Here is a 57671-nt window from a genome sequence, read left to right on the forward strand (position 1 = left end):
GGCAGTAAGATTGATAATACCGAGAGCTTGTGAAAGTTCCATTTAAAAAGGGTCCATGATGAGCATGAACCCTTTTTACACGAGCCACCGGATCGGTCAACTGATCCTTAAACGATCGGCATTAGCCACCCGGGCTCGTTTTGTCAGGAGATGAGCGGAATTCAGCGCGCCATCGGCAACGCCAGTGCATCCAAAATCAGATTCACGACAGTCTGCGGCTCCTGAGTTCCGTCGACCACATGATGGGCGGACTCCTGATAAAGCGCTTCGCGCTCATTCAGGACTTCTGTCATTTCTTCAGCGATCGGCTTGCCCGTCAGCGTCGGGCGCTGATCTTCCAGTGGTGCATCTTCCAGACGGTTTGCCAGGGTAGATGCAGGGGAACGCAGATAAATGACCGTACCATTTTCACCCATAAAATCGCGATTTTCCTGGGACAGCACCACGCCTCCCCCTGTGGCAACCACGGTCAGTGGCGAGGAAATGGCTTTTAGTGTCTCAGTTTCACGACGGCGGAAACCTTCCCAGCCTTCGCGCTCAACAATATCTGCCACGCTGAGACCAGAAGCGCACAGTAACGCCAGATCGGTATCGACAAATTTGTAGCCCAGTGCTTTCGCCAGAGCGCTGCCAACCGTCGTTTTACCTGCACCGCGTGCGCCGACCATGAAAATGGTTTGTGTCATTACCGCTATCCTTTATTCCCCGGGAGCCGTTAGCCCGCCTGATGAAAATCCATCATCAATATGAAGTGTGAGTGTCAGAAGTGGGTCATTGCACTGCCCTGCCGATGTACTCGCCAGATAGTACAACAAAAAAGCCTCACTGGCAGATTTTTGTCACCTGCCGGTGAAGCTTCTGTAGCGTTTTATTTACGCCGTTCAGGGCATCATACTGAAAAATCCTTGCTGCGCAATGGCCTGCAATAAGCTTTGCGAGCTCTATCCCCTAAGTGGCTGTATCAGCGAGGTTTACAGATATACACGAGTGCGGGCGGAAAATTCTTCACTACCCGGATTTTTTTCCAGGTGAAGTAACGTGATAACAATTTCTCTGACAGCTGGCTGTACTGGAATAAAACCAGCACGCCGTCTTTATCTTTCAGCTGTTGCCGTGTGGTCTGCAGAATCCTGATGCTGGTACGCAAAGGCATCGACAGCAGCGGCAGGCAGGAAAACACGGCGTCATACTGCGTGCTCATATGCTCGGCAGAATGCGCCATCACCTGCAAACGACTATCTTTCATCTGATTAAGCTTACGCACAAACGCGGGCTGTATTTCAAAAGCCTCAAGTCTGGCATCTGCCCGCATACGGCTCAGGATGCGGCGGGTCAGAACACCGTCGGCCGCGCCCAGCTCGGCGATATCCAGCGATGTTGTCCAGTCAATCTGGCTGAGCATCGCATGGCACAACCACGGTGACGAGGGCATCAGCGTCCCCATCGTGCGTGGTGAACTAATAAAATTCTGCAAATAAAAAAACTGATTCTGAATCGAAATCCCGGTGTTCTTAATCGTCATTCTTGCGGCATTTAACATTCAAACGTCCTCCTGGGGATATAGACCCTTATATCACCTTTAAATTCTTAAGAAATGATTAATAAGGGAATAAATCGCCTGAAAGGTTCATATAAAATAAATTACATGGGATGATTCTCAAAATAAATGTGATAAGAAGCGTGATACAGGGAATAGAAAAGGCCAATGTCAGGTGACATTGGCCTTCTCAACTTCATATAACGTCATTGAAACTAATAAGAATCAGACGAATTAAACGACTCGTTTAAAACACCAGATTTTTATTTATACAATTCAACGCTTGCCCGGGTCAGACTTGAATCCCCCGGTGTGTCTGCACCGATCACACGGTAGTGATTTGCACCTTTATCTGAGGCAATCTGGTTCAGCTGGTCATGCAAGCTGCCCGGAATCGTATTCGGCGCGCTCACAGACACAGTGCCCAATGACTGGTAATTACCACTTTGCGCCTGCATTTCTGTAATAGGCGTTGCAGCCAGGGCTGAGAATGAAGCAACAGTAATAGCAACAGCTGTAATTGCAGGTAACAGTTTCATATTACGCACCTTTCTTTCGTTAGTTTCGTTAATTAATGGGGCGGAAGTAATCCGTTGAATTAATTATCGGCGAATCAATGAAAGCGGACGTAATCGAATGTAAAGAAATTCAACCATTGTGGTAAAAATAAGGAGACAACGAAAGTAATCTTTTCAGTCACTCTAACTGCCGGAGAAATAGAGATATTTAATGGAGAAAGTATGGAGAGTTTTCAAAGTTATTTATAACCCGCACAACTTTTGCACAAATCGACGCCGGCATGCAATCACTGTTATGATTATTTTGTATGAATTTTCTGTTGCTGTGATCGCCTGCACTGTCAGGGCTACAGAGTTCGGTTTCCCGCGCGCGCGGAGAACCTTTGCATAATCATAATGATGAAAGGGAGTATTTATGGCGGGTGGTAGTCTTCTGGCCTTAATCGATGATATCGCATCGATTCTTGATGATGTGGCGGCAATGAGTAAAGTCGCTGCAAAAAAAACAGCCAGCGTGCTGGGTGATGATCTGGCGCTGAATGCACAACAGGTCACGGGAGTGAAAGCCGATCGCGAATTGCCGATCGTGTGGGCCGTTGCCAAAGGCTCGATGATCAACAAAGCCATTCTGGTTCCGCTGGCCTTACTGATCAGTGCGTTTATTCCCTGGGCCATCACCCCGTTGCTGATGATTGGCGGTGCCTATCTGTGCTACGAGGGTTTCGAAAAAATCGCCCATAAACTGATGCCGGGCGGGCATCATGAAGAAGAAAAACCGGCAGCCGCCGAAATAAAAAATGAAACAGAGGCTAAAACGCACGAAAAAGATAAGGTCAAAGGCGCGGTGCGCACCGACTTTATTCTTTCGGCTGAAATCATCGTAATCTCGCTGGGTATTGTTTCATCGGCGCCGTTCCTTAATCAGGTTACCGTGATGGTGCTGATTGCGGTGGCAATGACTATCGGGGTTTACGGGCTGGTCGGTGCGATAGTCAAAATTGACGACGCAGGTTTGTACCTGAGCAAGCTTGCCGGTGAAAGCAGCATCATGAAAGGTGTACGCGCCTTTGGCCGCAGCATCGTGAATCTCGCCCCCTGGCTGATGAAAATGCTTTCTGTCGTCGGCACCATCGCCATGTTCCTGGTCGGCGGCAGTATCATCAGCCACGGTCTGCCATTTATGCACAGCCTGATTGAGCCTCTGACGCACGGGCACGAAAGCTGGGTGAATACACTGATTACCGGTGCCACTGATTTAGTGGTGGGTCTGATTGTCGGTGCCGCCGTGCTGGCGCTGGTGATGACGGGACAGAAGGTGTTCGGTAAAAAATCATAATGCAGAAACATTGCGCCCTTCCTTATGCCGGAGGGCGCAATTCACCGCTATTCCCTTCAGTTCTTCGACGCCACCAGCATCATGATATCGCTGGTGAATGTGCCGTCAGGCTGGATCTCAAAATGTTTTACCACGTCGTCAGACATCTTTTTTTGCAGCTCGCGGATAGCGACGGCGAAATGTTCAGGCGTGCGCATGCGGGCGATCCAACTGGTGAACTCCAGCGGCAAACGATCTGTCGTCACTTCACGCGCAACCAGCCCGGCTTCAGCCACCATGTTCAGCCATTCGCCTGGTGAATAGTTGCAAACATGCGAGGTGTCGCGCAGCACCTCCACGGTTTGCAGATAAATATTCAGCAACGGATGCCCCGGCGACACCACATCCATCATGATAAATTTCCCGCCCGGCTTCAGCACACGCGCCACTTCACGCAGCGCCTGCCCGACATCATGCCAGTGGTGCGCGGAATAGCGGCTGATAATCACATCCGCGCTGCGGTCGTCGAACGGCAGCGATTCCGCCACGCCCTGTTGCACGGTGATATTCGTCAGTTGCTTATCCCGCGCAGCCTGCGCAACCACGTCCAGCATCTGTGATGACAAATCGTAAGCAATCACATTTTTAACCACACCTGCTGCGACAAAGCTGGCGTGCCCTGCCCCACAACCCAGATCAATGACCCGCGCCTCGTTATAGGGTGCCAGCAACCCCGCCAGACGGTGTAAATCAGCGCCCTGCGAGTGAACCGCACTGGTCAGATAATCCTGAGCCTGTGAACCAAACTGCTTATCTACGGCCTGACTGTGAGTATTTTTTGTGTTCATCATTGCTCCTGTCTGTCTTGTTTTTGTAATAAGAATGCGGGTTTCAAATGACCTCAAAATCACTATAGGCATTGTTCTATACGGGTACAATATGAGCGTTTATACTGGTATCAATTACACCCTGTTTAAGTGAATATTATGATTGATAACGCAGAGTCGCTCAGCGGACCGAAAGCGCTGGGCACGTTTTTACGGACTCACCGCGAACGCGTGACGCCTGAAATGGTCGGGCTTCCCGGTTCACCGCGCCGCAGAACCAGCGGTTTGCGCCGCGAAGAACTGGCACAAATCAGCGGGATCAGCGCAACGTGGTATACGTGGATTGAACAGGGGCGCGATGTGTCCATTTCCGCTGCGACCCTTGACAGCCTGGCCAAAGCGCTGCGCATGGAACCTGCGGCACGAGAGTATTTATTCAGTCTGGCGTCGGTGAAAGATCCGCAGGTATTACCCTCTTCCGGCGCACCGGACGCCAGCCTGAAAGACTGTGTCAGTCAGTTCGCCTGCCCCGGTTATCTGCTCGACAGTAGCTGGAATGTACTGGCGTGGAATCCGCAAGCGGAGGCGTTGTTCAGTGGCTGGCTGGGGGTTGATGAACACCCTAATTTGCTGGATTTTATGTTCCTGCATCCGCTGGCACGCCAGTTGGTCACAAACTGGCCGGAACGCGCCAAACGTGTAGTGGCGGAGTTTCGTGCCGAGACCAGCCATTACGCCCATTCTGAAACAGTCCGTCAGTCGGTAATCAGCCTGCGCGATCGCAGTCACGAGTTCAATCAGTGGTGGTCGCAGCAGGAAGTGCTGGCGCGTGAAGGCGGTGAACGCCGTTTTCATCATCCGCTTCAGGGCGAAATCTGTTACCGGCAACAGACATTTTTCCCTGCCGGATATGCAGAATGTAAGCTGGTGATTCTGGTGCCGGAAGCGTAAAAAACGAGGGTGGCCAGCTTGCTGTTTTTTCTCGTTTAACTGGCGTTTTCACCAATTGACATACAGATGCCGGATATGTGAGGCTGATTTTTTTGGTTTCCTAAATAATTGGTTTCCTCCATGACAGGATAATGCCCATGATGACTCGCCAGATCTATCAGGATGAAGAATTCGAAATTCGTGTAGCGACCGAACTTGAGGCCGTCACGCATTTAGCGGCGGTTAAAGCCTCCGTGAAGGAAATTGGCGCATGGGAATCCTGGTGTACGGATAAATATTCGCTTGAAGACAGCCGGAAATATCTGGCCGACAGCGAGCAGAAACGCCATCGCGGCGCAGAATTCAATTTCTGTGTATTTGAGCGTTCAGGCGGTAATCTGATTGGCAGTGTGGGCATCAACCGCATCACGCCGGAGTATAAATTCGCCAATCTCGGTTACTGGATCCGCACCGGTTATACCGGCCGCGGACTGGCGACGCTGGCAGCCAGAACGGCGGCGCGCTTTGCGTTTACCGAGCTGGAGCTGACCCGTCTGGAAATCGTGGTAATGGAGGGCAATGACCACAGCCGACGGGTAGCGGAAAAAACGGGCGCGATATCAGAAGGTCTGCACCGCAACCGGCTTTATTATCACGGCCAGCCGCGTGACGCCTGGATGTATTCCCTGATCCCGGGCGATCTCTGAGACTGGTTTCACAAAAAAGATAAGGCAACAGAACATGACTTTTTCTACCCATACCGTATCTACCGACTGGCTGGCGAAGAATCTGAACTCACCGGACGTGGTCATTATCGATTGTCGTAAATCCAAACCGGGCATTACACCGCCCCTAGATTTCCACGCAAAATATCTCGAAACGCACATTCCCAATGCGATTTATGTGGAAGTCGACAGCATCTCTGATTGCACGACCGGCCTGCCACACATGATGCCGACAGCGGAAGAATTCGCTGCGTCGATGAGCCGTTTAGGCGTGGCCGATACGCAAACCATCGTCCTTTATGACGAAGGCGATTTATTCTCCGCGCCACGCGTGTGGTGGATGCTGACCAGTTTCGGAGCCAAAAGCGTACGCGTGCTGGATGGCGGTCTGAACGCATGGATTGCCGAAGGTAAGCCGGCGCAAAGTGGCGAGCACACCCGCGTGCCCACGACGTTCAACGCCAGACTGGTGCGTCCGGTGGTCGTGAGCGCAGAACAGGTCAAAGACGCCATCGGTAACGTGCAGATTATCGACGCCCGTTCACTGGCGCGTTTCAAAGCCGAGGCACCGGAACCACGTCCCGGGCTGCACGGCGGTCATATTCCCGGCAGCCTGAGTGTTCCGTTTACCGAATTGACACAGGACGGACACCTGAAATCACCGCAGGATCTGAAGGCAACGTTTGAGCGTCTGGGAGTGGATCTGAATAAACCGGTGATCACCAGTTGCGGATCCGGCGTGACGGCCGCCGCACTGGCATTTGGGCTGGATTCTCTGGGTGTTAAAGACGTGCTGCTGTATGACGGTTCGTGGGCTGAATGGGGCGATATTAACGAAGATTTTCCGATCGAAACGCACTGATCCCATGATGCAGAAAAACGACAACCGGGCACCGTGCCCGGTTTTTTTATGTCGTTTTTTGCAATGCAGGCATCAGCTCACTGACGCCAAACGCCTGAGCTAATGCTTTCATCTGGCTGATGACGCGGTAAGCCTGCCGTGGCACTTCGGTAAATCCTTCAATAAGTAAGGGATGACTGATCGGTTCATCCACGATGTCATGTAACGCCTGCCGCAAAATTGCCAGATCCTCCGCAGAGGTCTCCCGAGAAGTAATCAACGGTAAACCCGGTACAGCGGCCGTTTGTCCGATCACCGCCAGCCCGCTGAGGGAGCGGGGTTCGCTACGGCGCAGGAGTTCCAGCGTCACGCAGTCAATTGCCGCGAGGTCGGCGAGATTCTGCTGAACGTAATGAAGCGATTCACGGTGGCTGCCGGTCGCCGTCGCCCGCGAGAAAAATGCTCCGTCTTGGGCCAGCGGCGCGACCAGTGCACGCAGGCTGTTATAACCTGACTGGGAGTCGGTGCTGTTAAACGCCAGCCGCCGGTGACGGAAACCGGCCAGATGCAATCCGGCATCCTCCTCACGCGCCAGCAAAAAACTACGGTAACGGAAACCATCGCAACCGGGGGCGTGATAACTGAATGTGCCTACCAGCTGAACCTGCGGCAAGCTTTCCATCAGCGGGAAACCGCAGGTCTGGCTGAGCAGTAAATCCGGCGCCTGCCAATGTGAGAATAAATCCTGCGGCCAGTTAAGCCTGTCCGGCGTGGAGGCGAGGCCAAGTTGCCTGAGTTTTTGGCGTAACACTCCGGCGAACGCTTCCACATCAGCGGGAGAAACCGCGTACATCGGCAAAGACATCAGCATCATCTGGCCACTCCGTCAGGGGGTATCCTGCTGATAATCATAGTCGCCTGGCACGGATTGCGCCGGAGATTTCCCGGCGGCAAAAGGATGAGCTTCGACGTCAACGGGTGTCTGCGTGTGGTCACGGAACCACTGGCGATAGCCGTGCACCACAAAACCCCCGCTGCGCTGAATATAGGCTTCGCGGTCAGAGACATAGATCTGGCGCAGCGCATACCATGGCACGCCGGGTAAATCGTGATGCACCAGATGATAATTCAGATTCAGAAACAGTAAACGCCACAAAAAACCGGCTTCATTCAGCGTTGATCTGGCCTGCGGCGCATGCTCTGCGCGATGCTCAAAGAAAGAACGAACTTTGGTCAGACTGAGTGCCGGATAACTTACTGCGAAAATAAAATACAGCGGCGACAGCCCGCGTTGCGCCATCCCGCTGAACACAACCACCAGCAATGCGCCATGTATCAGCCACATCCCCACTGTGCGCCACTCACCGCGCAACACGGCTATCAGCGCACCGGTCAGCGTACTGACGATATCCAGTAACGGGCCAATGAGCATTCTTCCCGGCAAGGTATTGCGCAGACGGACAACGGCCTTCATGGCGGGCGACAGACTTTCCCAACTGGCGCGGCTGAAATAATAGGCTTCAGGATCATCGCCGGGCAGCGTCAGATGTTCATTGCGGTGATGTTGCAGATGCGTGTCGCGATACAGGCCATAGGGATACCAGACCGCCAGCGGCAGCGTGCCAATCAGCTGATTCAGCCAGGGTTTGCGGGTCGGATGTCCGTGGATGAGTTCATGTTGCAGCGACATATACCAGGTCGTGAACCAGATAAGCACAGGCGTTGCGAGCCATGGCCCGAGATTATTCCAGAAATACACTGCCGCAAACCAGCCGCTGTAAACCGAGACAATCAGTAGCCAGGTGGGGATTTCCCGCCGCCACCAGAAATGGTGCGAACGGAGGGTGATTTTGGCCCGCTGACGGGCGCTGAGGTAAAACGAAGAGGACGCCATAATGTGCCAGAGTCAGGGAACCTGACACATTATCGGGTAACGAATGGATGCCGCTAACTAACTTAAATCACTATCTATTGCCAGCTAGCGGCTAACAGACTCAGCCCTTCATATCTTTTTGCAGTGCCTGAGTAAATTGTTCCATCGGGCAGAAGCCCTGTTTGTCGGCGGTACATCCTTCAATGTGCAGCGTCACACGTTCCGGCGGATTTTTCAGACTCAGCGCCACATTGTTGCGGATCTGACGGGCGGTCGGATAAACGTATTCAATTTTCATCAGATCCTTATCCGCTTTCTTGTCATGCCAGCGCTGGAAGACCACCGTGCCGCTGATAGGCGTCCGCTCGTACTGCCCCGGCAACTGATAATCCTGCGTTTTCAGTGCGGCCAGCAAGGAAGCGATATTCGAATCGTGCCCGACCAGCACCGCCAGTTTTGCCTGTTGCGCGGCTTTCTGATCGGCGGTTGACGCCAGTTTCGGGTCCAGCGCACCGGCAATAAAGGTCAGCAATGGTTTAGCCGCGTTGGCAGCAATCGCCGGCGAGCCGAAAAGTGTTTCGTGATACAGATTTTTGATGGTTTCCAGCTTCGTCCATTGGTCTGGCGTATCAATTTTACCCCAGGCAACATCTTTCATCGGGAAACCTTCGTAGTACTGCAACATGAACGCATCGGTCGCCCCGGTGGCCATACGCAGCGGCCCGGTAATGCCCGGTTCTTTGCCCTGTGTCAGCACCACGTCTGACGGCTGCGAAGCCAGATCGCACTGCTGTTTCTCTTTACAGATTTTACTGTTTTTATAATCGAGGATGCTTTCCAGCAACTGATAGTTCGGCTTGAGACGCTGATTCAATCCCGTCAGACCGCCCTCACCCGCGTGCTGATTAATGGAATTCAGGGCGCTGGTTTTGAAGGTATCGTTCACTTCTGCGGTAATAATCGGGTTAAACACCGGATCCATCTTGCCGATTTCTACGCGGTTAAGCACCGCGACATCGCAGCCGGGAAAAGCGCCGGTGGTGAAGTGTTTCGCGGTATCAATGGTGCGCGGCAAACTGTTGGCGTAGGTAAAGACCTGCGCATTTTCAGGGCACCCGGCGGCAGGCAGCAGTTTGTCTTTCGCCAGCCAGGCACGGAAATAATGCCCCATATGTTCGGAAACCTGACCGCCTTTCGGTGTCAGCAAACCGCCTTCGGTTTTCCATACCGGCCAGGTGTGTGTTGTCGATTCGGCCAGCACATCGCCATAATTGACCAACGGGGCGCGGATACCGTGCCGGCTAAGCACCAGAACCTGTTGCAGTTCTAAATTATCGGACTGGGCGGCCTGAGCGACGGGCAACGTGAGAGGTAAAACGCAGGCAAGTGCAGACAATGCAAAATAACGGGATGCTTTTTTCACGAGTGATCCTCTTGATGAAGTGTTTTGTAGATTCCCTGAAAACAAAAAACACCGCAGAAGCCAACAGATTGATTCCTGCGGTGAATTTTTAGCATAGTGGAATATTCATCAGAAGTGGGGGATCAGGTTCACAACCTGTGTCCGGGCTTTGTACAGTCACAAAAAACGCATCAGAACTGATAACGCAGCCACGCAAAGAACACATTGCCGTTATTGTAGGTTCCCGGAATATACGTCGCCTGGAAGGTCAGTTTGTTATAGCCGACAGAAGCCAGCGGTAAAACAATCGGGATAGGAATATATTCATAATCGTCACGCGCCGTCACCGCCGCGGTATACCCCAGCCCTAAGCGAAAGTTTTTATCTTCTGCTGGCGTCCATATTTTTTCCCAGCCGTAACCGCCGATGGGTTCCCATTTATTGTGGGAATCTTTAAACGCCATAAAATAAATGCCATTCCAGTTACCCTTTTCATCATATCTGGAAATACCATAGCCTCCCCCCCACGGACGTTCGTTGTATTTATCGGTTTTCTCTTTATCGTAGGTCAGACGGTTATGCCAGGTGATTACCGGCAGATACAAATCCTGTGCATCAGAATCATTCCAGGTCGTTGATACTTTATCGGTGAAGTCTGACCACACGTTCGCAGCCAGCGATTTGTACTGAATGGTATCGGGATCGCTGACGGGATTAGTACCACTATTATTAGCTGATGCTGACGCACTCACACTGATGGCGCCAAAAAAAATGATTTCCCTGATAACGTTTCTAATATTAACGATGTGCATTTATTGTTTTAACTCCATGTTGAAGCTCTATCATAACTCCATCATGAATGAAGAATATAAACACGGATAAAACAAAAATACTGTAAATCGTTAATCATCTGAATTTTAAGAAAATGGTTTTCCAATTATCAGATTTTTCCTGAAACCAATACAACATTTCTTACACTTACAAACATTACTTTAAAGACTATTCCTATTAAATTTGCAAACGCAGCCAGCCAAAAAGTACATTCCCCTTAGAATTTGTACCGGGAATATAGGTAGCCTGGAAAGTCAGTCTCGAGTACCCGACAGACACCAGCGGCAGGACTAACGGGAAGGGGACGTAATCATAATTATCCCGCGCCGAAACAGCGGTTATATACCCTGCCCCCAGACGAAATTCTTTATCATCCAGTGGCTGCCATATTTTTTCATAAGCGTAACCGGCCACAGGCTCCCATTTATTAAAGGAGTCTTTAAAGGCCATTGCATAAATCCCGTGCCAGTTTCCTTTTTCATCATAACGTGAAATACCATAACCGCCGCCCCACGGATGTTCATTATACCCATCAATTTGTTTTTGACTGTGTGTATGCCGGTTATGACGCGTTAATACAGGCAGAAAGAGATCCTGCTGCTGAGGTGCCATCCATGTTTCAGCAACATTATTTTTATAGGAATCCCATAAGCCTTTATCATTTTCTTGCGAGGAAACATTCTGCTGCTGAGAATTAATAACATTATCTTGCGCCTTAACATTAATTGAAAGCAATAATGAAAAGGTTAAAAATGCAAAAGCGAATGCTGCGCGATAATTCACGGAATATAAATTTTTCATTGGCGTTAAAGCCCTGTTGAGTTGACCGGGGCAGTATATAACGACAAACACATATAAATAGTTAATCATTAATTAAGCAATGATAAACCACATGAATATAATAAAGTTATTTCATTATAAAACAATGCATTAGAAATTTATGGTCGCGTGTAAACTGAAATTTTCTTTTACACAGAGCCGCTTTGGCTGAAGTTTACTTCTTTGCCGGATACCCGGATACAAAAAATCCGCAGGCTTTCGCACTGCGGATTTTTATTACTGAGGCTTATTAAGCATCAACCAAGCTGTTTACGCGCATTACGGAACATGCGCATCCACGGGCTGTCTTCGCCCCACTCTTCCGGATGCCAGGAGTTGCTGACCGTGCGGAAAACACGCTCCGGGTGCGGCATCATTACAGTGACGCGGCCTGACAGGTTAGTGACCGCGGTGATCCCGTTCGGGGAGCCGTTAGGGTTCGCCGGATAGTTTTCGGTCGCATGACCGTTATTATCCACAAAGCGCAGCGCCACCAGATTGCTGTGCTCGATTTGCGCCAAATGCGCGGCGTCACGGACTTCCACGTGTCCTTCGCCGTGGGAAACCGCGATTGGCATACGTGAACCGGCCATGCCCTGCATAAACATCGACGGGCTGGCCGTCACTTCCACCAGGCTGAAACGCGCTTCGAAGCGGTCAGACAGGTTACGCACGAAGCGTGGCCAATGCTCTGCGCCCGGGATCAGCTCTTTGAGGTTAGACATCATCTGACAACCGTTACACACGCCCAGTGCCAGCGTCTGCGGACGGTGGAAGAATTCTTCAAACTCTTCACGCACGCGGTCGTTGAACAGGACGGATTTCGCCCAGCCTTCACCCGCACCCAGCACGTCACCGTAAGAGAATCCACCGCACGCTACCAGCGTGTGGAAATCCTGTAAATCACGGCGACCGGCCAGCAGGTCACTCATATGCACGTCAACCGCATCGAAACCGGCACGGTGGAAAGCAGCAGCCATTTCAACGTGTGAGTTCACACCCTGCTCGCGCAGAACGGCGACTTTCGGACGCGCACCTTTGGCGATGTATGGCGCGGCTACGTCTTCATCCGGAGCGAAAGTCAGTTTGACGTTCAGACCCGGATCGAGATCGTTGGTTTTCGCCTGATGTTCCTGATCGGCACATTCAGGGTTATCGCGCAGACGCTGCATCTGCCAGGTGGTTTCTGCCCACCAGGTGCGCAGCGTGGTACGGCTTTCGCTGTACACAGGCTTACTGCCGGAAGTGATGATGAAGCGATCGCCGGTTTCCACGGTACCGAGGTAATGCGTGCAATCCGCCAGACCAAAATCAGCCAGGGTTTTTTCCACCGCTTCACGGTCTGATGCACGAACCTGGATCACGGCGCCCAGTTCTTCGTTGAACAACGCAGCCAGCACATCGTTGCCCAGCGCAGCAATATCTGCAGTCAGGCCGCAATGCCCGGCAAAGGCCATTTCAGCCAGCGTCACCAGCAAACCACCGTCGGAACGGTCATGGTAGGCCAGCAATTTCTGTTCAGATACCAGCGCCTGCATGGCGTTGAAGAAGCCACCCAGTTGCTCTGCGCTGCGAACGTCAGCAGGCGTGTTACCGAGCTGGCGGTAAACCTGTGCCAGCGCTGTCGCGCCCAGTGCGTTATGACCTGCCCCCAGATCCACCAACAGCAATGCGGTGTCACCCTGGTCGGTGCGCAGTTGCGGCGTCACGGTATGGCGGACGTCTTCGACACGGGCAAACGCGGTGATTACCAGCGACAGCGGAGACGTCATCTCGCGTTGTTCGTTACCTTCCTGCCAGCGGGTTTTCATCGACATGGAGTCTTTGCCCACCGGAATAGTAATACCCAGCGCCGGACACAGTTCTTCGCCCACCGCTTTTACAGCCGCGTATAAACCGGCATCTTCGCCCGGGTGACCGGCCGCAGACATCCAGTTAGCAGAAAGCTTAACGCGTTTCAGGCTGCCGATTTCCACCGCAGCAATATTCGTGAGCGCTTCACCAACGGCCATGCGACCAGAGGCAGCGAAGTCCAGCAAGGCAACCGGAGCGCGTTCGCCCAGTGACATCGCTTCGCCGTGGTAGCTGTCGAGGCTGGCGGTGGTGACTGCGCAGTCGGCTACCGGGATCTGCCACGGGCCGACCATCTGGTCGCGCGCGACCATGCCGGTGACGGTGCGGTCGCCGATGGTGATCAGGAAGGTTTTCTCAGCAACAGCTGGCAAATGCAGAACGCGATTTACCGCTTCCGCAATCTGGATGTTTTCCGCATTTAGATCGTCACCTTTCGCTTTCAATGTGGTGACGTCGCGGGTCATTTTTGGCGTTTTACCCAGCAGGACATCCAGCGGCATATCAATTGGCTGGTTGTCGAAATGGCTGTCTTTCAGAGAAAGATGCATTTCTTCGGTGGCTTCACCGATGACCGCGTAAGGTGCTCGTTCACGCTGGCAAATCGCATCGAACTGTTCAAGCTGCGCCGGAGACACCGCCAGCACATAACGTTCCTGTGATTCGTTACACCAGACCTCCAGCGGGCTCATGCCCGGTTCGTCGTTCAGGATGTCACGAAGCTGGAAACGCCCGCCACGGTTGCCATCGCTGACCAGTTCCGGCATGGCGTTGGATAAACCGCCGGCACCGACATCATGGATAAATAAAATCGGGTTGGCTTCGCCCAGTTGCCAGCAGCGGTCGATCACTTCCTGACAACGGCGTTCCATTTCCGGGTTGTCGCGCTGTACGGAAGCAAAATCCAGATCGGCATCAGACTGGCCGGAAGCCATAGAAGACGCCGCGCCGCCCCCCAGACCGATATTCATCGCCGGGCCGCCAAGTACAATCAGTTTCGCGCCAACCGTGATTTCACCTTTCTGCACGTGATCGGCACGGATGTTGCCGATACCGCCCGCCAGCATGATCGGTTTGTGGTAACCGCGCAGTTCAGGGCCGTTGTGACTATTGACGTTTTCTTCGTAAGTACGGAAGTAGCCCAGCAACGCCGGACGACCGAATTCGTTGTTAAATGCTGCGCCGCCCAGCGGGCCATCGGTCATGATATCCAGCGCGGTAACGATACGATCCGGCTTACCGAAATCTTCTTCCCACGGCTGTTCAAAACCAGGAATACGCAGGTTTGACACGGAGAAACCGACCAGACCGGCTTTCGGTTTCGCGCCGCGACCGGTTGCACCTTCGTCACGGATTTCACCGCCGGAACCTGTGGCCGCACCCGGCCACGGAGAGATCGCCGTCGGGTGGTTATGGGTTTCGACCTTCATCAGGATATGCGCCTGCTCCTGATGGAAATCGTACAGACCGTCTTTCGCATCGGCGTAGAAGCGACCGACCTGCGAACCTTCCATCACGGCGGCGTTATCTTTATACGCGGACAGCACGTGATCGGGAGTGTGTTCGAACGTGTTCTTGATCATCTTAAACAGGGATTTCGGCTGCGTTTCGCCGTCGATAATCCAGTCTGCGTTGAAGATTTTGTGACGGCAGTGTTCTGAGTTTGCCTGTGCGAACATATACAGTTCGATGTCCGTCGGGTTGCGCCCCAACGACGTAAAGGCATCCATCAGATAATCAATTTCGTCCTGAGCCAGCGCCAGACCTAATTTGGTGTTGGCGGCTTCCAGAGCGCCACGGCCAACGCCCAGGATATCCACATGCTGCACCGGAGCCGGCTGATGCTGCGCAAACAGCGCGCTGGCGTCTTCCAGATGACCAAAGACAGTTTCCATCATGCGGTCATGCAGTAATGCGCCCAGTTCATTCCACTGTGGTTCGGTCAGTTGCGGCGCCTGCACATAAAATGCCAGACCGCGTTCCAGACGCACAACCTGCGACAAGCCGCAATTGTGTGCAATATCGGTAGCTTTGGAAGACCACGGAGAAATGGTGCCAGGGCGCGGGGTAACCAGCAGTAAACGACCAGAAGGAGCGTGTTCAGCGAGAGAAGGACCGTATTTCAGGAGGCGTTGTAACTTGGTTTGTTCGTCCGAACTCAGCGGCGCGCTGACGTCGGCAAAATGTACATATTCGGCATAGATATCGCTGACCGGAAGGCGGGCTTCCTGACAACGGGACAACAATTTGTTAATGCGAAAAGCCGACAAAGCGGGCGAACCACGCAGTATTTCCATAATCACAGATCTCTCGTCTTCGAAGACACTGACCACAGTGCTTCTTTGGGCGCAACAGGGGGAAAACGCGGGCTATTATAAAGAAAGCTGACGCCCGACGAAACCGTTTGCGCAGGGAAACTTGATATTCATTTATAGCCCCACATATTTTACGGATATCATGAATAAAGTTGCAGACTGCCGTTTTGTTGAGCAAAATGCGTCAGCACTGGGGATATAGCCATACTAACTGCACAGCATAGCGTAAAAAAACAAGAGCGCCGCAGCGAGATAACTATTTGACGCGACTAAAAATTAATTATGTTCTGATGGGGATCGCCGCCCTGTTACTGGCGCTGGCTTTATGGCCGGCAGTCCCGTGGCACAGAGGTGAAGGCGACCAACTGGATCAAATAAAATCCCGTGGAGAATTGCGCGTAAGCACGCTCAATTCTCCACTGACTTTTATGAACTCCCCGGAAGGCAATCTCGGTTTCGATTACGAACTGGCTAAACGCTTTGCAGATTATCTGGGCGTGCAGCTGGTCGTGACACAGCACACCACCATTGAGAGCATGTTCGACGATCTGGATCATGATAATACTGACATGCTGGCTTCCGGTCTGGTGTACAACAATGAGCGGCTGAAAAACTACCGTGCTGGCCCGGAATACTATTCCGTTTCCCAGCAACTGGTTTACCGGCAGGGATCAGTGCGCCCGAAAAGCTTCGCAGACATCAAAGGCTCGCTGGTGGTGTCTGCTGGCAGCGCGCATATCGCCACACTGGAAGCCGCCAGCAAAAAGTATCCCGACCTCGCATGGACCACGACCGATAAGATGTCACCACGCGATCTGTTGCAGCAAGTCGAGAACGGTAAACTTGATTATACGCTGGGCGATTCGGTGACCATCGCCCTGATGCAGCGTGTTTATCCGCGTCTTGCGGTGGCTTTTGATGCGACTGACGACGAACCTGTGACCTGGTACTACCGCAAACAACCTGATGACGATAGCCTTTCTGCCGCCATGCTGGACTTTTTCAGCCAGATTTCAGAAGACGGCACCCTGGAAAAGCTGGAAGAGAAATATCTCGGGCACGTGGGCGATTTTGATTACGTTGATACCCGGACTTTCCTCAATGCCATCGACAGTACGCTGCCGGATTTACAGCCGCTGTTCGAAAAGTATGCCGGGAATATTGACTGGCGTTTACTGGCGGCTATCGCCTATCAGGAGTCCCACTGGGATCCGCAGGCAAAATCCCCGACCGGTGTACGGGGTGTGATGATGCTGACCCGCGCTACCGCTGGCGGATTGAATGTCGACGACCGCACGGATGCCGAACAAAGCATCCGTGGCGGTGCCCAGTATCTGTCGCATCTGATGGATAAAATGCCGGAATCTGTTCCGCAGGATGAACGGATCTGGTTTGCGCTGGCAGCCTATAACATGGGTTACGGCCATATGCTGGATGCCCGCAAACTGACGGCGCAACAGAAAGCCAATCCGGACAGCTGGGCAGATGTGAAACAGCGTCTGCCGATGCTGAATCAGAAACGCTTCTTTAGCCGGACGACTTACGGTTATGCACGCGGTACACAGGCATATAACTATGTGGAGAATATCCGTCGTTATCAGCTGAGTCTGGTGGGATATCTGATGGAAAAGGAAAAACAGCAGGCACAGAAAGCGGCCTTGCAGGCTCAGTTAGGTCAGGGATATCCGGTGGTGAATGCGCAGGAAGCGCTGGCACCGTAAGACTGGCAGGCCTGTTTCTCAGGCCTGATCATCTGCCGCATCACCGGCCTGCGCGGCACGCTCTGCCAGTCGCAGCGCTTTTTTCTGGCTGCGGCGAAAACGAAAAAATGCACTCAGTTGTTCCGAACACGCTTCTGCCAGCACACCCGCCGTAATCTCCACCTGATGATTCATGCCCGGATGGCGCAATACATCGAGCAAAGAGCCCGCTGCGCCGGTTTTGGCATCAGCGGCACCATACACCACGCGACGGATCCGGCTGTGGATCATCGCCCCCGCGCACATAACACAAGGTTCCAGGGTAACGTACAATGTGGCATTGAGCAGACGATAATTTTGCACGGCGTTGCCGCCCTGACGTAATGCCATGATTTCGGCATGCGCTGTCGGATCATGATGGCCGATAGACCGGTTCCAGCCTTCACCAATCACCTGATTGTCTAAAACCAGTACCGCCCCCACAGGCACTTCACCCTCATCCTGCGCTTTCAGCGCCAGATTCATAGCATGTCGCATCCAGTGTTCATCATCATTTATTACTGCCAACTCTGCGTCTGCCACTTCAACCTCAATCATTTTTTACCGGCAGACATTTTATCTGAATTTTGCGCTGGCGGTTATTCCAGTTGCTGTAACTCGCCCTGTTTACTGACGCGAAAACGATGCTCACAAAAGAACAACAACGGATTGTCCTGTTTGCTGTCGCTGTATCCGCTGTAAAGTTTAAGCGGTGAGCCAATGCGGCTTTCGAGTTGCACGACTTTCTCTTCACCCAGACAACGCAAGGGCAGCACCCATCCGCCTTTGCCACGGGCGATCCGGCTGCCGACCAGACGAACCTGCGGCAAAAACAGGGACGTATTATAGACCTGCTGCACCAGATTTTCCGGCGACCCGGTGATCAGCCAGACTTCGGTATCCTCGCTGTCGAGATATTCACGCAGCCTGCGCTGCACCACCGGAAACTCCACCACTTTCTCGCGAAACGCAGCGACAAATTGCAGCTCCAGTGCTTTCAGACGCGCTTCACCGTGGCCGAAAGTAATCGACCACAGCAACAGGCTCATGGGCCAGCGCGCGGCGCGCCCGTGAATAAACAGTCCGATTCCCACCAGCGGCAGAACCGGCACGACTAAAATCAGATTCTGCGGCATCCGCCTGAGCAAAAACCGCAGAAAGCTACCGAACATATCCTGCTGGTGCAGGGTGCCATCAAGATCAAAAAAGACCACCCGCCGATCAGGCTTCGTACTCAATCCGCTACTCCTCGGGATCGTTGAACCCCATCAACCAGGTAAAAATAAAACCAGCCAATACCGTAATGACTAAACCCGTCAGATACAACATCACTTTGCCGGAAATAATGGTCAGCGCCAGTGGCAGCCCGGAAATACCAAACGTGATAACTGTCGCGACTTTCCAGTAACAGATTAGCGCACCACCGACGGCTCCGCCCAGACACGCACCAATAAAAGGGCGGCCGAGCGGCAGCGTAACACCGAATATCAGCGGTTCACCGATGCCGAGAATGCCCACCGGTAGCGCCCCTTTAATCACTTTTTTCAGCCGCGGGTTTCGGGTTTTAATATAAACTGCGATTGCCGCTCCCACCTGCCCCACACCGGCCATGGCTAAAATCGGCAGCAGCGGATTAGAACCATGTGCCTGGATCAGCTCAACGTGGATCGGCACCAGCCCCTGATGCAGACCGGATAACACCAGCGGCAGAAATGTCCCTGCCAGCACCGCGCCCACCAGTAATCCGCCTTTATCAATAGCGATATTAACGCCATGTGCGATGCCGTCAGAGATATAGCCACCGATCGGCTGAAGGATGACAATCGCCAGTGTCGCAGTGATAAGTGTAGTAATCAGTGGATTGAGGATCAGTTCGACCGACTCCGGCAGCCACTGACGCAACCTTTTCTCCAGCCAGCACATCAGCGCAACGACCAGCAATACTGCGATCACACCGCCGCGACCGGGCTGTAAAGCTTCACCAAACAGGGTAATTTGCGCCAGTGCAGGGCTGGAGAGAATCCCCGCCATTACGCCGCCCATGGCCTGAGAACCGCCGAAAACGCGCGCCGCATTCACGCCAACTAAAATATTCATGATGGCAAACACAGCGCCACCAAAAATCGCCAGCAAGCCAAGCACATTAGGATAATCAAGGGCAATGGAACCGGCGATATCCGGCCGCTTGAGCAGATTGATAATGCCCATAATCAACCCCGAGGCGATAAATGCCGGGATCAGCGGGATAAATACATCAGCCAGTTTGCGCAGCGCCCCACTCATCGGCGCAGAGTATTTTGTTTTGGCGCTGGCTTTATTGCGGGCAATCTCGCTTTCATCACCTGGCGAACTCACCGTCCCGGCAGGATTAAGCAACAGACGCATCGCATCCACCACTTTTGCCGCCGCGCCAGGGCCGACAATGAACTGATGCTGGTCACCCTGCTTCAGGTAACCTTTGATACCTTCAAGCGTTTTCAGGCTGGTCAGATCCAGCCGATTATCGTCGTGCACTTCCACACGCACGCGGGTCATGCAGTTTTCCAGTTTGCTGATATTCCGTTCGCCGCCGACACCCTGCAGAATCTGGGAAGCCAGCCGCTGCGTTTTATCCATTGCCATCGCCATGCTCAACTCCTTGAGGTTAATCAGCCAGTGCGGCGCGCAGGAATCCGTTATGTTGCACCAGTCGTGCTTTCGCCTGTGATGCATCAATACCAGCCAGTAGCATGAGAATAGCCGGTTTAACGTCAAAATCAGTCTGAGACAGCGCCAGCTCAGCATCATGGCGTGCCGCGCCCGTGGCCTCGACAACGATCCGGCAGGCACGATCGACCAGTTTGACGTTGGTCGCTTTCACGTCGACCATCAGGTTCTGATAAACCTTGCCACTTTTGACCATCGCCCCGGTTGAAATCATATTCAGCACCAGCTTCTGCGCCGTGCCGGATTTCAAACGCGTTGAACCGGTCAGCGCTTCCGGCCCTACAACCGGAGAAATCGCGATGCTGGCTTCGCGCGCAATCGGAGAATCCGGGTTACAGGAAATCGCTACTGTGGCGCAGCCCATTTCTGTGGCATAGCGCAAAGCACCAATGACATAAGGCGTACGTCCGCTCGCAGCTAATCCGACAACGGTGTCCTGAGCCTTCAGATTCAGATTCTTTAAATCTTCAACACCCAGCGCTTCGCTGTCTTCCGCCCCTTCCACCGCTTTAAGCAGCGCGCCCGGCCCACCGGCAATTAACCCGACAACCATACCGTGCGGAACGCCAAACGTCGGCGGGCATTCAGACGCATCAAGAACGCCGAGGCGGCCACTGGTACCGGCACCGAGATAAATCAGACGCCCGCCAGCCTGAAATGACGCAGCGGCTTTATCGATAGCCAAGGCAATCTGCGGCAGAACCTTGTTGATGGCTTCCGGCACTTTGCGGTCTTCCTGATTAAAACAGGCCACCAGTTCCAGCGTAGACATCTCATCTAAATTCATCGTATCCGGATTTCGGCTTTCTGAAACCAGTGCCCCTAAATTAAGATCTGTGTTCATGCTTCTCTCCTGAATTTTTAATTCAAATTTATTACTCAATATTTGAATATATTATTCATCAATGCGAGGAATATTTGCTATTTTAGATAACATAATCCGTAAAATGTGATGCAAGTATTCAGACACACCGGGATAAATCCTCCATGAGTTGTATGATCCGTATCCGCCAGCTTTATCCGACGCTGGCGCAAAATGACCGAAAACTGGCTGATTTTCTACTGGCTCAGCCGGAGAAAGCGCGTCATATGAGTTCGCAGAAACTGGCTGAAATAGCGGGTGTCAGCCAGTCTGGCGTGGTGAAATTTGCCCAAAAACTTGGCTATAAAGGCTTCCCCGCGCTGAAACTCGCAATGAGTGAATCCCTGGCATCACCGGAAAACAGTGAGCCGGTGACGGTGCATAATCAGATTTTAAGCACCGACAGCCTGCATGTTGTGGGGGAGAAATTACTGGCAGAGAAACAGTCGGCGCTTCGCGCAACACTGGATATTAACAGCGAACCGCGTCTGCAAATTGCGTTGTCGATGCTCACCGGTGCCCGAAAAATTGTGCTGAGCGGTATTGGCGCATCCGGATTAGTGGCGAAGGATCTGGCGTATAAGTTGCTGAAAATCGGGGTCACGGCCATTGCCGAATCCGATACTCATGTCCTGGTTGCTACCGTGCAGGCGCTGTCGAAAGAAGATTTATTGCTGGCGATTTCCTTCAGCGGTGAACGGAACGAAATCAATCTCGCGGCAAAAGTCGCCCGCGAGAGTGGTGCAAAGGTCCTGGCCATTACCGGGTTTTCACCTAATACCCTGCAACAACAGGCAGACCATTGTTTGTATACAGTGGCAGAATTACCCGCGACCCGCGGCGCAGCGCTCTCGGCCACCACGGCGCAATATTCCCTGACTGATTTGCTGTTTGTCGCGCTGGTTCAACAGGATACAGCGCACGCGCCGGAGAGGATCCGCCACAGCGAAGAACTGGTGAAAAAGCTGATTTGATCAGGATCATTGGGGGCGTGGAAAGGCATGAATGCAGAACCTACACCAGCGCAATTCTGCTATACTGCGCGCCCTGATTATTGACCTGTTTATTGAACATAAGAGAAAACGTCATGGCCCTGCTGATCACACACAAATGCATTAATTGCGATATGTGCGAACCGGAGTGCCCGAATCAGGCGATCTCGATGGGCAATGAGATTTACGAAATTGACAGCGATCGGTGTACGGAATGCGTCGGACATTATGATAAACCAACCTGTCAGAGCGTCTGCCCGATCGACAATACCATCATCATCAATCCGCAACACACCGAAACCAACGAACAGCTTTGGGATAAATTTGTGGCATTGCATCACACGCTGTAATCATGCCGTGATGCAATGCCAAAAATAAGTAGTATTAGTTTTCTATGATTACAGTGGCACAGGCATAACGCCTTTCATCCGCCAGGGTAACATGAACCGATTTCACACCCATCTCGGCCGCCATTTCCGCCGCGCGGGCATGGAAAACCAGACCTGGTTTCCCCAGCACATCATTGACGACTTCAAATTGCTCAAACGCCAGACCGTTGCGGATACCGGTTCCCAGCGCTTTAGCCGCGGCTTCCTTGACAGCAAACCGCTTCGCCAGAAATCGGACCGGTTGCTGATGTTGCTCATAAACCGCCCATTCATTCGCGCACAAAATACGCTTCGCCAGACGGTCGCCACTGCGTTCAATCACCGCTTCGATACGGGAAATTTCAACGATATCCGTACCTAAACCTAAAATACTCATTACCGGCGCGCTTCCCGCATCAGGTTTTTCATTTCACGTACTGCACAAGATAATCCGTCGATAACAGCCTGACCGATAATCGCATGGCCGATATTCAGCTCATGCATTTCAGGCAATGCGGCGATCGGCTGCACGTTGTGGTATGTCAGACCGTGGCCGGCATTCACTTTCAGACCTTTACCGGCTGCATATGCCGCGCCCTGTTTAATGCGCTCCAGCTCGGCCTGACGTTCAAGGTCAGTTTTCGCTTCAGCATAAGCACCGGTATGAATTTCGATATAAGGCGCCCCCACAGCAACAGCAGCATCAATCTGGCGCATATCCGGGTCGATAAACAGGGAAACCAGTATGCCCGCTTCGCTGAGACGGCTGACTGCAACGGTCATTTTATCCAACTGACCAGCCACATCCAGCCCCCCTTCGGTCGTCACTTCTTCGCGTTTTTCCGGCACCAGACAGCAGAAATGCGGTAAAACTTCACAGGCAATACCGACCATTTCATCGGTGACAGCCATTTCGAGGTTCATGCGGGTTTGGATAGTCTGACGCAGGAGGCGTACGTCGCGATCGGTGATATGACGGCGATCTTCACGCAGGTGGACGGTGATCCCATCAGCACCAGCCTGCTCAGCGATAAATGCCGCCTGAACCGGATCAGGGTAAGCCGTACCGCGTGCATTACGCAGTGTCGCAATGTGATCAATATTAACGCCCAACAGCAACTCAGCCATAACAGCTCCAGATTTAAGAATGAATTGATTTATGAATGGAACAAAAAGCTAATTTCTGCAGTTTACACCCTTGAGAGTGGCGGCGTGTAGCCCGGAGTCCGAATTAGCTGGAAGAATTGTCAGAAGGTGAGACAGGTTTTTTGACCTGAAACTGGCGGAAGAGCTCGCGGCTTTTCAGGGGTTTGCCGCCAAGATAGGGTTTCAGCGCCATACGGGTAAAACGCTTGGCAGCCCGCAGCGTTGAGACATCCGGGAATTCACGGCTGGCCAGTGCTTTCAAATCTCTGCCGGTGAAACTGGAATTATCAATCACCAGACTGGCGATAAAACCTTTTTCTTCACGGTAACGGTACGTCATGGTGTCACTGACTTCTTCACCGCTGCCTGCGCAATGCAGGAAATCCACGCCGTAACCCAGATGATGTAAAAGAGAGAGTTCGAACTGACGCAACGCATACTCAGGAGAACCGCTGGCACTGGCGAGATTTTGCAGACAATTGAGATAATCGAAGAACAACGAAGAGTAATTAGCTTCCTGCTCAAGCACCCGAGAAACGAGTTCATTGACGTACAGACCGCTGTAAAGCATCAGACCAGAAAGGGGAAGTGCCAGGGAGACCGGTTCAGCATTACGCAAGGTTTTCACCTCGCCCCGCCCGCTCCAGCGAACCAGTAAAGGCGTAAAAGGCTGCAGGCAGCCTTTTAAATTGGACCGGCGACCACGCGCACCTTTAGCCAGTATGCGAACCCGCCCTTGTCCCTCAGTGAACAGATCCAGCATTAAGCTGGTTTCACTGTAAGGTCGCCCATGCAAAACAAATGCGCGTTGCCAGCCTTCCATAGGCGCGGACCTTATAAGTCGTCTACATAACCCAGACTGCGCAACGCACGTTCGTCGTCTGCCCAGCCGGATTTGACCTTAACCCACAACTCAAGATGGACTTTCGCTTCAAACATGTTTTCCATGTCATGGCGGGCTTCAATGCCAATCGTCTTGATTTTAGAGCCTTTATTGCCGATAACCATTTTTTTCTGGCCTTCACGTTCTACCAGAATCAGGCCATTGATGTCGTACCCACCCCGTTCATTGCTGACAAAGCGTTCGATTTCAACGGTCACAGAATACGGCAGCTCTTCGCCCAGGAAACGCATCAGTTTTTCACGGATGATTTCAGAAGCCATAAAGCGCTGTGAACGGTCAGTAATGTAATCTTCCGGGAAGTGATGAACCGCTTCCGGCAGACGTTTACGCACCAGAGCCGCGATAGTATCAACATTCGTTCCTTTCTCTGCAGAGATAGGCACGATATCGACGAAGTTCATCTGCTCACTAAGGAATTGCAAATGTGGCAACAGCTTAGATTTGTCGGTGACGTTATCAATCTTGTTGATCGCCAGCAGAACCGGTGATTTCAAATCACGTAGTTTGTTAACCACCATTTCGTCATCCGGAGTCCAGTGAGTGCCTTCAACAACGAAGATCACCAGTTCAACATCACCGATTGAGCTGCTTGCAGCACGGTTCATCAGACGGTTGATGGCCCGTTTTTCTTCAATATGCAGCCCCGGGGTATCCACGTAAATGGCCTGATAAGGCCCTTCGGTATGGATACCCATGATACGGTGACGCGTGGTTTGCGGTTTGCGGGAAGTAATGGAGATTTTTTGCCCCAATAATTCATTCAGCAAGGTAGATTTGCCGACGTTAGGACGGCCTACGATTGCAACAAAACCACAGTAATTCTTTTCTTCGCTCATTCAAGCTCCAGCTGTATCAGCGCTTGTTCCGCTGCCGCCTGCTCGGCTTTACGGCGACTTGAACCGGTTCCTACAACCGGCTGGCTCAAGCCACTGACCTGGCAGTGGATGGTAAACTCCTGATCGTGCGCTTCACCGCGAACCTGCACAACCAGATAAGAAGGCAACGGCAGATGGCGACCTTGCAAAAACTCCTGTAAACGGGTTTTTGGGTCTTTCTGCTTATCACCGGGACTGATTTCGTCTAAACGACTACGGTACCAATCGAGAATCAGCTTTTCGACGGTCTGGATATCACTGTCCAGAAACACGCCGCCAATGAGTGCCTCCACCGTATCCGCAAGAATCGACTCGCGGCGGAAACCACCACTTTTCAATTCGCCCGGCCCTAAGCGTAAGCATTCGCCGAGATCGAATTCACGCGCCATTTCCGCCAGCGTATTTCCACGTACTAACGTGGCACGCATGCGACTCATATCGCCCTCGTCTACGCGAGGAAAACGATGATACAGCGCGTTAGCAATGACATAACTAAGAATTGAGTCACCCAGGAACTCTAAACGCTCATTGTGTTTACTGCTTGCGCTGCGGTGAGTCAGTGCCTGCAATAAAAGCTCCTGCTGTTGAAAAGTGTAGCCCAGCTTCCGCTGAAGCCTGTTTATTACGATGGGATTCATGAGTTACCAATAGACTAAGAATGCGTCAAAAACTTCAGCATACGGAACAGGCCTGCTTCGCCCTAAGCCAATCCAAAGCTGTTTCGTTTGCAGTGGCTCCCTCTGTTCGTCTTAAATTAAAATTTAAAATCAGGGGAGCCAACTTTTATCGCCCGAAAGGATATTCTACAACGAGTGGAAATATAATGCTGCGCTAATAGGCATCATTAAATTAATGAATTCCACCAATACGGCTTAAACGAACACCGGTAGGCCATTCGCCTTCCTGTTTTTTAAAGCTCATCCAAATTGCAGAAGCTCTACCCACTAAATTCTGTTCCGGCACAAAACCCCAATAACGGCTGTCAGCGCTATTATCACGGTTATCACCCATCATGAAATAATGGCCAGCCGGCACCACCCATGTCCCCAGTGGCTGACCCGGTTGCTGATAATAAGCCCCCAGTTGGTCACGTGCACCTGGCACGGTCAGAATACGATGCGTCACATTGCCCAGCGTTTCATTGCGCTGTACAAGACGGATACCGTCTTGCGGCACGTTAGCGGACGGCGGCGTTTCAAAGAAACCACTGCTCGCTTCGCCGCCCGAAGACTGACCAAAAGTCTGCACGAAATCACTGGCAACACCGGAATCATATGTCACAGCCAGCGCGGTGCTGCAATTTTTGCCCGTTTCGCAAGCAGGCTGCACGGTCACCTGCTTGCTGAACGGATCGTAAGTCACCCGGTCACCGGGCAAGCCTACCAGGCGTTTAATATAGTCCACGCTCGGGTTTTGCGGATATTTAAATACCACCACATCACCACGTTTCGGTTCACCGGTTGAGATCAGCTTGGTTTGAGTAATGGGATCTTTCAGGCCGTAGGCATATTTCTCAACCACGATGAAATCACCAATAAGCAGCGTCGGCATCATCGAGCCAGACGGGATCTGGAAAGGTTCATAAATAAATGAACGCACCACAAACACAACTAACAAGACAGGGAATACCGAAGCACAGGTTTCCACCCAGCCCGGTTGCTTCGCCACTTTGTTCAGCGTTGAATCGTCAACAGCACCACCCGTTTCAGCCTTAATTTTAGCAACTTTAGCCCGGCGTGCGGGTGCCAGCTTGAAACGATCAAGGCACCAGATAATCCCTGACACCAGCGTTGCAACCGCCAGAATCAGGGCAAACATGTTAGCCATGCATACTCCCTACGACTCAATAAAGGATTTACTTGCTGTCTTTGCCCACGTGAAGAATGGCCAGGAACGCTTCTTGTGGTAACTCAACATTACCCACTTGTTTCATGCGTTTCTTACCATCTTTCTGTTTCTGCAAGAGTTTCTTCTTACGGCTGACGTCGCCGCCATAACATTTGGCGAGAACGTTTTTACGTAATTGCTTCACGGTTGAACGGGCAATGATGTGAGCACCAATCGCCGCCTGGATAGCAATATCGAACTGCTGACGCGGGATCAGTTCCTGCATCTTCTCAACCAGCTGGCGTCCACGGAACTGGGAATTACCACGGTGAGTGATCAGCGCCAGTGCATCCACACGGTCGCCGTTGATTAGAACATCAACACGTACCATGTCAGAAGTCTGAAAACGTTTGAAATTGTAATCAAGCGACGCATAACCGCGTGACGTTGACTTCAGACGGTCGAAGAAATCGAGTACCACTTCCGCCATCGGGATTTCATAAGTCAGTGCGACCTGATTACCGTGGTAAACCATGTTGGTCTGGACACCACGTTTCTCAATACACAAAGTAATCACGCTACCCAGATATTCCTGTGGCATCAGCATGTGACACTCAGCGATAGGCTCACGCAGTTCCAGAATGTTATTCAGGGCAGGCAGTTTAGACGGACTGTCTACATAGACAGTTTCATTGCCGGTCGTCAGAACTTCATAAACTACTGTCGGCGCTGTGGTGATCAGATCCAGATCGTATTCACGTTCCAGACGTTCCTGAATGATTTCCATGTGCAGCAGCCCCAGGAAGCCACAACGGAAACCGAAGCCCAGCGCGGTAGAACTTTCTGGTTCGTAGAACAGGGATGCATCGTTAAGGCTAAGCTTGCCTAACGCATCACGGAAGTTTTCATAATCATCGGAGCTGACCGGGAACAGGCCAGCGTAAACCTGAGGTTTCACTTTCTTGAAACCCGGCAGCGCTTTGTCAGCAGGCTGACGAGCCAGAGTCAGGGTGTCCCCCACTGGTGCGCCGAGGATATCTTTAATCGCGCATACCAGCCAGCCGACCTCACCGCAGTTCAGAATGTCTTTATCGACACGCTTAGGCGTGAAAATACCCAGGCGATCGGCGTTATAAACCTGCCCGGTACTCATCACTTTAATTTTGTCGCCCTTTCTCATGGTGCCATTTTTGATACGCACCAGAGAAACAACGCCGAGATAGTTATCGAACCATGAATCGATGATCAACGCCTGAAGTGGCGCCTCAGGATCACCTTCCGGCGGTGGTACATCACGCACCAGACGCTCCAGCACTTCTGGCACACCGACACCGGTTTTCGCGGAACAACGAACAGCATCCGTGGCATCGATACCCACGATGTCTTCGATTTCCTGCGCTGCACGATCAGGATCGGCGGCCGGTAAGTCGATTTTGTTCAGAACCGGCACGACCTCCAGATCCATTTCCATCGCGGTATAGCAGTTTGCCAGCGTCTGGGCTTCAACACCCTGACCAGCATCCACCACTAATAATGCGCCTTCGCAGGCAGCGAGAGAGCGGGATACTTCATAGGAAAAGTCAACGTGCCCCGGCGTGTCGATAAAGTTCAGGTGATAAACCTGACCATCTTTTGCTTTGTAGTCGAGCGTCACGCTTTGCGCTTTGATGGTGATGCCGCGTTCACGCTCAAGATCCATTGAGTCGAGGACCTGCGCTTCCATTTCACGGTCGGCTAAGCCACCGCAAATTTGAATAATACGGTCTGACAGCGTCGACTTACCGTGGTCAATGTGGGCAATAATGGAGAAATTTCGTATATGCTTCATTATAAAAGTTTTTCTACCTTGGTATTTCTGAATCATTCGCCATGAACATACAGCGACGGTTTGTAGGTTGGCTGTCTTTCGCCTAAGTCGCAGCATTCTACATGCCAGCACCATGAAAACCTAGTCTCCGCACACCCTAACTCCAGATTATGCGAGCTTTCTCAGGATGAAATCCCCACATTTTCATTTGTTTTCATTACCGGAGCGTCTGTGTGCTTCCTAGGTTTGTCTCAGTCCGGTATTCCATGTATGGGCTTCCTGCCTTTTGGTTTTAGGAAAATCCCCATATACAGAAACGCGTATTGAAACTTAATATATTGTTATAAAAGAAATTACATAATTTCTAACTCATAAAGTTCTCATTCAACTTCTTCCACAAATATCTTTTTTATTTTTAATTCAATCCGGTCACAAGGTTATCAATATGATCAATGAAGGGCGGCTGCTCAGTCAGCATGGCTTTGCCAAAGCCAACTCTTGGATCACTCTGGTCCTGTCTGTGTTGTTGTTGATCGGCGGCGCAGTGCAAATTGCATTTTTGCTGGCCTTTGGCCACACCGCTGAGGGGCTGCATACCGTAATTTTGTCCGCTCTGCTCAGTATTGCCCTGGGGGTGGTGCTCATTCTGCTGCGACGTCTGATACGACCCAATCAATTCTATCAGCTTCATGAAAATGGAATTTTAGTTATAAGCCAAACGGATAAAAAAAATCGTTTTATTCCTTTTGACCGCATCATGGATATATATCGATTCAGAACCGGAAAATACACCCGTCGTATTTTAAATACGATGATCTTCCGTGAGGGAAATAGCAAAACCTGGCATCGTATTACGCCAAACATTGCCAATTCTGAAAGATTAATTGAAGTCATTAAAAACGAACACCTGATGTATCGCGGCCCATGGGCCCTAAACAGGCTGGCTCAGGGGGGAGATATTCTTTTTACATATCTGGTGAATCCACATTGCGGGTGGAAAAGATTTATCGGCGCTAACCTTCTGGCGCTGAACGAAAAAAAGATACATCTGAGCGCGTTGATGTTAACCACCGACGAAGGGAAAATAGTGCCTGTTGAGGATATTCAGTTTATCAGTGGCGGCAGCAACAGCCCGTTAATACGTCTGCTCGATAAACACGGCCGCATCCTTTTCTCTGTAGAGTATACATCGCTTTCTAGCGCAGATCTTTTCATCGCATTGATCGAGCATATGATCCAAAACCGTATACCGGTCAGAAACTAAAAAAATGCCACAGGGTTAGCGAACACTGTGGCATTTTTAAGCACTGTAGGATGCAGAAAGTTAAGAAGGGAGTTTGCTGTCAACCGAATAACGGAAAGCATCAGGAGGCAAACCCACCTGCAAGATGACTGGCTGGTAACCTGCTTTTCCATCGACTTTCGCAGCCAGTGCTTTAGCAATCAGGAAACCTAATCCACCACCCAACACCGCACCAATAACCGCGTATACATCTGCTTTCAGCAAGGCCTGCAACGCACCACCACCCGCAATCACACCAAAGAGCGGCGTCATATAAACCAGCAACGCCGAGCGCAACAGGCTTCCTTCCGGTATCCCCAGTTCAACTTTCTGACCAGGTGCAAGAGGCTCGTTAACGCTGACCTGAAGATTATGTTCAGTCTGCGGCCCTAACTCATTCAATACGCGAGCGCCACACCCTGAACGTGAATGGCAACTACTGCAACCCGCCTGTGTTTCACAACGCAACGTCGCAATACCGTCTTTCCACGACACCACCGTGGCCCATTCTTTCATCATGTAATCACCCTGTATTTCTATTGCGAAGGCAGTTTTTCTGATTAAAAGCTACTTTTCTGAGAAAACGATGCTATCGGCAACACGTTTGGCAGTCGAAGGAGGAAGCTCACCGACGACCGTAATTTCATTGCCATTGCGTATTTCAGTCTGCACAGTTCTGCGCCCTTGCCTGATCAACTGCTCAGAAGGGCCATTAGTTGTTGCACTGACATTGACAGAGAAACTGAACAATCCGTCAGTGTACAGCCGCGATTCTATCGATACGGGCATATTGGGCAAGTTTCGGCGGCTACTTGCCACCTCTGTCACGCCAGCCGGCAGCCATTTTATTTGCCAGTCAAACTTCACCTGCTCAGACGCAGGTAAAGACAGCACAGGCGGTAAACTGGCTTTTTCGAGATCAGAAAGCGTTCCAACAACTTGTTCTCCCTCATCAAAACTGATCACACGGAACTGCTCAAGCGTTTCACCGTCACGATCCAGTAAATCGACACGCATCGGCAATTTCGTCTGCTCATCGATCCATATGACATAACTGAATCGGGTACCATCGCGGGATACAACTCTGATCACCTGACTCAGGCGATCCGCTGTGCGTGCGCGGCCTACGGCGATAAAATCGTAGTATTTGGTCAGAAGAGAAAAATCGCTGAACACGATGGAAGGCAGGGAATCAACGATATGATCGCCATCCAACGTAAAGGGCTGTAAACCGGTCTCAAAGTAGCTGACGTCTTTTCCACGCTGGACAATTTCACGGCGCGGACCATCCATCAGAACCAGTTGAGCGAGGGAAGTTTGATGAGAGACAGCATGACGATAGCGAAAGGAATCAATCCCTTGCTTCGTAATGTTGATAAAACCCATTTCATAATTCAGCGTCTGGGAAGCTTTGCCCATCTCTTGCAGTAACGCCTCGGAAGAAGAATCTGCCGAGGCGATACTTGGAGTAAGCAGGCTGCCCGCAGCTAAACAAACGGCAAACCAAATTTGCTTCATTACTGCGTTTGCGTTCCTAAAGACTGAGTTCCTGGGACCTGAACAGCGGCTTGCTGAGGAGTAACTGGTTCGAGTTGAAGCTGCTCTGAATGCAAGCGACGCTGCAATTCGTAATCCTGCAACATCGCATTAATGCGCTTACGTTGCTCCTGAACATTCTGTTGCCCGCTGGTGGTATTGCCTTCATTTGGCACGCCGAAGCTCACCGGGGAGGCTTTACCCATCATAGGCAACGTATTGAACGCTGGGGTTTCCGGAGAAGCACCCGATGCGTCAGGCTGGTTATAATGCTGAACGCCAACAATCACAGCAAGTGATACACAAGCAGCCACGCCGACCTGAGTCAACTGACTCGCCCAAGGGCGCACCTTCTGCCAGAATGGCATTTTTTGCCAGGTATGAGGCTGAGGTTGTGATTCGGTTGCTGAACCCGGCACCAGTTTTACCGGCTCATTAGCCAGCGCTGCGGCCACACGGTCTGCGATATCCAGATGCACAACGTTCCCAATATCACCACGTAAGGTATCGCGGATCAAATGATAACTCTGCCAGTCTTGCTGAAGCCTGGTATCTGTTGATAACGAACTTAACAGTTCGGTATCAATGGCTTCACCATCCATCAGAGCGGAAAGCTTTTCTTTCTGCATGCCTAAGTATCCTTCCTGTGTCCGTCATCTCTAACGCTGGATGAGCGGTTGAACTTTGTTATCAATTGCTTCCCGGGCACGGAATATACGGGATCTCACCGTACCCACCGGACAATCCATGATGGCGGCTATTTCTTCGTAGCTCAATCCATCCAACTCCCTCAAGGTAATCGCCATACGAAGATCTTCAGGAAGTGCTTCAATAGTACGGAAAACAATCTTCCGTAACTCTTCAGACAACATCAAGTTCTCAGGGTTCGAAATTTCTTTCAGTGCACCGCCACTTTCGAAATTTTCGGCTTCATTCGCGTCGACATCACTGGATGGCGGGCGTCGCCCCTGAGCAACTAAATAGTTTTTCGCTGTGTTGACTGCAATACGATACAGCCAGGTATAAAAAGCACTGTCGCCGCGGAAAGATTCCAGCGCACGATATGCTTTGATAAAAGATTCCTGAACCACATCAGGCACATCACCTTGTGGCACATAGCGGGATACAAGGCTCGCTACCTTATGCTGGTAACGAATAACCAGTAAATTGAACGATTTTTGATCACCCTTCTGGACCCGCTCAACCAGAACCTGATCGGCTAACTGCTCGCTCATCCGAGGTAAAATCTCCCCAAAATCTTCTCCGCGCTTAAAGTCGTACTGCCAGCTTTCATCATTATATTCCTGAGCAAGTACTGCTTGGAGTTCACATGAAACATTAAGTTCCACATCGCCGTTGTTTTTTCTATTGAAGTCTCAAGCCCGTGGCTTTTGCACGGGAGTTTAGGCTAACATGAATTTCCCTCTTCTTCTGCAAACATCATACGTTATGCAACCTTCATCTGAATTTGTTAGCGATGTATTGATAATCGGAAGTGGCGCTGCAGGCCTTTCTTTGGCTTTGCGACTTGCAGACCACTGTCATGTCACTGTTCTCAGTAAAGGCCCGCTCAACGAAGGCTCAACATTTTACGCCCAGGGCGGGATTGCCGCCGTTTTCGACGAAGCAGACAGCATTGCCTCACATGTTGATGACACATTAATTGCCGGTGCGGGCTTATGCGATAAAGAAGCTGTTGAATTTATCGCGAGCAACGCACGTCATTGTGTCCAGTGGTTGATCGACCAGGGCGTACTGTTTGATACCGAAACCAACACAAGCTCAGAAGAACGTTATCATCTGACACGTGAAGGCGGCCACAGCCACCGTAGGATCCTGCATGCTGCTGATGCTACAGGTAAAGAAGTAGAGACTACGCTGGTTGGGAAAGCAAGGGCACACGCCAATATTTGCGTGAAAGAACGCTATAATGCCGTTGATTTAATTACCTCAAGCAAGCTTGGATTGCCGGGGACACAACGCGTCGTTGGCGCGTATGTCTGGAACCGCGATAAAGAGCACGTTGAAACGCTCCGTGCCAAGGCCGTTGTACTGGCCACGGGGGGCGCAGCCAAGGTCTATCAGTACACGACCAATCCGGATATCTCTTCCGGCGATGGCGTCGCCATGGCGTGGCGTGCAGGCTGCCGTGTTGCCAATCTTGAATTCAACCAGTTTCACCCGACGTGCCTCTATCACCCTCAGGCACGTAACTTTCTGCTGACGGAAGCACTGCGCGGCGAAGGTGCCTTGCTCAAACGCCCGGATGGCACCCGTTTTATGCCGGATTTCGATGAACGAGGAGAACTGGCACCGCGCGATGTGGTGGCACGGGCCATCGACCATGAAATGAAGCGTCTTGGCGCCGACTGCATGTATCTCGATATCAGCCATCGCCCGCCGGAATTCATTAAGCATCATTTCCCGATGATTGATGAAAAGCTGCAATCACTGGGTATTGATCTGACCAAAGAGGCGATCCCGATTGTTCCGGCTGCGCATTACACCTGCGGTGGCGTAATGGTTGATCAGCACGGGCGCACCGATCTCGATGGTTTGTATGCGATTGGCGAAGTCAGTTATACCGGCCTGCATGGCGCTAACCGTCTGGCCTCTAACTCACTGCTGGAATGCGTGGTTTATGGCTGGTCGGCAGCAGAAGATATAATTAAACGTCTGCCGCATGCAAAACTGGCGACAAATATTCCGCAATGGGATGAAAGCCGGGTGGATAATTCCGATGAGCAGGTGGTCATTCAGCATAACTGGCATGAATTGCGGCTGTTTATGTGGGATTACGTAGGGATTGTACGCACGACAAAACGTCTTGAGCGTGCGTTGCGCCGCATCATGACGCTGCAACAGGAAATTGACGAGTATTATGCCAACTTCCGTATTTCCAATAATTTGCTGGAATTGAGAAATCTGGTGCTGGTTGCCGAGTTGATCGTCCGCAGTGCCCTGGAACGCAAAGAGAGTCGAGGACTGCATTTCACGCTGGACTATCCTGATCTACAGGAAAATCCGCAGCCGACCATTTTGCAGCCGTAATATTTGCAGCAATGGTATCGGGAAAGTGCGAAGGAACGCACTTTTTGAAAGCCCAGCCATCCGCTAATAATTCAGATAAAAATCAGTAATCAGCGCACAGAATGCTTCGCTGTAAACGCCTTCCGATTTCCGCAGTGCCAGTTCCTCGTCAACCCTTTCAACTGATTGCCTTGATAAGGTCAGCACTAGCCGGTTAAGCGGTTTTCCCGGTCGGTCGCGTACGGCCATCCGCCGTGCACTGAACCAGCCTTTTCGATGAGCCAGAGTTTCAAACGCCAGCCCGATGTCGTACGGCAAAACAACACTAAACAATCCCTCTGGCGTAAGCAGCTTATTTGCGCATTCAAGCAATGCATCGTGCGTCAGAGTTTCGGTGTAACGGGCGGCATTTCGGGCTTCATCGCGACAGGCAACAGCCGATTCAAAGTAAGGCGGATTACTCACAATCAGATCGTATTCAGCCTGATGTTCGCCGGCATAAACATTAATGTCCTGCGCATACACCGCCAGCCTTTGCGCCCAAACTGAGTTGCGGAAATTCTCCTCAGCCTGCGCCGCTGCGGAAGGTTCGAGTTCGACGGCATCAATAACAGTTTGAGCATTACTGCGTTGCGCCAGCATCATGGCAATCAGGCCGCTGCCGCAGCCAATATCAAGAACACGTCGTGCATGGCTAACCGGCGCCGTGGCACCGAGCAGGACACCATCGGTACCGACTTTCATCGCGCATCGGTCATGTGCAACGAAAAACTGCTTAAAGGTAAATCCATTACGCCGTAAAGGGTTTGCAGAACTGACTACTTTTGTCACTAATTTCACCGTAATTACGCCAGCCAACAGGCCTGTAAACGAAAACTGTCGTAGCATAGGGCAAAGAGAAGCAGAGTAAAAGCCACGCAAACCGCTTAAATAGGTGAAGATCGCGTCTAACACGTCTATAATCGGCGCCCCAAGTAGAGGTAGACCATGACTGTAACCACTTTTTCCGAACTCGAACTCGATGAACGCCTGATTGAAGCCCTTGGCGACAAAGGCTATAGCCGTCCTACTGTCATTCAGGCAGAGGCCATTCCGCCAGCAATGGACGGACGCGATGTGTTGGGTTCGGCTCCTACCGGCACCGGCAAAACAGCGGCATTCCTGCTGCCTGCATTGCAGCATTTGCTGGATTTCCCGCGTAAGAAATCTGGTCCGCCACGAATTCTGATCCTCACGCCAACCCGTGAACTTGCTATGCAGGTTGCTGAGCAGGCGCGTGAGTTAGCCAAACATACCGAACTGGATATCGCCACCATCACCGGCGGTGTGGCTTATATGAACCACGCCGAAGTGTTCAGCGAAAACCAGGACATCGTTGTTGCGACCACCGGTCGTTTGCTGCAATACATTAAAGAAGAAAACTTTGACTGCCGCGCAATCGAAACGCTGATCCTCGACGAAGCCGACCGCATGCTGGACATGGGTTTTGCTCAGGACATCGAAACGATTTCCGCCGAAGCACGCTGGCGCAAACAGACGTTGCTGTTCTCCGCAACGCTGGAAGGGGAAGCCATCCGTGAATTCGCAGAACGCATCCTGACTGAGCCGGTGGAAATCGAAGCTGACCCGTCACGCCGCGAACGCAAAAAAATCCTGCAATGGTATTATCGTGCCGACGATCTGGCGCATAAAACCCGGATGCTCATCCATTTGCTGAAACAGGAAGATGTCACTAAATCCGTGATCTTTGTGCGTAAACGCGAGCGTGTGCATGAGCTGGTTGCGTGGTTGCGCGAAGCAGGGATTAACTCCTGTTATCTTGAAGGCGAAATGGTGCAGGTGAAACGTACCGAAGCCGTCAAACGTATGGTTGAAGACCGCGTTAACGTCCTCGTTGCGACCGACATTGCTGCCCGTGGCCTGGATATCAACGACATCAGCCATGTCTTCAACTTTGACCTGCCGCTGACCGCTGATATCTATCTGCACCGTATCGGCCGTACCGGCCGTGCTGGTCGTAAAGGGACCGCGATTTCTTTCGTGGAAGCGCATGACCATCTGCTGCTCGGTAAGATCGGCCGTTACCTTAACGAGCCGTTGAAAGCACGCGTACTGGACGAGTTCCGTCCAAAAACGAAAGCACCGAGCGAGAAAGTCACCGGTAAGCCGTCGAAGAAAGTGCTGGCGAAACGCAAAGAGAAGCAGAAAGCGGATCAGGAAAAATCGAAGGTGAAAGTTAAAGTTCGCCATCGTGACAGCAAAAACGTCGGCAAACGCCGTGTTAAACCTGACGCTGTAAAAGACGCTGCTAAATAAACATCAGCCTGATTTGGTGCAAAGAAAAACCGCCCTGAAGGCGGTTTTTTTATATCCATGAAACTGCTGGAATCTTAAAAGCTCGGAAGCGATTACAGACTTTCGGTGAAAGTACGGGTAATCACGTCACGCTGCTGCTCAGCAGTCAGTGAGTTAAAGCGCACCGCATAACCAGACACACGAATGGTCAGCTGCGGGTATTTTTCAGGATGCTTAACCGCATCTTCCAGAGTTTCACGGCGCAATACGTTAACGTTCAGGTGCTGACCCCCTTCCACACGTACAGTCGGTTGAATTTCCATTGGTACTTCACGGTATTCAAACTGGCCAAGCTCGCTGACAGCAACGATCTGGTCTTCCGCAAAACCCGCTTTTGCACATACGCAGCGCGCTTCCGCTTTTTCATCATCCAGCAGCCAGAAAGAGTTTTTCAGCGCTTCGTTGTTGCTTTTAGTAATTTGGATCCCGGTGATCATATGTTGCCTCCATTGTTGGCTACGATACTGTTAATTGATTGGTGTAAGGTGTGAACGACAACCTGTTTTCCTGTTGTCAGATATAACAGCAGAACACCCCGCATTCTTTGATAAATATCAATCTTTTCCTTGTGGGCATTTCTTACCCTCAGCATATTTATGTTTTATATCAATTTTTCCAAGGCACTGGATTAAATTATTTTTGTAAATTATCAACAATTTTTGCATAGAACGTTAAGTCGCAGATAAACATCAGCAAAAGCGCGTGCGGGTTTAACTCATCGGAATGAGCAGGTAAGCTACTGCCAGTTTAAAATTATCATCAAAAGGAGAGCGTCAATGTCCACCACTCTCACCTGGCATGACGTCATTGGTCAGGAAAAAGAACAACCTTACTTCGTTGATACACTGAAGTTTGTCGCGGCTGAACGCGCTGCGGGCAAAACGATTTATCCGCCGCAACAGGATGTGTTTAATGCATTCCGCTCTACCGAACTGGCAGACGTCAAAGTCGTGATTTTGGGGCAGGACCCTTATCATGGTCCCAATCAGGCTCATGGTTTATCGTTCTCTGTTCGCCCGGGCATTCCGGCACCACCTTCATTAGTGAATATGTATAAAGAGCTGGCCACCGATATTCCAGGCTTCGAACGACCCACTCACGGCTATTTGCAGAGCTGGGCAGATCAGGGCGTCCTGTTGCTCAATACCGTGCTGACTGTCGAAGGTGGTCAGGCGCATTCACATGCCAAACTGGGCTGGGAAACGTTCACTGATAAGGTCATCGCAGCGTTGAATGAAAATCGTGATGGGATCGTCTTTTTACTCTGGGGTTCCCATGCGCAGAAAAAAGGCAATATTATCGATCGCAATCGTCATCATGTATTGAAAGCACCGCACCCTTCTCCGCTTTCTGCCCACCGGGGTTTCCTGGGGTGTAAGCACTTCTCGCAGGCGAATGCCTTACTGGTGCAGCAATGTCTGGCACCAATTGACTGGGTGCCCAGATTGCCGGAATAACAAAAAAAGAGGCACCCGCAAAGGTGCCTCTTCCATTATGTCAGTCTGCTTAAAACAGAATCAGGCTTTGGCTTTAGAAACCGCAACCATTGCCGGGCGCAAAAGACGGCCGTTCAGCGTATAACCCTTCTGCATCACCATCATTACGTGATTAGGTTCCAGCTCGTCGGATTCCATCATAGTCATCGCCTGGTGCAGTTCAGGATTGAATGGCACGTGGATATCAGCCACCACTTCCATACCGAACTTGCGAACAGCATCCAGCAGGGATTTCAGGGTCAGCTCGACGCCTTCAATCAGACCCGCCAGTTCTGAATTCGATTTATCAGCCAGATCCAGCGCACGTTCCAGATTATCGATTACCGGCAACAATTCGCCAGAGAATTTCTCCAGAGCGAATTTATGCGCTTTCTCTATATCCTGCTCGGTACGACGGCGGATATTTTCCACTTCCGCTTTCGCACGCAGCAAGCTGTCACGCTCACGCTGCTGGAGTTCTTTCAGCTGCGCTTCCAGTTCAGCAATACGTTCATCGCGCGGGTCAACGACATCTGCCGCCTGAGTTTCCGCTTCCGTATGCAGCTCTTGTTCCTGATTCAGTTCTTCAGAGACTTGCTCGTCAGGTGTCTTATGTTCTTTACTACTCATGAATCTCTCCGCGTTTTAGCATTAATCTTGCTAGTTGGCTTATTATGGGGATCAAAACCGGGGTTTCAAGGTTTGGTTTTTAATGAAACCGGTCATAATGCAGGAGTCATCACACCCTGCTGAGGATAACCACAGCGATGAATAAAAAATTTGAGTGCATTGGGATTGTCGGACACCCTCGCCATCCTTCCGCACTTGCCACCCATGAAATGCTTTACCACTGGTTAATCTCAAAAGGTTATCAGGTGATCGTCGAACGTCAGGTGGCACAAGATTTAGCCCTGGAAGGCGCACAAACGGGCAGTCTGGCTGAGATCGGCAAGCTGGCGGATTTAGCCGTGGTCGTCGGCGGTGACGGCAATATGCTGGGTGCGGCGCGCGTTCTGGCCCGCTATGACATAAAAGTCATCGGCATCAACCGGGGTAATCTTGGCTTTCTTACCGATCTGGATCCGGATAACGCTTTGCAGCAACTCGATGACGTTCTGCAGGGTGAATACATCAGCGAGCAACGCTTCCTGCTGGAAGCCATGGTGCGCTGCAAGGACCAGCAATGTCGCGTCAGTACCGCCATCAATGAAGTCGTCCTTCATCCGGGAAAAGTCGCGCACATGATTGAATTTGAAGTCTATATTGATGACAAATTCGCTTTTTCCCAGCGCTCCGATGGTCTGATTATTTCGACACCAACCGGTTCTACCGCATATTCACTCTCAGGCGGCGGTCCGATCCTGACGCCGACGTTAGAAGCTATCGCACTGGTGCCGATGTTCCCACATACCCTTTCGGCGCGCCCGCTGGTTATCAACAGTAGCAGCACGATTTGTCTGCGGTTTTCGCATATGAGCAATGACCTTGAAATCAGCTGCGACAGCCAGATCGCTCTGCCGATTCAGCCGGGCGAAGAAGTGGTTATCCGTCGCAGTGAGTTTCATCTGAATCTGATCCATCCGAAAGACTACAGTTATTTCAATACATTAAGCACAAAACTTGGATGGTCAAAAAAACTCTTCTGATCTGATAAAAATAATTCGCCAGCCCCTTTACTGTATATAAAACCAGTTTATACTGTATGTAATTACAGGTCTGTTGTTATGTACAGGAAGGTGATCATGCTGGCGCAATTAACTATCAGTAACTTTGCCATTGTCCGTGAATTAGAAATCGATTTTCATGCAGGTATGACGGCCATCACCGGTGAAACCGGTGCCGGTAAGTCCATCGCGATTGATGCGCTTGGGCTTTGTCTGGGCAATCGTGCCGATGGCAGCATGGTGCGTCTCGGTGCCAGCCGTGCAGATATCTGCGCGCGATTCACCTTAGCGGATACCCCTTCGGCGAAACACTGGCTGGCTGAAAATCAGCTTGATGAAGGGCTGGATTGCCTGTTGCGCCGGACGATCAGCAACGATGGCCGTTCGCGTGGCTTTATCAACGGCACGCCCGTTCCCCTGTCACAGCTCCGTGAACTGGGCCAGCATTTGATCCAAATTCACGGACAACACGCCCATCAGCTTCTGCTCAAACCTGAGCATCAGAAAGCTTTACTCGATGCTTATTCGGATCAGCCCTTACTGCTGTCTGAGATGCGCAAAGCTTACCAAAACTGGCATCAGAGCTGCCGCCAGCTGGCACAATATCAACAGCAGATGAGTGAGCGAGAATCACGCCGCCAGTTGTTACAATACCAGTTGAAAGAGCTGAATGAATTTGCTCCTCAGGCAGGTGAGTACGAGCAAATTGATGAAGAATACAAACGTCTGGCTAACAGCGGGCAACTGCTTTCACTCAGCCAAAATGCGCTCTATTTGCTGGCTGATGGTGAAGAACAGAATATTATCAGTCTGCTCTATAGCGCCCGCAATCAGCTTACTGAACTCGCAGAACTCGACAGCAAAATGAATGATCTTATCGTCATGCTTGATGACGCGTCCATTCAGGTCAGCGAGGCCAGCGATGAATTACGCCATTACAGCGAACGCCTGGACATGGATCCAAACCGTCTATTCGAGCTGGAGCAGCGTTTGTCGCGCCAGATGAATCTGGCCCGTAAACATCACGTCAGCGCTGAAGATCTTCCTGAACTGCATCGTCAGTTGCTTGAGGAACAGCAGGAACTGGATGATCAGGAAACCAATCAGGCAGAGCTGAGTGAAGCGGTGCAACGCCATTACCAACAAGCCGTCGCGGTTGCTGAACAACTGCACGAAAAACGTCAGTATTTTGCTGATGAGCTAACGCATCTGATCACCCAAAGTATGCAGGCACTTTCCATGCCACACGGTAAATTTAAAATTCAGGTTCAGTTCGAACCAGAACATTTAAATATGGAAGGCGCAGACCGTCTCGAATTCCAGGTCACCACCAACCCGGGGCAGCCGCTTCAGGCTCTCGCAAAAGTAGCTTCCGGTGGCGAATTGTCGCGTATTGCGCTGGCTATCCAGGTTATCACGGCACAGAAAATGGAAACTCCGGCGCTGATCTTTGATGAAGTGGATGTCGGTATCAGTGGCCCGACGGCTGCGATCGTTGGCCGCTTGTTGCGTCAGTTAGGCGAATCAACGCAAGTTATGTGCGTCACTCATTTACCTCAGGTTGCAGGTTGTGGTCATCAGCATTATTTTGTCAGCAAAGAAACTGATGGTGAAGTGACTGAAACCCAAATGAATCGCCTTGATAAAAAGGCGCGTTTGCAGGAACTGGCACGTCTGCTGGGCGGAAGTGAAGTGACCCGAAACACGCTGGCCAACGCAAAAGAGTTACTCGCAGCGTAAAAAGCTCAACTTTTTTACAGTTCAGCGGTCATACAGGTGCCCCGCAAAGGTTTCAAACTGATGAAAGGTCTATTATCATCGGCATCTTATGCCCTAAAGGAATGTAATGACTATGCGCTGTAAAACGCTAACTGCCGCCGCTGTAGCTCTTGTAATGCTTACTGCGGGCTGTTCCACTCTGGAAAAGGTGGTTTATCGGCCTGACATCAATCAGGGGAACTACTTGTCTCCTGCTGATGTTCAAAAAATTCATACCGGTATGACTAAACAACAAGTTGCTTATGTTCTCGGCACGCCGATGCTACACGACCCGTTTGGCAGTAATGTTTGGTATTACGTGTTCCGTCAGGAACCAGGCCATGAAGGTATCACTCAGCAGACTTTAACGCTGACCTTCAACGAGTCTGATACACTGACCAACATCGACAACAAACCTAAGTTGAGCGATCAAAAGTAAATCGCCCGGTGTGATGGTCTCTGGTTACCGCCAAAAATCATCTTTCAGGGTAAAAAAATAAGGCGCCTGAGGCGCCTTATTTTTTAGAACGTTCGGCGCGTATACGCCGTAACTCTTTCGGATCTGCAATCAGGGGCCGATAAATTTCAATGCGATCACCATCACTGACTGTATCCGCAAGCTTTACCGGCCGGCTGTAGATGCCTAACTTATTCTGTTTGAGATCGATATCCTGACGCAGCTCAAGTAAACCGGAAGCCTTCACTGCCTGTTCGACACTGCTCCCCTCCGCCAGTTTTACCGTTCGCAGATACTGACGTTCCGGCAACGCGTAGACCACTTCAACGCGGATCTCAGACACTGTAGACCTCTTTCGCGCGTAGAGTGAATGCCTGAACCATACTGCCAGCCAGTTCTTTGAAGATTTTACCGAATGCTAATTCAATCAATTTATTTGTAAATTCAAAATCAAGACTGAGCTGAACTTTACAGGCATCCGGGCTAAGTTCGATGAAATCCCATCCTCCGGTCAGCTTACGGAACGGACCATCCACCAGTTGCATATCAATGCGTTTGTTGCTGATTAACGTATTTTTGGTGGTAAAAGTTTTACTGATGCCCGCTTTGGAAACATCAACCGCTGCGGTCATCGACGTATCGCTGTTTTCCAGGATACGGCTGCCGGTACAACCAGGCAGAAATTGCGGGTAGGCGTCGACATCATTCACTAAGGTGTACATCTGCTCCACGCTGAACGGCACAAGCGCAGAACGACTTATCTGTGGCATATCATTTTCCAGGTGTCATAAAACGTACAGATAATACCATTTATCCGCGCGGTAATAAAAACAACGAAGCACAGGCTGCCACAAACAGGAAAAACTCCCGACTCTCACTGCGTGGGGATTTCAATCGGCATCGCTTACAGTATAATAAGTATCACTATGACAAAGAAAAAAGCACATAAACCCGGTTCCGCGACTATCGCGATGAACAAACGCGCTCGCCACGAATATATCATCGAAGATGAATTTGAGGCGGGGCTTGCTTTGCAGGGATGGGAAGTCAAATCGATGCGCGCTGGTAAAGCAAACATCACTGACAGCTACGTCACATTCCGCGACGGTGAAGCCTTTTTGTTTGGCGCAACCATTCAACCTCTTAACGTGGCGTCCACTCATATTGTGTGTGACCCGACCCGTACAAGAAAATTACTGCTCAACAAGCGTGAGTTAGAAACGCTGTTCGGTAAAGTCAGTCGCGATGGTTACACCGTCGTCGCGCTTTCCATGTACTGGAAAAATGCCTGGTCGAAAGTGAAGATCGGTCTGGCTAAAGGTAAGAAAGAGCACGACAAGCGCGATGACATTAAAGATCGTGAATGGAAAGTAGACAAAGCACGTATCATGAAGCACGCAAATCGCTAAGCCTCTGGCTTAGCTTGGTGTTTTGCTGGTATACTACGAAATAGTACTTGGGGCTGATTCTGGATTCGACAGGATTTGCGAAGCCCAAGGAGCATGCCGAGGGGCGGTTGGCCTCGTAAAAAGCCGCAAAAAAATAGTCGCAAACGACGAAAACTACGCCCTAGCAGCTTAATACCCTGCTTAGAGCCCTCTCTCCCTAGCCTCCGCTCTTAGGACGGGGATCAAGAGAGGTCAAACCCAAAAGAGATCGCGTGGACACCTTGCCTGGGGTGAAAGCGTTAAACCCAATCAGGATAGTTTGTTAGTGGCGTGTCCATCCGCAGCTAACCGGCGAATGTAAAGATTGGACTAAGCATGTAGTGCCGACGGTGTAGTAATTCTGGACGGGGGTTCAAATCCCCCCAGCTCCACCAAATAATGATCCGGTTATTACCAGATAAGTCCGGAGAAGTCCTGAAAGCCCGCATCCCTTCTAGGTTTGCGGGCTTTTTTGTGTCTGTAGAAGTCCGAGATCGAGAACATTCCTGTTCAGGAGCTGAAAGCATGCACACTTATTCAGGTGTTAGAGCCAATCAAAGCACGTGGAGCGTTAGAAGCTGTCGGAAGGTTAGTTCAGCGCATCAATGAGATAATGATTTATGCGGTGAATGTGGGATTGATTGAGGCGAATCCAGCTTCAGGTATAGGTAATGCTTTCGAACGCCCGAAGAAGCAGCACATGCCTACAATACGCCCTGCAGAAGCCTCAGCAATAGCTTGGTCAGAGACCGATATCGAGAACAAGCAGTAGTGTATTCCAGCGGAACGTATGAAGGCAAAACGTGATCATATAGCCCCTCTCTCAGAACAAGCTTTAGAGCTGCTGGAAATCATGCCTCCAATTAGCGGGAATCGTCAGCACGTTTTCCCTAGCCGAAAGGTCGGGCTGTGCCGCAAACGTTGAAAGAGTATGAGATTGAATTCTTGAAGAAAAAGACCAATCCGGGTCTGCAAACCAATCTGATCTTAAGTGAAGACTGCGAGACAGACTGGTTGCCAATGTGCGAAATCAAGAATGCTTAAAAAGAAACCGGCTCAGGCCGGTTTTTTTCATTGAGAAGTAGTAACTGGTCACTTGAAGTGATGAGTTATGGGCAGTTCAGGGCAAACCAATCACCACATAACATAATGAAATTAAACAAAAAAACAAAAAGTGAACACTGTGAACAGTTTTTATATAAATCTTTTTTCTGATGTTCAAATTTTTGCCTTCTTAGAGGCTCTTCCAGTCAGGCAACTTGTTGGACCGCTTGCGCCAATAGTGGAATAACGCCATGAATAAACCAAACAGCAAACCGGCAAAGAGGGCGATGAATACCGCATGCAATACGCTGAAGCCTTGATTTTTCCAGATAGTGAACCACATGAAAATGCCCCATATAGGGCTGTACCAGGCGGCGAAGAACATCGTATTAAGCCAGAAAGGGGCAAACGGAGGCGGTGGCATTTTACTCCCCATTTTCCAAAACAAGCGTAAGATGGGGGGCGCATAATTGCTCCGCCACATCTTTTTATTTTCCATCAGGTCTATTGCCTTTTTCTTCTTTTCTTCAAATACCATCATCTGACTCCTTTCATTAGATACCAATAAAGACTTTCTAATAATATGCCTTATTCAACGTAAGCCATTAGAGTGAAATAAACTAAACACTCAGCCTCCTATATCAGAATCAGAGCAGCCAAAATCATCGTGAGAAGCACCTCAATAATCGGTTCAAACCGGAATTTTGCATTTTTTGGCCAACGGTTCATTGTAAGTGACCAGTCAGGGCAATCTCATCACCATTTAACCATTTGAAAAATAAAGTAAACACGTAATGGACAGTTTGAACATTTTATTCATAAATATTTTTTTGCTCTATGCCTGCATTTGATTTAGACTTTTCTTAAATTAGATAAGACTAAAATAAAATATGAAAAATACCGACCTTGAATTTTTGCAAGATAGTGCGGCTCAGGCGACCAGGCTTCTCAAGTCCATGAGTAACGTTAACCGACTATTGATTCTTTGTACTCTCATTGACTCACCGGGAACTTCAGCAGGTAATCTAAGTAAACTGACAGGATTAAGTCCTTCAGCCACATCGCAGCACCTGGCGAGAATGAAGGAAGAGGATTTGATTGAATGTTCCATAGATGAGCAACGAAGAAATTATTTCATTAAAAATGAATCGATTAGAAAAGTTATCGCAACGTTAAAGGACATTTACTGCCCTGAGGATTTAAAATGAGCACAAGAACTGTAAGTCCTGCAGAAGCACATGAACTCATGAAAAATGGCAGCACTCTGATCGACATTCGGGAGCCTGCTGAATTTCTTCGAGAGCACGTTCCTGGAGCTATCTCTTTTCCACTATCCGATATTTTGTTGGGGAAAAAAATCAAGGACCTGCCTGTAAATCATCCTGTTATTTTTCACTGTTTGGCGGGTTCACGCACAGCTCAAAATGAAGATGCGCTGGTCAGAACAGCAGACCCGGCAACAGTTTTATTGTTGTCTGGCGGCATTAATGCCTGGAAAAATGCAAATCTTCCGACGATTGAAGACAAGAAATATCCTCTTCCAATCATGAGGCAAGTTCAGATTGTAGCTGGAATACTTATCCTCGCAGGGGTATTGATGGGATACGCAATAGATGAAAGCTTCTTTCTATTATCGGGGTTCGTCGGTGCAGGCCTGCTTTTTGCTGGTGTAAGTGGTTGGTGCGGAATGGCAGTTTTGCTTTCCAAAATGCCATGGAACAAGCTTAAGCATTAAAGATTGGGTATACGTTTAGGTATACAAACAAAAATTGAATTCAATTTTTTACGGAAACCCGGCAATGGCTGGACAAACTGGAGTGAATGAAAGTTACACGCTGAAAAAAGGTCCGTCGGGGTGAATTCATCAGTGAGCTGTTCTGATAAAAGCTGAATATCAGTATTTTCATAGTCCAACATGGACCTCACTGATTCCCACGGCGTATTTTGTACCCAATCTGGTAGGGTCCCACGTACATCGTCGAAGCTTTTAATCAAAAAGTCGTAAGTTTCTTTAAAATTAATTTTCATTAAAATAAAAAATTATGTACTTTCGGCTTTTAATAAAAAAACGAGAAGGCACAAATATTTTTAAAAACAACCACATCCCTAATCTTCCTGCATCCAAACCAATATGATTCAGGAGAATAAGCCATGACATCATCTAATGTTAAGGTTCTACGCTTACCCGCTGTCGCGCTCAAAATGGGTCTTTCCAGATCCACAATTTATGACCGGATGAACCCAAAACCTCCCCGCTTTGGCCCAACGTTTCCAAAAACAAGGTCTTGAGGGAGTCAGTTGGTGGGATGGCGAGAGGCTGATCGTGAGTTCAGCCCCCCCAATAATCACATTTATTTATAATTGACAGCCAAAACATTTATTTAAATGATGCGAGCACCTTTATTATTTAAATACACATGGTTAAGGGTAAGTTTAATTTACTCATTCTTAATATATAATTAAATACTATGCAAATAATGCAAATGATATAAAGGCGCGTATTTCTTGCATCCTTGTTAATAAACGAGTTTATAGACAAATTAGGAAGTCACCTATGCGCTTAAATAAATTAACTAAAGCAATCCTGTTTTCTGCTATTGGATTCCCAATAATTTCGTCTGCCGCCACTGTGACGGCAAGCGACCAGACTAACACCTTCTCCGGCCTCGATTACTCAATGATGATCACCAAAGATGGTGGTCACACCTGGACTGCGTATACCAACGCATCGCAAAACAACTTCCCAGGTACTGTCTTAGCACAAGTCGCGCCAAAACAGGAACTGGCTATTATTTCTGAGGATTACGATCCAAACCGCACCTATAAAGGCGGCGATACCGTTCGCTTCCTGGGATACTACTGGACTGCACAATGGTGGGTTGACCAGGGTATTAGCCCGGGAACCGATCCAGTATGGGTATCCGGTGATGCTATTAACATCAAGCCTTACATCAGCTTCCAGTTCACGCCGTATACCGGCCAGGACGCTATCGATCTGCAGAACCGTGAAAAAGCCAACGTAGCTGCACAGCGTAAAGTGATTGGTTACTTCCCGGAATGGGGCGTGTATGAAGCCCATAACTTCTTTACCCCTGATAAAGTGGACTACTCTGGTCTGACCCACCTGAACTACGGTTTTGCGGTGGTGAAAAACGGTGTGGTGACCATGCATGACACCGATAAAGCCCCAGGACTGATTAAAGACCTGGATAAACGGACTGAAGCGGCCAACGTGGCGCATATGATTTCTGTCGGTGGCTGGAATAACTCCCAGGAAGGTGTCTTCGAAGCGGCAACCGCCACGGATGCAGGTATTGAGAAACTGGCCAACAGCATGGTCAGCTACATGGCACAATGGCATTTCGACGGCCTCGACATTGACTGGGAATATCCGAATACCGAAGCTGAGAAAAACCAGTTCACTAAACTAATCCAGTCGCTGCGTACCAAACTGGATGCGCAAGGTCTGAAAGATGATAAGTATTATCAACTTTCTGCGGCGGTCACCACTAATCACAACAACATTCAGTTCATCAACCCGGCGGTAACCACGCCATTGCTGGATAGCGTGAACGTGATGGCGTATGACATCCACGGTGCCTTCGATCCGCTAACCGGTCATAACGCACCGCTGTATGAAAACAGCCATGATGAAGATAAAGATCTGAACGTGGCTGACACCATGACGGCCTATGTCGAAACCTGGAATGTGCCGAAAACCAAGCTGATGATGGGAATCCCATATTATGGTCGTGGCTGGGGCCATGTGCCGGGTACAGAACTCATTCCTGGTTTGCCGGGCATGTTTAACACCGGCGCGGCAACCGTAAAAGGTGCATGGGATGATGCGGATCAGTTTACAGGTACCAACCCGTGGTATGTGCTCAAGCAAAAACTGGCCAGTGGCGAATACACGCGCTATTGGGACCCAGAGTCACACGTTCCGTATCTCTACAGCAAAACCAAGCAAGAATTCCTGACCTATGACGATCCGCAGTCCATTGATGAAAAAGTAGATTACATTCTCGATCAGGGCTTCGGTGGTGCGATCCTGTGGGATATCAGTGGCGATACTCCGGAACACGAACTGGGTAATATCGTTAAAGAAGTGAAAAACACGCCGCTTCCGGATGATTCCGATGTCCCAGTACCAGATGAAGATCCGGTTATCGATAAGACCGATCTGAAAGCTATTCTGGTCAGCGTGGATGATGGTCAAACACGTGTTTACATGAATCTCGATTCCAGCAAAATTACGAGTGGCACGGCATATACAGCCTATGTTGACGGGAAATATCTTTTCGGCACAGAAGGCACTCACTATTACTACAGCAACAAGAAAAGTTTAGGTAAAGAAGCTTCATTCCGTACAGGGGATGTTGAAAGCCGCCTGGCAGTAGGTTCTGTCATTTCGGTCAAACGTGAGTACCCGAATCAGGCTGTTCTTGGTCAGATTACGGTCACGCAGGATATGCTCGACGGTAATAACCCGGTGATCTCTGATGGCAGCGTGAAGTCGATGAGTGTGTCGAAAATCAATAACGTGCCGTATATTTTCGTTGATTTTGATAAAGAAAAACTCCACAGCGCAGATGGTTCTTCTTATGTTGCTAAAATCGTTAATGATAGCAAGAGAGGCAACTATATTTTCAACTGCGATAATGGCAAATGTGATTACAGTACCGAGACTGTAGATGGCGCTATTTCACACGTTAAGTCGGATGAAAAAGACATTTCTATCGGTGAAACCATTGTCATTCAGCGTGTGTCACCTAATCCGGCAGTTGTGGCCCAAATGGTGGTCACCAGCTTTGAGCCAGAACCGCAGCCAGAACCGCAGCCAGAGCCTGTGACCGGTCTTAAAGTCACCCTGTTCCAGAACGCTGGTTATACTGGCGATAGCCTGGAAGTCACTGGGGACATCGATTGCTTAAACGGTGTTAAGATGAAAAACGGTACTGACGCCAATGATCAAGTGTCGTCCTTTACGATACCAGAAAGTTCGTTGGGGGTGCGTTTATTCACAGAATGTCAATTCAAAGGAACTTCGAACCTATTTCCATCTTCATCTCAATATGATCTGACCAGGTATCTCAGCGAAATGAACAAAGCAGTCTCCTCTGTTCAGGTCGTTAAAGCAGAAGCTCGTGAAGCAAGCTATGATCGTGGCGGGTTCTTACAGATTTACGGGGATATTCCACGGCTCAGCGCCGAAAAAAGGGGCGATTATAGAGATACTTACGATAATGTCATCTCCCAAATAGAGGTTGCTGAGGGTTATACCGTCCGCCTGTATTCTGAGCGTGACTATCAAGGGTCTTATGTTGATGTGAAATCAGGTCAAAAGATTCCCGACCTTAGCGCAGTGTCATTTGATAACAAAGCCTCTTCATTAAAAGTCTTCATCGATAAAGCCAAGTAATCTTCCATGAACGGTCTTTGACAATGTCATCTTAAGTCAAATGCAGACCTTCAATCGCCTTTACTCCTGTGGGTAAAGGCGATTTTTTTGCCTGATATCTTCAGACATTGGAATATTTATCCTGTTGTTTTTAAGAATAAACGCAGCCCCTCTGCCGCTATAGACCCGGTAAAACCCTCACTTACTCTGCCCAAAAACCAATACCCCCTATGTCACGCTAATGACCATTTTGACGATAAGATTGGCGCTTGACCCTAGATATCGCAATCGTCATATTCAAAATATGAATAATTCCTTTACCCTCGCCGCAGCCGGGCGGGGGTTTGTTTTTATTGGGCACCACCGGAGAACAATTGTGAATAAAATCCCCTTGCTGATCATCGCGGCATTATCGGCCACCAGCGGGCTGGCACATGCGGAGACGACATTGCGTTTCGGTGTGGATCCGTCATTTCCACCTTTTGAATCAAAAGCGCCAGATGGCAAGCTGGTCGGTTTTGATATCGATTTAGGTAACGCCATTTGTCAGCAGGCAAAAGTGAAATGTGAGTGGGTCGAAACCGCCTATGACGGCATTATCCCGGCGCTGAATGCTAAAAAGTTTGATGCGGTACTTTCTGCAATGTCCATGACACCAAAACGTAAAACGCAGGTCACTTTCTCCGACATGCTTTACCACGTGCCAAGTGTGCTGATCGCGAAGAAAGGGAGCGGCCTGCAACCCACAGCCGATTCACTGAAAGGAAAAACGGTGGGTGTTGCTCAGGGCACTACGCAGGAAGCCTACGCCCAGGGCGAATGGCAGAAAAAAGGCGTGGATGTGGTTTCCTATCAGAATCAGGATTTCGTGAATCAGGATCTGGCATCAGGTCGCATAGACGTGACGCTGACCAATGCCGCCGCCGCAGAAACGGGCTTCCTGAAAACCCCTGAAGGCACAGGTTATGCCTTCGCCGGGGAGCCATTAAACGACACCCGTTATTTGGGTGAAGGCACGGCCATCGGACTGCGTAAGGATGATCAGGCACATCTGACACTGATCAATAATGCACTGGCAGAAATACACAAAAACGGCACTTATAAGACGCTGGAAAAGAAATACTTCACCTTTGAAGTTTATAACAAAAAATCCTGATTACTTTTCCGTCGCCGCAGGGATCTTGCTCTGCGGCCTTTTTTGAATACCGCTTCCACTTATCAATAGCTGTTACTGAAACAGATAAAAATTTTCTTGCGCGTCTGCGCAACCCTCTGTTCTGCCAGTATCTTTTAATCATCATCGGCCATAAAGTCAGCACAGGTTGAAGCCAGAAACCGGATAAAGATTAAACAACAATAATCTCTGTCGATGTTTGTTGGAGCGCCTGCTGCACATCATCGCTGATAGCGGAGTCAGTAATGATGGTGTCGATTTTTTCCATAGGCAGCACCAGGTTATATCCGCGTCGGCCAAATTTAGTGGAATCAGTCACCACGACAACACGCTGAGCGGCATCAGCCATAATACCGCTGATACTATAGCCTTCATTAAATGTGGTGATCCCTGTGGCCGCGTCGAGGCCATCAGCGCCGACAAACATGAGGTTAGCGACGATGCCCTGCAACGCATATTCCGTGATGTTGCCATGTAGCGAGCGCGTTTTGTGGCGTAGTGTTCCGCCGCAAACGACCAGAGTGATATCCGGGTTTTCTGATAATACAAACGCAGCCGGTAAGTTGTTAGTAATGACAGTGATATCACCCGCTTTCACTAACTCCTCAGCCAGCAGCATGGTCGTGCTGCCACTGTCGAGGATCACGGTATCCCCCGGTTTAACCAACCCCGCGGCGGTCTGAGCAATGCGTTTTTTCGGGTCGCTGGCGTGAAGATAACGCTCTTCCAGAACCATTTCATCCAGTGGTTTTTCGTGACCAGGCGTTTCCTTTGCGATCCACTTTGCCGCCCCTCCGTGAAAACGACTGAGCGCACCTTTTTGTTCCAGCAAACTCAAGTCTGACCGAATTGTCACCTCTGAAACTTCGAAAGCAGTCGAAAGGTCAGTGACCAGAACACTGCCATTTTCATTCACTAAATCAATGATTTTATTGCGACGTTCATAAGTATTCATTATGAGTAATCCGAAAGGTCATATTCCTCACAGTGTAAACAAAAGGCACCTTAATGAGGAGTAAAAATTCCCTGCGCTGTGAAGCATAGCAACTCCGCATGTGCCTTTGCTGCATTCTCAGACGTTATCTTTTCAATCCCCGAGACGCCCCTAAAACGAAAGAAAACGAATGCAATAAACTTACGAAACATTTCGATCGCCATCACATAATGCAGAAAACGCTATTGTTTGCCTTTCGGAAAGGTATGATCCTCTTCGGAAATAAACGGAGGCATAAAATGAAAGACATTATTGCTAAACACAAGACAGGCGAAAGGATCGGGATCTGCTCAGTATGCTCTGCGCACCCGCTGGTGATTGAAGCTGCATTACGGGAAGACTTACACACTGGCCGAAAAGTGCTCATCGAGGCAACCTCCAACCAGGTAAATCAGTTTGGCGGCTATACCGGCATGCTGCCAATTGATTTTCGGGATTTCGTTCTCGCCATTGCCGAGAAAATCGGATTTCCATTACAACGTCTGATCTTAGGGGGCGATCATCTGGGGCCAAACTGCTGGCAGCACGAAAACGCCGAAACAGCGATGGCAAAAGCACAAGAGCTTATCGCGCGTTATGTCGAAGCCGGATTCAGCAAAATTCATCTGGATGCATCCATGTCCTGTGCAGACGATCCTGTTCCTCTGGATCCTTTCGTCGTGGCTCAGCGCGCGGCGCGTTTATGTCAGGTCGCAGAAGAAGTGGCAACTGCACAGCAGAAAGCGTTGCTGACCTATGTCATCGGTACTGAAGTTCCGGTTCCAGGCGGTGAGTCATCGGCGATTCAGCACGTTCATGTCACTGAAGCCAAAGATGCAAAAGCGACTCTGGATATGCACCATCAGGCATTTCGTGAACTCGGGCTCAATGATGCCATAGATCGGATCGTCGCCATCGTGGTTCAGCCCGGCGTTGAATTCGATCACAGCCGCGTGATTCACTATCAGTCTGATCTTGCTCAGGATCTGTCAGCTTATATTGCGACTACACCGCTGGTTTATGAGGCACATTCCACCGATTACCAGACCCGTGATTCCTACCGCAACCTGGTGAAAGATCACTTCGCTATCCTGAAAGTGGGTCCCGCGCTGACTTTCGCTTTGCGGGAAGCCGTCTTTGCCCTGGCCAACATTGAACAGGTATTGATTGCGCCCGAATGCCGTAGCCAGATCCTCACGGTCATTGATGGCGTCATGCTGGATGAACCCGGTTACTGGAAAAAGTATTACAACCCAACATTCAGCCTTTCGCTTATCGATCTGCATTTCAGCTTATCCGATCGAATTCGCTACTACTGGCCTCATACACGCATCAACCGGGCGATGGACGTTTTAATGGCCAACCTGCGTTCAACAGATATCCCGCTTGGTCTGCTGAGCCAATATCTTCCTGCTCAGTTTGAACGGGTGATGAACGGCGAACTCGCCAGCGACCCGCATGAACTTATCATCGATAAAATTCAGGACGTTTTACGCGCATATCACTTCGGCTGCACGCCGTTGCAAACGACATGCGAAGGAGCCTGCCATGCATAATTGCGAAATCTTCGTCAAAACAGGTATCAGCTTTGCGGATTATCACGAAGCACTCATGCATATCGGTGAGCGCATGGTGCAGGAGGGCGTGGTGGAATCGACGTATCCGCAGGCGCTGGTCAATCGCGAGGCTGAATATCCCACCGGCATTCAGCTTGAACACCACGCCGTCGCCATTCCTCATTGCGAAGCCACCCATGCCCGCAGCCCGGCCATTTATCTGATCAGGCCAGATACAGCGGTGGAATTCTTTCAGGCTGATGATGAGGGAACGATTCCCGCGACACTCATTATTGCCCTGATTGTCACTCATCCTTCTGAACAGCTGATGTTGTTACGTCAGTTATTCAGCCAGCTACAGGATCCTGTTTTTTTCGAAAGCTTACTGACAGCGCCTGAAGAACAGTTATCCGCGCTTTTTGAACGGCACATTTTTATCCCGGCACCTGAGAAACGATCCGCCGTTTGTACCTGAAAATGTTCTCAGCAATAAACCCGACGTCTTACCTAAAAAAATAATATTTAAAACAATCTGTTAAGGAGCCTTACCGTGAAGCGAAAAATTATAGTCGCCTGTGGCGGAGCCGTTGCTACCTCTACGCTGGCAGCGGAGGAAATCAAAGAATTGTGTGAGGCGCATGGCATACATGTGGATCTCGTTCAGTGCCGGGTAACGGAAATCGAAACCTATATGGACGGTGCCCATCTGATTTGTACCACCGCCAAAGTTGACCGGACATTTGGCAACATTCCGGTGGTGCACGGCATGCCGTTTATCTCCGGCGTGGGTATGGATACGTTACGTCAGCAAATACTGACCCTGTTACAGGAGTAAGTCATGTTTACCGACATCATGCGCTACATCCTCGATCTCGGCCCGACAGTCATGCTGCCTGGGGTGATCATCGTTTTCTCTCTGATATTAGGGATGAAACTGGGGGATTCATTTAAATCTGCGATTCATATTGGTATTGGCTTTGTCGGGATCGGTCTGGTCATTGGCCTGATGCTCGACTCCATCGGCCCTGCGGCAAAAGCCATGGCAGAGCATTTCGAAATTAACCTGCAGGTCGTCGATATTGGCTGGCCGGGTTCGTCGCCAATGACCTGGGCATCACAAATCGCGCTGGTCGCTATTCCGATTGCGATCGGAGTGAACATCGTCATGTTGCTGACGCGTATGACACGTGTCGTCAATGTGGATATCTGGAATATCTGGCACATGACTTTCACCGGTGCCATGTTGCACCTCGCCACCGGTTCTTACTGGCTGGGGATCATGGGGGTCGTTTTGCATGCGGCATTCATCTACAAGCTGGGCGACTGGTTTGCAAAGGATACGCGTGACTTCTTTAATCTGGACGGTATTGCCATCCCCCATGGTTCCTCGGCGTATCTCGGCCCGATTGCGGTACTGGTTGATACCCTCATTGAGAAGATCCCAGGGCTGAACAAAATTCACTTCAGCGCTGATGATGTGCAAAAGCGTTTCGGTCCGTTCGGTGAACCCGTCACCGTCGGTTTCGTGATGGGGCTGATTATTGGTTACCTCGCGGGATACGACGTCAAAGGCGTATTGCAGCTGGCCGTTAAAACCGCTGCGGTTATGCTTCTGATGCCACGAGTCATCAAACCGATAATGGACGGTTTAACGCCCATTGCCCGCCATGCCCGTACACGTCTGCAAGCCCGCTTTGGTGGACAGGAGTTCCTGATTGGTCTGGATCCGGCTTTATTACTCGGTCATACCGCCGTTGTTTCAGCCAGCCTGATTTTTATTCCTCTGACAATCCTTATCGCCGTGCTTGTCCCGGGAAATCAAGTCTTGCCATTTGGTGACCTCGCCACTATCGGCTTCTTCGTTGCCATTGCGGTGGCCGTGCATCAGGGCAACCTGTTCCGCACGCTGATTTCGGGTTGCATCATCATGAGCATCACACTGTGGATAGCGACGCAGACCATTGATTTACATACCCAACTGGCTGCAAATGCGGGTGCACTCACGGCTGGAGGAAGAGTAGCTTCAATGGATCAGGGCGGCTCGCCGATCACGTATTTACTCATCCAACTTTGCACGCTCAAAAACATCACCGGACTCACCATCATCGGCGTTATTTACGCCATCGGTGTATTCCTGACATGGCGTCGCGCCCGTCAATTCACACAAACAGAAAAGCGGGCAGCCGCTTCACTGGCTAACTCTTAACTTTTCATCCCGGCGGGGGGAAATCCCCCGCTTAAGGAATCTGACTATGAAATCAGTTGTTGTACATGCTGACAGCAGGATAACTATTGAAGAGCAACCGGCTCCCACGCTGAGTGCACCCGATGAGGTTCTGGTTCGCATTGCCTACTCCGGGCTTTGCGGATCCGATATCCCGCGTATTTTCGCCAGCAGTTCACATTTTTATCCCATCACATTAGGCCACGAATTCAGTGGTCACGTCGTTAGCACCGGAGAAGAAGTCAGCGATTTATATGAGGGGGATGCCGTGGCCTGCGTACCTTTATTGCCATGCTTTCAGTGCGAAGAGTGCCGCAAAACAGCGTATTCCCAATGTAAGCATTATCAATTTATTGGCTCCCGACGGAGTGGCGGCCATGCTGAATTTATCGTGGTTTCGCGTAAAAACTTATTTAAATTGCCGGAGAATTTTTCACTTCTGCAAGGCGCTTTTTTGGAACCGCTCACCGTTGGCTTGCATGCCCTGAAGCTGGCAGGAGGCTGTGAGGGTAAAGAAGTGATAGTCATTGGAGCCGGCACCATCGGGCAGTTGCTTATTCAGGCAGCCAGCGCCCTGGGGGCTAAATCGGTGACAGCGATCGATATCAATCCGCAGCGCCTTTCCCTGGCGCAGGAAACAGGTGCCAGCCACGTTTATAACAGCGCAATATGCAACGCCGATGAAATCCGCCAGCAAACTCATGAACGGCGCTTTAATCAGTTGATTATTGAAACAGCAGGCACAGCGCAAACCGTGGCCTTGTCTCTCAATATCGCAGGCCCCAAAGCGCAAATCGCGCTGGTCGGCACCTTACACAAAGACCTGACTTTAGACGTCACTACTTTCGGCCATATCCTGCGCAAAGAGCTGACCTTGCTCGGCAGTTGGATGAACTATTCCTCTCCGTGGCCGGGCAGTGAGTGGCGACTTGCCATACAGCTTTTTGCTGAGAATAAACTAAACCTGGCCCCCCTGATCGCCAGTGTTGCCCGTCCCGCAGAGTTTGTCAGGGACGTCACGGCACTGGCTGGCAAGCCGATGACGGGAAAGATTTTGCTGGATATGACGGGAGGCTAAGAAAATGTATCTGATTTCAAACAGGGAAATGCTGCTCGCAGCTCAGCGCGGAGGTTACGCCGTCCCGGCTTTCAACGTTCACAACCTCGAGACGGTACAAGTCGTGGCAGAAACAGCGGCAGCCATGAGTTCTCCGGTGATCCTTGCCGGAACGCCGGGGACATTCAGTTATGCAGGTACAGACTACCTGATCTCGATATGCCATGAGGCTGCGCGGAAGTATCGCA

The 57671-nt window shown here is 50.4% G+C and carries 58 protein-coding genes, 1 other RNA gene and 1 pseudogene (1 of these 60 running past the window's edge); 28 read left to right on the top strand and 32 right to left on the bottom strand.

Annotation, left to right across the window (positions count from 1 at the left end; all coding sequences use genetic code 11):
- Window positions 1-161: 161 nt before the first annotated feature.
- The 3 genes from aroL to LC431_RS20725 all read right to left on the bottom strand — a co-directional run bounded on the left by aroL (window position 162) and on the right by LC431_RS20725 (window position 2076).
- Entirely contained in the window at window positions 162-686 is a 525-nt protein-coding gene (aroL, locus tag LC431_RS20715) for a shikimate kinase AroL (protein WP_013576694.1), read from the bottom strand.
- 275 nt (window positions 687-961) lie between these two features.
- Entirely contained in the window at window positions 962-1540 is a 579-nt protein-coding gene (locus tag LC431_RS20720; RefSeq protein ID WP_037036778.1) for a class I SAM-dependent methyltransferase, read from the bottom strand.
- Window positions 1541-1800: 260 nt separating this feature from the next.
- Window positions 1801-2076 carry a DUF1471 domain-containing protein gene (locus LC431_RS20725; RefSeq protein ID WP_200222727.1) on the bottom strand — a complete coding sequence of 92 codons (276 nt, stop codon included), beginning with the start codon at window positions 2074-2076 and terminating at the stop codon, window positions 1801-1803.
- A 394-nt stretch (window positions 2077-2470) separates the two neighbouring features.
- Here LC431_RS20725 and LC431_RS20730 point away from each other — a divergent pair, with 394 nt between their 5' ends.
- Window positions 2471-3391: a DUF808 domain-containing protein gene (locus LC431_RS20730; protein WP_223510299.1), complete on the top strand. Its 921-nt coding sequence runs from the start codon at window positions 2471-2473 to the stop codon at window positions 3389-3391.
- A gap of 56 nt (window positions 3392-3447) precedes the next feature.
- On the opposite strand, the gene LC431_RS20735 is transcribed toward LC431_RS20730, so the two are convergent.
- Window positions 3448-4218, bottom strand: coding sequence for a class I SAM-dependent methyltransferase (locus LC431_RS20735; protein ID WP_013576698.1), 771 nt, complete (start codon window positions 4216-4218; stop codon window positions 3448-3450).
- Between the two features lie 138 nt (window positions 4219-4356).
- Between LC431_RS20735 and LC431_RS20740 the strand changes: the two genes are divergently transcribed.
- From LC431_RS20740 to sseA, 3 genes are all read left to right on the top strand, one after another.
- Window positions 4357-5148 (top strand): helix-turn-helix transcriptional regulator, encoded by a 792-nt coding sequence (locus LC431_RS20740; RefSeq protein WP_037036772.1) that lies wholly within the window; start codon window positions 4357-4359, stop codon window positions 5146-5148.
- Between the two features lie 137 nt (window positions 5149-5285).
- Complete coding sequence (locus tag LC431_RS20745; RefSeq protein ID WP_013576700.1) at window positions 5286-5834, top strand: GNAT family N-acetyltransferase; 549 nt, start codon at window positions 5286-5288, stop codon at window positions 5832-5834.
- Window positions 5835-5868: 34 nt separating this feature from the next.
- The gene (gene sseA / locus LC431_RS20750) at window positions 5869-6714 is read left to right on the top strand and encodes a 3-mercaptopyruvate sulfurtransferase (protein ID WP_126125087.1); all 846 of its coding nucleotides are present in this window, start codon (window positions 5869-5871) and stop codon (window positions 6712-6714) included.
- A 46-nt stretch (window positions 6715-6760) separates the two neighbouring features.
- On the opposite strand, the gene LC431_RS20755 is transcribed toward sseA, so the two are convergent.
- The 6 genes from LC431_RS20755 to purL all read right to left on the bottom strand — a co-directional run bounded on the left by LC431_RS20755 (window position 6761) and on the right by purL (window position 15769).
- Window positions 6761-7567, bottom strand: coding sequence for a phosphate/phosphite/phosphonate ABC transporter substrate-binding protein (locus LC431_RS20755; protein WP_223510300.1), 807 nt, complete (start codon window positions 7565-7567; stop codon window positions 6761-6763).
- Window positions 7568-7579: 12 nt separating this feature from the next.
- The gene (locus LC431_RS20760; protein ID WP_223510301.1) at window positions 7580-8587 is read right to left on the bottom strand and encodes a fatty acid desaturase; all 1008 of its coding nucleotides are present in this window, start codon (window positions 8585-8587) and stop codon (window positions 7580-7582) included.
- Window positions 8588-8687: 100 nt separating this feature from the next.
- A complete protein-coding gene (agp, locus tag LC431_RS20765) occupies window positions 8688-9989 on the bottom strand; it encodes a bifunctional glucose-1-phosphatase/inositol phosphatase (protein ID WP_015690317.1) in 1302 nt (433 codons plus the stop codon).
- Window positions 9990-10159: 170 nt separating this feature from the next.
- Window positions 10160-10780, bottom strand: a complete 621-nt coding sequence (gene pagP, locus LC431_RS20770) for a lipid IV(A) palmitoyltransferase PagP (protein WP_013576705.1) — start codon at window positions 10778-10780, stop codon at window positions 10160-10162.
- Window positions 10781-10976: 196 nt separating this feature from the next.
- Window positions 10977-11600: a lipid IV(A) palmitoyltransferase PagP gene (gene pagP / locus LC431_RS20775; protein ID WP_037036764.1), complete on the bottom strand. Its 624-nt coding sequence runs from the start codon at window positions 11598-11600 to the stop codon at window positions 10977-10979.
- A gap of 275 nt (window positions 11601-11875) precedes the next feature.
- Entirely contained in the window at window positions 11876-15769 is a 3894-nt protein-coding gene (gene purL / locus LC431_RS20780) for a phosphoribosylformylglycinamidine synthase (RefSeq protein ID WP_183065365.1), read from the bottom strand.
- A 275-nt stretch (window positions 15770-16044) separates the two neighbouring features.
- Between purL and mltF the strand changes: the two genes are divergently transcribed.
- Window positions 16045-17505 carry a membrane-bound lytic murein transglycosylase MltF gene (gene mltF, locus LC431_RS20785; protein ID WP_013576708.1) on the top strand — a complete coding sequence of 487 codons (1461 nt, stop codon included), beginning with the start codon at window positions 16045-16047 and terminating at the stop codon, window positions 17503-17505.
- A gap of 18 nt (window positions 17506-17523) precedes the next feature.
- Here mltF and tadA read toward each other — a convergent pair whose 3' ends face one another.
- Genes tadA through murQ form a run of 4 tightly spaced genes read right to left on the bottom strand, consistent with a single transcriptional unit; the run spans window position 17524 to window position 21073 of the window.
- Window positions 17524-18081, bottom strand: a complete 558-nt coding sequence (tadA, locus tag LC431_RS20790; protein WP_112197066.1) for a tRNA adenosine(34) deaminase TadA — start codon at window positions 18079-18081, stop codon at window positions 17524-17526.
- A gap of 41 nt (window positions 18082-18122) precedes the next feature.
- The gene (gene yfhb / locus LC431_RS20795; protein ID WP_013576710.1) at window positions 18123-18761 is read right to left on the bottom strand and encodes a phosphatidylglycerophosphatase C; all 639 of its coding nucleotides are present in this window, start codon (window positions 18759-18761) and stop codon (window positions 18123-18125) included.
- A 4-nt stretch (window positions 18762-18765) separates the two neighbouring features.
- Window positions 18766-20139, bottom strand: coding sequence for a PTS transporter subunit EIIC (locus tag LC431_RS20800; RefSeq protein ID WP_037037465.1), 1374 nt, complete (start codon window positions 20137-20139; stop codon window positions 18766-18768).
- Between the two features lie 28 nt (window positions 20140-20167).
- The gene (gene murQ / locus LC431_RS20805) at window positions 20168-21073 is read right to left on the bottom strand and encodes an N-acetylmuramic acid 6-phosphate etherase (protein ID WP_013576712.1); all 906 of its coding nucleotides are present in this window, start codon (window positions 21071-21073) and stop codon (window positions 20168-20170) included.
- A gap of 143 nt (window positions 21074-21216) precedes the next feature.
- Between murQ and LC431_RS20810 the strand changes: the two genes are divergently transcribed.
- Together LC431_RS20810 and LC431_RS20815 are read left to right on the top strand one after the other, a co-directional pair.
- Window positions 21217-22065 carry a MurR/RpiR family transcriptional regulator gene (locus LC431_RS20810; RefSeq protein ID WP_037036757.1) on the top strand — a complete coding sequence of 283 codons (849 nt, stop codon included), beginning with the start codon at window positions 21217-21219 and terminating at the stop codon, window positions 22063-22065.
- A 113-nt stretch (window positions 22066-22178) separates the two neighbouring features.
- Window positions 22179-22433 carry a YfhL family 4Fe-4S dicluster ferredoxin gene (locus tag LC431_RS20815; RefSeq protein WP_013576714.1) on the top strand — a complete coding sequence of 85 codons (255 nt, stop codon included), beginning with the start codon at window positions 22179-22181 and terminating at the stop codon, window positions 22431-22433.
- Between the two features lie 34 nt (window positions 22434-22467).
- Here LC431_RS20815 and acpS read toward each other — a convergent pair whose 3' ends face one another.
- The 7 genes from acpS to lepA all read right to left on the bottom strand — a co-directional run bounded on the left by acpS (window position 22468) and on the right by lepA (window position 29031).
- The gene (gene acpS / locus LC431_RS20820; protein WP_013576715.1) at window positions 22468-22848 is read right to left on the bottom strand and encodes a holo-ACP synthase; all 381 of its coding nucleotides are present in this window, start codon (window positions 22846-22848) and stop codon (window positions 22468-22470) included.
- The gene (gene pdxJ, locus LC431_RS20825; RefSeq protein WP_013576716.1) at window positions 22848-23579 is read right to left on the bottom strand and encodes a pyridoxine 5'-phosphate synthase; all 732 of its coding nucleotides are present in this window, start codon (window positions 23577-23579) and stop codon (window positions 22848-22850) included. The genes acpS and pdxJ overlap by 1 nt, the downstream gene beginning before the upstream one ends.
- Window positions 23580-23682: 103 nt before the next feature.
- The gene (recO, locus tag LC431_RS20830; protein WP_013576717.1) at window positions 23683-24420 is read right to left on the bottom strand and encodes a DNA repair protein RecO; all 738 of its coding nucleotides are present in this window, start codon (window positions 24418-24420) and stop codon (window positions 23683-23685) included.
- An 11-nt stretch (window positions 24421-24431) separates the two neighbouring features.
- Complete coding sequence (gene era, locus LC431_RS20835; RefSeq protein ID WP_013576718.1) at window positions 24432-25337, bottom strand: GTPase Era; 906 nt, start codon at window positions 25335-25337, stop codon at window positions 24432-24434.
- The gene (gene rnc / locus LC431_RS20840) at window positions 25334-26014 is read right to left on the bottom strand and encodes a ribonuclease III (RefSeq protein ID WP_015698392.1); all 681 of its coding nucleotides are present in this window, start codon (window positions 26012-26014) and stop codon (window positions 25334-25336) included. Before rnc ends, era begins: the two co-directional genes overlap by 4 nt.
- Before the next feature lie 211 nt (window positions 26015-26225).
- Window positions 26226-27203, bottom strand: coding sequence for a signal peptidase I (gene lepB, locus LC431_RS20845; protein ID WP_013576720.1), 978 nt, complete (start codon window positions 27201-27203; stop codon window positions 26226-26228).
- A gap of 28 nt (window positions 27204-27231) precedes the next feature.
- Complete coding sequence (gene lepA / locus LC431_RS20850) at window positions 27232-29031, bottom strand: translation elongation factor 4 (protein ID WP_037036754.1); 1800 nt, start codon at window positions 29029-29031, stop codon at window positions 27232-27234.
- A 424-nt stretch (window positions 29032-29455) separates the two neighbouring features.
- Here lepA and LC431_RS20855 point away from each other — a divergent pair, with 424 nt between their 5' ends.
- A complete protein-coding gene (locus tag LC431_RS20855) occupies window positions 29456-30274 on the top strand; it encodes a hypothetical protein (RefSeq protein ID WP_112151743.1) in 819 nt (272 codons plus the stop codon).
- Window positions 30275-30334: 60 nt separating this feature from the next.
- On the opposite strand, the gene rseC is transcribed toward LC431_RS20855, so the two are convergent.
- Genes rseC through rpoE form a run of 4 tightly spaced genes read right to left on the bottom strand, consistent with a single transcriptional unit; the run spans window position 30335 to window position 33063 of the window.
- A complete protein-coding gene (gene rseC, locus LC431_RS20860) occupies window positions 30335-30811 on the bottom strand; it encodes a SoxR-reducing system protein RseC (protein WP_013576723.1) in 477 nt (158 codons plus the stop codon).
- 48 nt (window positions 30812-30859) lie between these two features.
- Window positions 30860-31810, bottom strand: a complete 951-nt coding sequence (gene rseB, locus LC431_RS20865) for a sigma-E factor regulatory protein RseB (protein WP_013576724.1) — start codon at window positions 31808-31810, stop codon at window positions 30860-30862.
- On the bottom strand, window positions 31810-32457 hold the full coding sequence (rseA, locus tag LC431_RS20870) for an anti-sigma-E factor RseA (RefSeq protein WP_013576725.1): 648 nt from the start codon (window positions 32455-32457) through the stop codon (window positions 31810-31812). The genes rseB and rseA overlap by 1 nt, the downstream gene beginning before the upstream one ends.
- A 30-nt stretch (window positions 32458-32487) precedes the next feature.
- Entirely contained in the window at window positions 32488-33063 is a 576-nt protein-coding gene (rpoE, locus tag LC431_RS20875; protein WP_013576726.1) for an RNA polymerase sigma factor RpoE, read from the bottom strand.
- A gap of 214 nt (window positions 33064-33277) precedes the next feature.
- Between rpoE and nadB the strand changes: the two genes are divergently transcribed.
- Window positions 33278-34879 carry an L-aspartate oxidase gene (nadB, locus tag LC431_RS20880; protein ID WP_015690322.1) on the top strand — a complete coding sequence of 534 codons (1602 nt, stop codon included), beginning with the start codon at window positions 33278-33280 and terminating at the stop codon, window positions 34877-34879.
- Between the two features lie 63 nt (window positions 34880-34942).
- Here nadB and LC431_RS20885 read toward each other — a convergent pair whose 3' ends face one another.
- Complete coding sequence (locus tag LC431_RS20885; protein WP_223510307.1) at window positions 34943-35602, bottom strand: tRNA1(Val) (adenine(37)-N6)-methyltransferase; 660 nt, start codon at window positions 35600-35602, stop codon at window positions 34943-34945.
- 243 nt (window positions 35603-35845) lie between these two features.
- Here LC431_RS20885 and srmB point away from each other — a divergent pair, with 243 nt between their 5' ends.
- Window positions 35846-37174, top strand: coding sequence for an ATP-dependent RNA helicase SrmB (srmB, locus tag LC431_RS20890; protein ID WP_015698402.1), 1329 nt, complete (start codon window positions 35846-35848; stop codon window positions 37172-37174).
- A gap of 92 nt (window positions 37175-37266) precedes the next feature.
- Here srmB and grcA read toward each other — a convergent pair whose 3' ends face one another.
- Window positions 37267-37650: an autonomous glycyl radical cofactor GrcA gene (gene grcA / locus LC431_RS20895; RefSeq protein ID WP_013576730.1), complete on the bottom strand. Its 384-nt coding sequence runs from the start codon at window positions 37648-37650 to the stop codon at window positions 37267-37269.
- Window positions 37651-37989: 339 nt separating this feature from the next.
- On the opposite strand from grcA, the gene ung reads away from it, so the two are divergent.
- Entirely contained in the window at window positions 37990-38670 is a 681-nt protein-coding gene (gene ung, locus LC431_RS20900) for a uracil-DNA glycosylase (protein WP_112150831.1), read from the top strand.
- 60 nt (window positions 38671-38730) lie between these two features.
- On the opposite strand, the gene grpE is transcribed toward ung, so the two are convergent.
- The gene (grpE, locus tag LC431_RS20905; RefSeq protein WP_013576732.1) at window positions 38731-39318 is read right to left on the bottom strand and encodes a nucleotide exchange factor GrpE; all 588 of its coding nucleotides are present in this window, start codon (window positions 39316-39318) and stop codon (window positions 38731-38733) included.
- Between the two features lie 137 nt (window positions 39319-39455).
- Here grpE and nadK point away from each other — a divergent pair, with 137 nt between their 5' ends.
- The 3 genes from nadK (at window position 39456) to bamE (ending at window position 42549) form a co-directional block, all read left to right on the top strand.
- Window positions 39456-40334 (top strand): NAD(+) kinase, encoded by an 879-nt coding sequence (nadK, locus tag LC431_RS20910; protein ID WP_013576733.1) that lies wholly within the window; start codon window positions 39456-39458, stop codon window positions 40332-40334.
- 96 nt (window positions 40335-40430) lie between these two features.
- A complete protein-coding gene (gene recN, locus LC431_RS20915; RefSeq protein WP_194286502.1) occupies window positions 40431-42092 on the top strand; it encodes a DNA repair protein RecN in 1662 nt (553 codons plus the stop codon).
- A gap of 112 nt (window positions 42093-42204) precedes the next feature.
- Window positions 42205-42549, top strand: a complete 345-nt coding sequence (bamE, locus tag LC431_RS20920) for an outer membrane protein assembly factor BamE (protein WP_015690323.1) — start codon at window positions 42205-42207, stop codon at window positions 42547-42549.
- A 76-nt stretch (window positions 42550-42625) separates the two neighbouring features.
- On the opposite strand, the gene LC431_RS20925 is transcribed toward bamE, so the two are convergent.
- Both LC431_RS20925 and LC431_RS20930 read right to left on the bottom strand, forming a co-directional pair.
- On the bottom strand, window positions 42626-42910 hold the full coding sequence (locus LC431_RS20925) for an RnfH family protein (protein ID WP_037036745.1): 285 nt from the start codon (window positions 42908-42910) through the stop codon (window positions 42626-42628).
- On the bottom strand, window positions 42903-43337 hold the full coding sequence (locus tag LC431_RS20930; RefSeq protein ID WP_013576738.1) for a type II toxin-antitoxin system RatA family toxin: 435 nt from the start codon (window positions 43335-43337) through the stop codon (window positions 42903-42905). The genes LC431_RS20925 and LC431_RS20930 overlap by 8 nt, the downstream gene beginning before the upstream one ends.
- 156 nt (window positions 43338-43493) lie before the next feature.
- Here LC431_RS20930 and smpB point away from each other — a divergent pair, with 156 nt between their 5' ends.
- The 3 genes and pseudogenes from smpB to LC431_RS20945 all read left to right on the top strand — a co-directional run.
- Entirely contained in the window at window positions 43494-43976 is a 483-nt protein-coding gene (gene smpB / locus LC431_RS20935; RefSeq protein WP_013576739.1) for an SsrA-binding protein SmpB, read from the top strand.
- 49 nt (window positions 43977-44025) lie between these two features.
- Window positions 44026-44389: a transfer-messenger RNA gene (gene ssrA / locus LC431_RS20940) on the top strand.
- A 98-nt stretch (window positions 44390-44487) separates the two neighbouring features.
- A pseudogene (locus LC431_RS20945) lies at window positions 44488-44892 on the top strand (integrase); the annotation flags it as partial.
- A 336-nt stretch (window positions 44893-45228) separates the two neighbouring features.
- On the opposite strand, the gene LC431_RS20955 reads toward LC431_RS20945, so the two are convergent.
- Window positions 45229-45576 carry a DUF6404 family protein gene (locus LC431_RS20955; RefSeq protein WP_013576740.1) on the bottom strand — a complete coding sequence of 116 codons (348 nt, stop codon included), beginning with the start codon at window positions 45574-45576 and terminating at the stop codon, window positions 45229-45231.
- A gap of 352 nt (window positions 45577-45928) precedes the next feature.
- On the opposite strand from LC431_RS20955, the gene LC431_RS20960 reads away from it, so the two are divergent.
- The 5 genes from LC431_RS20960 to LC431_RS20980 all read left to right on the top strand — a co-directional run bounded on the left by LC431_RS20960 (window position 45929) and on the right by LC431_RS20980 (window position 51595).
- A complete protein-coding gene (locus LC431_RS20960; RefSeq protein WP_015690325.1) occupies window positions 45929-46246 on the top strand; it encodes a helix-turn-helix transcriptional regulator in 318 nt (105 codons plus the stop codon).
- Complete coding sequence (locus tag LC431_RS20965) at window positions 46243-46773, top strand: rhodanese family protein (protein ID WP_112150846.1); 531 nt, start codon at window positions 46243-46245, stop codon at window positions 46771-46773. Before LC431_RS20960 ends, LC431_RS20965 begins: the two co-directional genes overlap by 4 nt.
- A gap of 416 nt (window positions 46774-47189) precedes the next feature.
- Window positions 47190-47327: an AlpA family phage regulatory protein gene (locus LC431_RS20970; protein WP_081481102.1), complete on the top strand. Its 138-nt coding sequence runs from the start codon at window positions 47190-47192 to the stop codon at window positions 47325-47327.
- A 265-nt stretch (window positions 47328-47592) separates the two neighbouring features.
- Window positions 47593-50460: a glycosyl hydrolase family 18 protein gene (locus tag LC431_RS20975; protein WP_013576743.1), complete on the top strand. Its 2868-nt coding sequence runs from the start codon at window positions 47593-47595 to the stop codon at window positions 50458-50460.
- Window positions 50461-50815: 355 nt separating this feature from the next.
- A complete protein-coding gene (locus LC431_RS20980; RefSeq protein ID WP_013576744.1) occupies window positions 50816-51595 on the top strand; it encodes an ABC transporter substrate-binding protein in 780 nt (259 codons plus the stop codon).
- A 190-nt stretch (window positions 51596-51785) separates the two neighbouring features.
- Here LC431_RS20980 and LC431_RS20985 read toward each other — a convergent pair whose 3' ends face one another.
- Window positions 51786-52568: a DeoR/GlpR family DNA-binding transcription regulator gene (locus LC431_RS20985; RefSeq protein WP_013576745.1), complete on the bottom strand. Its 783-nt coding sequence runs from the start codon at window positions 52566-52568 to the stop codon at window positions 51786-51788.
- A gap of 278 nt (window positions 52569-52846) precedes the next feature.
- Here LC431_RS20985 and gatZ point away from each other — a divergent pair, with 278 nt between their 5' ends.
- The 6 genes from gatZ to LC431_RS21015 all read left to right on the top strand — a co-directional run.
- Window positions 52847-54142, top strand: coding sequence for a tagatose-bisphosphate aldolase subunit GatZ (gatZ, locus tag LC431_RS20990; protein WP_119261916.1), 1296 nt, complete (start codon window positions 52847-52849; stop codon window positions 54140-54142).
- Entirely contained in the window at window positions 54135-54617 is a 483-nt protein-coding gene (gene gatA, locus LC431_RS20995; protein ID WP_013576747.1) for a PTS galactitol transporter subunit IIA, read from the top strand. Before gatZ ends, gatA begins: the two co-directional genes overlap by 8 nt.
- Before the next feature lie 75 nt (window positions 54618-54692).
- Complete coding sequence (gatB, locus tag LC431_RS21000; protein WP_013576748.1) at window positions 54693-54977, top strand: PTS galactitol transporter subunit IIB; 285 nt, start codon at window positions 54693-54695, stop codon at window positions 54975-54977.
- Between the two features lie 3 nt (window positions 54978-54980).
- Entirely contained in the window at window positions 54981-56348 is a 1368-nt protein-coding gene (locus tag LC431_RS21005; RefSeq protein WP_112197008.1) for a galactitol-specific PTS transporter subunit IIC, read from the top strand.
- Between the two features lie 46 nt (window positions 56349-56394).
- Window positions 56395-57444: an alcohol dehydrogenase catalytic domain-containing protein gene (locus tag LC431_RS21010; protein WP_013576750.1), complete on the top strand. Its 1050-nt coding sequence runs from the start codon at window positions 56395-56397 to the stop codon at window positions 57442-57444.
- Window positions 57445-57448: 4 nt separating this feature from the next.
- Window positions 57449-57671 carry the beginning of a tagatose bisphosphate family class II aldolase gene (locus tag LC431_RS21015; protein ID WP_119261918.1) on the top strand. Its footprint extends 632 nt past the window's final position, so 223 of the gene's 855 nt are visible here — the first part of the coding sequence; it begins with the start codon at window positions 57449-57451; its stop codon lies beyond the right edge, outside the window.

Origin of the sequence: Rahnella sp. GSA61A (assembly GCF_019969905.1) — a bacterium.
In the GTDB taxonomy this organism is placed as follows: domain Bacteria; phylum Pseudomonadota; class Gammaproteobacteria; order Enterobacterales; family Enterobacteriaceae; genus Rahnella; species Rahnella aceris.

Coding starts and splice junctions, on each gene's coding strand:
- aroL (WP_013576694.1), bottom strand. CDS start 686: ATGACACAAACCATTTTCATGGTCGGCGCACGCGGTGCAGGTAAAACG.
- LC431_RS20720 (WP_037036778.1), bottom strand. CDS start 1,540: ATGTTAAATGCCGCAAGAATGACGATTAAGAACACCGGGATTTCGATT.
- LC431_RS20725 (WP_200222727.1), bottom strand. CDS start 2,076: ATGAAACTGTTACCTGCAATTACAGCTGTTGCTATTACTGTTGCTTCA.
- LC431_RS20730 (WP_223510299.1), top strand. CDS start 2,471: ATGGCGGGTGGTAGTCTTCTGGCCTTAATCGATGATATCGCATCGATT.
- LC431_RS20735 (WP_013576698.1), bottom strand. CDS start 4,218: ATGAACACAAAAAATACTCACAGTCAGGCCGTAGATAAGCAGTTTGGT.
- LC431_RS20740 (WP_037036772.1), top strand. CDS start 4,357: ATGATTGATAACGCAGAGTCGCTCAGCGGACCGAAAGCGCTGGGCACG.
- LC431_RS20745 (WP_013576700.1), top strand. CDS start 5,286: ATGATGACTCGCCAGATCTATCAGGATGAAGAATTCGAAATTCGTGTA.
- sseA (WP_126125087.1), top strand. CDS start 5,869: ATGACTTTTTCTACCCATACCGTATCTACCGACTGGCTGGCGAAGAAT.
- LC431_RS20755 (WP_223510300.1), bottom strand. CDS start 7,567: ATGATGCTGATGTCTTTGCCGATGTACGCGGTTTCTCCCGCTGATGTG.
- LC431_RS20760 (WP_223510301.1), bottom strand. CDS start 8,587: ATGGCGTCCTCTTCGTTTTACCTCAGCGCCCGTCAGCGGGCCAAAATC.
- pagP (WP_013576705.1), bottom strand. CDS start 10,780: ATGCACATCGTTAATATTAGAAACGTTATCAGGGAAATCATTTTTTTT.
- pagP (WP_037036764.1), bottom strand. CDS start 11,600: ATGAAAAATTTATATTCCGTGAATTATCGCGCAGCATTCGCTTTTGCA.
- tadA (WP_112197066.1), bottom strand. CDS start 18,081: ATGATTGAGGTTGAAGTGGCAGACGCAGAGTTGGCAGTAATAAATGAT.
- LC431_RS20800 (WP_037037465.1), bottom strand. CDS start 20,139: ATGGATAAAACGCAGCGGCTGGCTTCCCAGATTCTGCAGGGTGTCGGC.
- murQ (WP_013576712.1), bottom strand. CDS start 21,073: ATGAACACAGATCTTAATTTAGGGGCACTGGTTTCAGAAAGCCGAAAT.
- LC431_RS20810 (WP_037036757.1), top strand. CDS start 21,217: ATGAGTTGTATGATCCGTATCCGCCAGCTTTATCCGACGCTGGCGCAA.
- LC431_RS20815 (WP_013576714.1), top strand. CDS start 22,179: ATGGCCCTGCTGATCACACACAAATGCATTAATTGCGATATGTGCGAA.
- acpS (WP_013576715.1), bottom strand. CDS start 22,848: ATGAGTATTTTAGGTTTAGGTACGGATATCGTTGAAATTTCCCGTATC.
- pdxJ (WP_013576716.1), bottom strand. CDS start 23,579: ATGGCTGAGTTGCTGTTGGGCGTTAATATTGATCACATTGCGACACTG.
- recO (WP_013576717.1), bottom strand. CDS start 24,420: ATGGAAGGCTGGCAACGCGCATTTGTTTTGCATGGGCGACCTTACAGT.
- era (WP_013576718.1), bottom strand. CDS start 25,337: ATGAGCGAAGAAAAGAATTACTGTGGTTTTGTTGCAATCGTAGGCCGT.
- rnc (WP_015698392.1), bottom strand. CDS start 26,014: ATGAATCCCATCGTAATAAACAGGCTTCAGCGGAAGCTGGGCTACACT.
- lepB (WP_013576720.1), bottom strand. CDS start 27,203: ATGGCTAACATGTTTGCCCTGATTCTGGCGGTTGCAACGCTGGTGTCA.
- lepA (WP_037036754.1), bottom strand. CDS start 29,031: ATGAAGCATATACGAAATTTCTCCATTATTGCCCACATTGACCACGGT.
- LC431_RS20855 (WP_112151743.1), top strand. CDS start 29,456: ATGATCAATGAAGGGCGGCTGCTCAGTCAGCATGGCTTTGCCAAAGCC.
- rseC (WP_013576723.1), bottom strand. CDS start 30,811: ATGATGAAAGAATGGGCCACGGTGGTGTCGTGGAAAGACGGTATTGCG.
- rseB (WP_013576724.1), bottom strand. CDS start 31,810: ATGAAGCAAATTTGGTTTGCCGTTTGTTTAGCTGCGGGCAGCCTGCTT.
- rseA (WP_013576725.1), bottom strand. CDS start 32,457: ATGCAGAAAGAAAAGCTTTCCGCTCTGATGGATGGTGAAGCCATTGAT.
- rpoE (WP_013576726.1), bottom strand. CDS start 33,063: ATGAGCGAGCAGTTAGCCGATCAGGTTCTGGTTGAGCGGGTCCAGAAG.
- nadB (WP_015690322.1), top strand. CDS start 33,278: ATGCAACCTTCATCTGAATTTGTTAGCGATGTATTGATAATCGGAAGT.
- LC431_RS20885 (WP_223510307.1), bottom strand. CDS start 35,602: ATGAAAGTCGGTACCGATGGTGTCCTGCTCGGTGCCACGGCGCCGGTT.
- srmB (WP_015698402.1), top strand. CDS start 35,846: ATGACTGTAACCACTTTTTCCGAACTCGAACTCGATGAACGCCTGATT.
- grcA (WP_013576730.1), bottom strand. CDS start 37,650: ATGATCACCGGGATCCAAATTACTAAAAGCAACAACGAAGCGCTGAAA.
- ung (WP_112150831.1), top strand. CDS start 37,990: ATGTCCACCACTCTCACCTGGCATGACGTCATTGGTCAGGAAAAAGAA.
- grpE (WP_013576732.1), bottom strand. CDS start 39,318: ATGAGTAGTAAAGAACATAAGACACCTGACGAGCAAGTCTCTGAAGAA.
- nadK (WP_013576733.1), top strand. CDS start 39,456: ATGAATAAAAAATTTGAGTGCATTGGGATTGTCGGACACCCTCGCCAT.
- recN (WP_194286502.1), top strand. CDS start 40,431: ATGCTGGCGCAATTAACTATCAGTAACTTTGCCATTGTCCGTGAATTA.
- bamE (WP_015690323.1), top strand. CDS start 42,205: ATGCGCTGTAAAACGCTAACTGCCGCCGCTGTAGCTCTTGTAATGCTT.
- LC431_RS20930 (WP_013576738.1), bottom strand. CDS start 43,337: ATGCCACAGATAAGTCGTTCTGCGCTTGTGCCGTTCAGCGTGGAGCAG.
- smpB (WP_013576739.1), top strand. CDS start 43,494: ATGACAAAGAAAAAAGCACATAAACCCGGTTCCGCGACTATCGCGATG.
- LC431_RS20955 (WP_013576740.1), bottom strand. CDS start 45,576: ATGGTATTTGAAGAAAAGAAGAAAAAGGCAATAGACCTGATGGAAAAT.
- LC431_RS20960 (WP_015690325.1), top strand. CDS start 45,929: ATGAAAAATACCGACCTTGAATTTTTGCAAGATAGTGCGGCTCAGGCG.
- LC431_RS20965 (WP_112150846.1), top strand. CDS start 46,243: ATGAGCACAAGAACTGTAAGTCCTGCAGAAGCACATGAACTCATGAAA.
- LC431_RS20970 (WP_081481102.1), top strand. CDS start 47,190: ATGACATCATCTAATGTTAAGGTTCTACGCTTACCCGCTGTCGCGCTC.
- LC431_RS20975 (WP_013576743.1), top strand. CDS start 47,593: ATGCGCTTAAATAAATTAACTAAAGCAATCCTGTTTTCTGCTATTGGA.
- LC431_RS20985 (WP_013576745.1), bottom strand. CDS start 52,568: ATGAATACTTATGAACGTCGCAATAAAATCATTGATTTAGTGAATGAA.
- gatZ (WP_119261916.1), top strand. CDS start 52,847: ATGAAAGACATTATTGCTAAACACAAGACAGGCGAAAGGATCGGGATC.
- gatA (WP_013576747.1), top strand. CDS start 54,135: ATGCATAATTGCGAAATCTTCGTCAAAACAGGTATCAGCTTTGCGGAT.
- LC431_RS21005 (WP_112197008.1), top strand. CDS start 54,981: ATGTTTACCGACATCATGCGCTACATCCTCGATCTCGGCCCGACAGTC.
- LC431_RS21010 (WP_013576750.1), top strand. CDS start 56,395: ATGAAATCAGTTGTTGTACATGCTGACAGCAGGATAACTATTGAAGAG.